The sequence below is a fragment of the Saccharopolyspora indica genome, from assembly GCF_027853965.1.
Classification (GTDB): Bacteria; Actinomycetota; Actinomycetes; order Mycobacteriales; family Pseudonocardiaceae; genus Saccharopolyspora; species Saccharopolyspora indica.
On the sequence record NZ_JAQGLB010000024.1, the window covers coordinates 1 to 55753 of the forward strand.

Genomic DNA, 55753 nt, shown 5'->3' on the forward strand with positions numbered 1-55753 from the left:
GGGTTGTCGGTGGCGATGGCGGGGAGGGTCCGCCCGGTCCCATTCCGAACCCGGTAGCTAAGCTCCCCAGCGCTGATGGTACTGCACTCGACAGGGTGTGGGAGAGTAAGACACCGCCGACACACTACACAGGAAGGGCCTTGTGTCCTGGAGAAATCCAGAACACAAGGCCCTTCTTCTATTTCCGGGAACGTTCGCAGAACACCAGAGGTACCCCGCCGCCCACGGCTTCAGGCGGAGAATGGTGGGGCTTCGGGCTTCGAGGTCGTACGCTGACGGCATGGGTGGTGTGCGGATTCTCGTTGTGCAGCCGTCGAGAACGGATCCTCCGGGGCCTCTCGGGGAGTGGCTGGTGGCGGCCGGGGCCGAGATCGATGTCGTCCTGCCGGCCGAGCAGGAGTTGCCCGCCGATTTCAGCGAGCACCAGGGGCTGGTCGTCCTCGGTGGTGAGATGGGCGTCTACGACGACGCGGAGCACCCCTGGCTGGCCGGTGTTCGGGCGCTGCTGAGCAAGGCAGTGGGTGAGCGGGTGCCGGTCATGGCGCTGTGCCTGGGTGCCCAGCTGCTGGCCGCTGCGACCGGGGGGCAGGTGCGGGCGGCGCGCAAGGGACCGGAGGTCGGCACGTTGCTGATCGCCAAGCGCGATGTCGCTGCCGAGGACTCGCTGTTCGGCCCGGTTCCGCTGACGCCGGACGTCCTGCAGTTCCACACCGACGAGGTGGCGGTCCTGCCGCCCACCGCTCAGCTGCTGGCCTCTTCGCCGAAGTGCGAGAACCAGCTCTTCCGGGTCGGCGACTGCGCTTACGGGTTGCAGTTCCACATCGAGACGACGACGGAGCGGGTGCTGGACTGGGCGGAGCTGTCCCCGGACGTCGCTGCCGCGGCGCGGCCCGGTCAGCTCGACCCGGCGCACCTCGACGAGTTCCACGCGGATCTGGCCGAGACCTGGCAGCCGGTGGCGGAGCGGTTCGTGCGGTTCGTGGGTACGGCGCCGGAGGATCGCAAGGCCAGCAGATTCCTGCCGCTGGCGTGATCACCGCCAGGTCGGGTCCGCGCCGGGACGCGGCGCGGACTACGGTCGGGTAATGGCCAACAGCAACTCGTCGCGCTCGGGTTCGGTGCCGTCTCCCGCTCGGTACGGGTTCACCGACGCGTCACGTGCTGAGGCCCAGCTGCGCCGCGCCGGCTGGTGGTCGGACGGCGGCCCGGGAGCGGCCGAGCCGATCGTGTCCGCGTTGTCGCGGACTCCCGATCCGGACCTGGCGCTGCACTCCCTGGACCGGTTCCGGGATGCCGCGGAGGCGGAGTGGGCGGAGTTCTCCCGTGCGCTGGTGGACGATCCGGGTTTGCGCGCCCGGCTGTTCGGCGTCTTCGGCGCTTCCACGGCCTTCGCCGACCACCTCGTGGCGCACCCGGATGACTGGCAGCGGCTGCGCTCCGGCGCCGCTGTCGCGAGAACGCTGGAGGAACGCACCGCGGTGCTCCTGGCGGCGGTGGGCGCCGACGGGAGTGGTGATCCTGGAACTCCCGGTGGCCCGGTGGCGGAGCTGCACGGACCGGATGCGGTCAGCGCGCTGCGCCGGGCGTATCGCGGGCTGCTGATGGACGTCGCCGGGCAGGACATGGCCGGTGTCGTCGATCCGTCCCTGCCCAAGCTGCTGTACGAGGACGTGGCCGCGACGTTGTCGGACGTGGCCGTCGCGGCTCTGCGCGCGGCGTTGTCGGTCGCGGTGGCCGAGTTGAAGCTGTCCGGCGTGGCGGAGGTGCCGCGGCTCTCGGTGATCGCGATGGGCAAGTGCGGTGGCCGGGAGCTGAACTACGTCAGCGATGTCGACGTCGTGTTCGTCGCCGGCGACGAAGCGGAGATCCCGGCCGCGATCCGGTTGGCCAGCCTGATGATGCGGGTGGCCGGGCCCGCCTTCTTCGAGGTCGACGCGGCGCTGCGCCCGGAGGGCAAGGCCGGGGCGCTGGTGCGGACGCTCGACGGGCACCTGAGCTACTACCGCCGGTGGGCGCGCACGTGGGAGTTCCAGGCGCTGCTCAAGGCGCGTCCGGTGGCCGGGGACGCGGAGCTCGGCGCGGACTACCTCGCCGCGGTGCAGCCGCTGGTGTGGACCGCGGCGGAGCGCGAGGGCTTCGTGGCCGATGTGCGCTCGATGCGGCGCCGGGTCGAGGACCACGTTCCCTCCGAGCTTTCCGAGCGCGAGCTCAAGCTCGGGCGTGGCGGGTTGCGCGACGTGGAGTTCGCCGTGCAGCTGCTGCAGATGGTTCACGGCCGCAGCGACGATTCGCTCCGCCCGACGTCCACGTTGGATGCCTTGCGGGCCTTGGGCGAAGGCGGGTACGTGGCTCGCACCGATGCCGCGGATCTGGTGGATTCCTACCGGTTCCTGCGCACCGTCGAGCACCGGTTGCAGCTGCGGCAGCTGCGCCGGACGCACCTGTTCCCGGCTTTCGACGACGCCGATGCGCTGGGCGTGCTGGCGCGGGCGGCCGGGCTGCGCTCCAGCGGGCGGAACACGGCGGCGCAGGCGCTGGTGGCGGAGTTCCGGCGGCACAGCAACCGGGTTCGGCGACTGCACGAGAAGCTGTTCTACCGCCCGCTGCTGGAGGCGGTCGCGAAGGTGCCCACGGCGGCGCTGCGCCTGACGACCTCGGCAGCGGTGGAGCGCTTGGCCGCGCTCGGTTACACCTCGCCGGAGGGCGCGTTGCGCCACATCGGTGCTTTGACCTCGGGAGTGTCCCGGCGGGCCAGCATCCAGGGCACGCTGTTGCCGATGCTGTTGGACCTGCTGGCGAACACCCCCGACCCCGACGGCGGGTTGCTCGCGTACCGCAAGGTGTCCGAGGCGTTGGCGGAAACCCCTTGGTACTTGCGGTTGTTGCGCGACGAGGGCGTGGTGGCCGAGCGGCTGGCGCAGCTGCTCGGCACCTCGAAGCTGGTTCCGGAGCTGCTGGTGCGGGCGCCGGAGGTGCTGCGGTTGTTGTCCGACACCCCGGCGCTGGCCGGACGTGATCCGATGGAGGCCTCGGTTTCGCTGCGCAGCACCGTCGCGCGCTACTCGGAACCGGGGAGAGCCGCTGCCGCGGCGCGTTCGCTGCGGCGGCACGAGCTGCTGCGCATCGCCTGCGGCGATCTGCTCGGCCTGGTCGAGCCGACCGCGGTGTTCCACGCGCTGTCGAACATCTGGGCCGCGGTGCTGGAATCCGCGCTGGACGTGTCCATCCGGGACACCGCGAAGGCGACCGGTGAGATCCCGGCTCGGATCGCGGTGATCGGGATGGGCCGGCTGGGCGGCGCGGAGCTCGGCTACGGCTCCGACGCCGACGTGATGTTCGTGTGCGAACCGGTGACCGGCGCGGAGGAGACCGCGGCGGTGCGGTTCGCGACCGCGGTCGTCGAGCAGGTGCGGCGGTTGCTGGGCGCGCCGAGCCAGGATCCGCCGCTGGAGGTCGACATCGACCTGCGGCCGGAAGGCCGTCAGGGCGCACTGGTGCGGACGCTGGACTCCTACCTCGCGTACTACCGGCGGTGGGGCGAGGCCTGGGAGGCCCAGGCGCTGTTGCGCGCGCGGCACGTCGCAGGTGATCAGGACCTGGGTGAGCGGTTCTGCCGGGCCATCGATCCGATCCGGTATCCCGAAGGCGGACTCGACGAGGCCAAGGCGCGGGAGATCCGGCGGATCAAGGCGCGGGTGGATTCCGAGCGGTTGCCCCGCGGGGCGGATCCGGCGACGCACACCAAGCTCGGTCGCGGCGGCCTGGCCGACGTGGAGTGGACGCTGCAGCTGTTGCAGCTCCAGCACGCCCACGAGCACCCGGCGCTGCGCACGACCTCGACGCTGGACGGGCTGCGGGCCGCGACCGAGGCGGGTCTGCTGGACGCCGGGGATGCCGATGAGCTGGCGGAGGCGTGGACGTTGGCGATGCGCGTGCGCAACGCGGTGATGCTCGTCCGCGGCAAGCCGGGGGACCAGCTGCCCAAGCAGACCCGGGAGTTGAACGCGGTGGCCGCTGCGCTGGGGTATCCGGCGGAGGTCGACACCGGGGAGGTCGTCGACGACTACCTCCGCGTCACCCGGCACGCCCGCGCTGTCGTGGAGCGGGTGTTCTACGGGGCCTGAGCTCCTAGGGTGGTACTCATGATCGATCTGCGACCCGCCCAGGAAGAAGATCATCCGGTGATCGTGGCGGCCATCCAGCGGTGGTGGTCGGATTCGCGCAGCCCGGAAGCCGCTCGTGAGCTGTCGCTGCTCGTGCCCCGGCTGTTCCTGCAGCACTTCGCCGGGACCAGCCTGGTCGCCGAGCGGGACGGCCGGATGGCGGGCTTCCTGATCGGTTTCGGCTCGGCTGACCGCGCCTCGGACGCTTACGTCCACTTCGTCGGGGTCGACCCGGAGCTGCGCCGGTCCGGGCTCGCGCGCCGGTTGTACGGCGAATTCTTCGCCGCGGTCGCTCGTGCCGGGCGCACCCGCGTGCACTGCGTCACCTCACCGGCCAACACCGGTTCGATCGCCTTCCACCGGAGAATGGGTTTCGAGCTCACCGGCGGAGATGCCGAAATCGGCGGAATTCCGGTGCACCGCGATTACGACGGACCCGGCCACGACCGGGTTTGCTTCGTGCGGGAGGTCGATCCGGCCGAATTCCGCTGAGCCGCCGGCAGGCCGTCGAGTGCTCCGGAAGGCGCAGTGCCGTTCGGCATTCGCGGTTCTCGGTCGACCGGGTGGATCACGCCGATCGCCCGTCGCCGCTTCTCCTTTCGGTCGGCGGAACCGCGTGTTCTTTTCCGGTGCGGGCAAAGCGTTTTCGGGCGTGCGTGCGGTTCGGTGCGCAAAACGGTCCGGAAATGCCGCAATGGTTTCGGCGAACCCGGTCGGCGGTCCCAGATTGCCGAATTCGCCAGTACCCTGCGCGCAGGAAGGCAGGGCGGCGAACAGGGGACTGCCGATGTCCGAGGACTTCGAAGTGCTCGTCGACCGGCAGGCGCTGTGCGGGGCGAGCCCGTTGTGGATGCCCGCGCTCAATTGCGTGCACTGGGTGGATCTGCTGCGCCGGGAATTGCACACCTTCCACCGGGATTCCGGCAGCGATGAAGTGCGGGTGCTGCCGGGGCCGGTGACGGCACTGGGCGCGACCCGGCAGGGACAGCTGATCGCCGCCGCCGGGCGCGGCTTCGCCCGGGTGCACCTCGGGCGCTCGGCGCTGGAACCGGTCGTCCAGGTGCGCAACGGCGATCGCATGGGTGTGGGTGCCTGCGACCCTGCCGGGCGGTTCGTGGCGGGCACCCAGACGCACTCCCGCGAGCTGCAGGGCAGCGGGATGTACGTGCTCGACGGTGACCGGGCGCGGTTGCTGGTCGACGGCGTGACGGCGGCCGGCGGGGTGGCGTGGAGCCCGGACGGCACGCGGATGTACCTGGTCGACGCGCGCACCATCTGGGCCTACGACTACGACCCGGAGCGCGCGATGGCGGTCTCCGGGCGGCAGTGGGTGGCGTGCGCCGAGGCGGAGGGCGAGCCGGAGGGGATCGCGGTGGACGCCGAGGGCTGCGTGTGGGTCGCGATGCACTGGACCGGGCGGATCCACCGGTACGCGCCCGGCGGAGATCTCGAAACCGTCCTGTGGGCGCCGACGCGGCGGATCACCAGCCTGGCCTTCGGCGGTTCGCGGCTGGAGGAGATGTACGTGACCTCGGCCTGCTACGGCTACGACGAGCTGGCACTGCTCGACGACCCGTGCGCCGGTGCTCTGCTGCGCTTCAAACCGGGCGTGCTCGGGGCCGCTCTGCAGCCCTGGCAGGGCATTTGAGCCGCTGTTAATAGCCGATCTCAGAAATCGGTGCTACTGGTCGGCTCTTCGGCGCCTGCGGCGAACTCGGCGGCGAAGGCCGCGTCGCTCAGCACTGCGCGGATTCGGGCGGTGATGCGGTCCACGTCGCCGCGTTCGGCCTCCGGCAACGGGGCGCCGACGGATTCGCGAGCTCGTGCCGCCGCGCCCAGAAGCCGAGCTGCCCGCTCTGGTTGTTCCAGGAGTGCGTAGGCGCCGGCCAGACCTTCGTGGGCGAGGGCGATGGCGCGCGGGTCGCCGCTTTCGCGGGCAACGGTGAGGCTTTGGCCGTGCAGGGCGAGGGCTGTCCGGGCGTCCCCGCGTTGCTCGCCGAGGAAGCCGAGCTCGGCGAGCAGCAGGGCCGGGCCGGGACCGAACTCGACTTCCCGGTGCCAGTCGAGCGTTCTGCGCAGGTGCTTCTCGGCGAGAGCCCAGTCGCCCTCGCGCCGCGCTCCGAGGGCGAGGCCGATCTCGGCGTGGATCTCGCCCGCCGCGTAGCCGTGCTCGGCCGCCCGGGTCATCGCCTCCCGGTGCAGGGCGGCTGCCTGCCGGAAGTCGCCGGTCTGGAGGGCGACCCGGCCGAGCCCGGTGATCCGGTCGGCGGCGGCCGCCCGGAAACCCAGTTCTTCGGCCAGTTCGAGGCCGGTCCGGTGCAGGTGTTCTGCGCGCGCGTAGTCGCCGGTGATCGAGGCCAGCGCTGCCAGCGGGTAGGCGGTCTGCAACTGGCCCCAGCGGTCGCCGAGCTCCGCGAAGATCTCTTGGGCTTCCTCGGCGTTTCGGCGCAGTGCGACGAGATTTCCGCGCAGCAGGGCCTGAGTGGCCCTGGTGCTCTGCGCGGCAGCGATTCCCCAGCGGTCATCGGCCGCCCGGAACCGCTCCAGGGCACGATCCACCAGAACTTCGCTGCGGGCCAGGTCTTCACCTGCGTTGAGCGCGGCGTAGCCGAGGAACCATTCGGCGCGTGCGCAACCGGTGGCTGCGTCGGGGAGTGCGGAATCGCTGTGCTCCTCGCCGACCAGCATGGCGAACGCCGCGTGCCATAGAGCGGCCTGCGAACGGAGTGCCGTGTCGCCGCCGAGGTGGCGGACTTCGCCGAGCGATCGCCGGGCCTCGCTCAGCCGACCGCGCAGGAACCAGTACCACGTGGAGTCGAGCGCCAAGCGGAGCGCTGCGGTGCCGTCCGCCAGCTGCGCGGCGCGCTCCAGGGCAACGCGGAGGTTGCCGCTCTCGCGGTCCAGCAGCGCGAGCCAGCGGTGCTGGTCGGGTCCCCGGAGCTCGGCAGCGGCCCGTCCGATCAGCTCCGCGTAGTACGTGCGGTGGTCGTCGTGGAGAGCATCGGATTCGCCTGCCTCCGCCAGGCGTTCTCGCGCGTAGGCCGAAACGGTTTCCGGCAACCGGTACCGGGGTTCCTCGGTGGCGGTGACCATCGAGCGGTCCACCAGCCTGATCATCGGGTCGAGGACGTCTTCGCCGCACACGGTTTCGGCGGCGTCGAGGGTGCATCCGCCGGTGAAGGCCGACAGCCTGCGCAGGAGCCGTCGTTCGTCGTCGGCGAGCAGCTCCCAGCTCCAGTCGATCACCGCCCGGAGGGTTCGCTGGCGCGGTGGCGCGCCGCGGTGACCGCCGGCGAGCAGGCGGAACCTGTCGTCCAGCCGGGCGGACAGCTCGCGCACGCCCAGCGCGCGGACCCGAGTGGCGGCCAGCTCCAGCGCGAGCGGGATCCGGTCGAGGCGGCGGCAGATCGTCGCGACGGCCTCCGCGTTGTGCTCGGTGACGGCGAACCCCGGCGCGGAGGCCGCCGCGCGCAGCGCGAAGAGCTGCTCGGCGTCGGCCTGCCGCAGCGGGGGCACCGTCCACACCGCTTCTCCGGCCAAGCCGAGCGGTTCTCTGCTGGTGGCCAGGACGCGCAATCCCGGGGCCGCGGACAGGATCCCGCGCACGACCTCGGCAGCCTCGTCGATGACGTGCTCGCAGTTGTCCAGCAGCAGGAGGAACCGCCTCGAACGCAGGGCCGCGACGAGCCCGAGCGCTCCTTCCTCGCGGATGCCCAGCGCCGCGCTCAGCTGTTCGGTCACCTCCGCCGATCCGGCGAGGCCCACCTTCCGGACGCCGTCGGGGAAGTCGCCGACCGCCTGGCGGGCCACCTCGTCGGCGAGCCGCGTCTTGCCGACCCCGCCCGGGCCGGTCAGCGTCACCAGCCGGTTGCCTGCGAGCAGCTCGCGCACCGCGGGCACCGCGTCTTCGCGCCCGACCAGGTCGGTGAGCGGTGCTTCCAGCTCGTTCGGAATCCGTTCCCGGGCAGGCGGAACCGCTCCCAGGGACGCGTCGTGCTCGAGGATGGACTGGTGCAGCGCCGTCAGTTCCGGGCCCGGGTCGACGCCCAGCTGCTCGGCCAGCTCGGCCCGCAGTCCGGTGTAGACGGTCAGCGCCTCGGATTGCCGTCCGGCCAGGTAGAGCGCTTTGATCTGCGCGGCGCGCAGCCGTTCCCGCAGCGGGTGCCGGGCCGCAGGCTCGTCGAGATCGCCGATCAGCGCGTGGTGTTCGCCCAGCTGCAGGCGGGTTTCGGCCAGCGCTTCCACGGCGGTCAGCCGCTGCTCCTCGAACCGCGCGGCCGCGGTGCGCAGGAACTCGACGTCGTCGAAGCCCGCCAGGGCGTCGCCGGTCCACAGCGCCAGTGCTTCCCGCAGCAGGTCGGCCCTGCTGTGCGGGTCCTCGGTGCGGTACGCGGTGGCGGTGAGGTCGGCGAACCGCTGGGAGTCCAGGTCTTCCGGGCGGATGCGCAAGCGGTATCCCGGCGGTTTCGCCTCCACTTCGGTCGCGTCGTCGGTTCGGGAGAGCGCGCGGCGCAGCCGCGAGACCTTGGTCTGCAGGGCACCGGCCGGGTTGCCGGGAGGCCGCTCGCCCCACAGGACGTCCACCAGCTGGTCGGTCGAGACCGCACGTCCTTCGTGGACGAGCAGCACGGCCAGCAGCGCGCGCACCTTCGGCTCGGGGACTTCGACGGTGCTGCCGGTTCGCGTCCGGACGGTGAGCGGGCCGAGCACCTCGAAGTACATGGCTGAACAGTAACCGGCCGACCGGATCCGCCAGCGGTTCGACAGGGTTCCGCCAGCGCCGGGCGACAGGGTGTGGACACCGAGCGATCAGCAGGAAGCGAAGGAGTCAGCACATGTCGGAGAACGAGCAGCGGTCCGCGGTGTCGGTGATCGGCCTGGGCCAGATGGGAACCCGGCTCGCGCAGGCATTCCTGGCAGCGGGCCACGCCACGGCGGTGTGGAACCGCACCGCCGCCAAGGCGGACGCGCTCGTGGCCCAGGGCGCGGTCCGCGCGGAAACCGCGGAAGCGGCGATCACCGCGAGCCCGCTGGTGGTGGTCTGCCTGCCGGACTACGCGACCGCGCTGGAACTGCTCGGCCCGGTGGCGACGAGCCTGCGCGGCCGGACCCTGGTGAACCTGACCTCCGGAACTCCGGAGGAGGCCGCCCGGATGGCCGGCTGGGCGGCCGGTCACGGTGCCGACTACCTGGACGGCGCGGCCATGAGCGGCACCCGGCTCGTCGGGCGTCCCGAGGCGTTGTTCGTGTTCAGCGGGTCGCCGGAGACCTTCGCCGCGCACCGGTGGGTGCTGGCGAGCCTGGGCAACGCCACGCACCTCGGAGCCGATCCGGCACTGGCCCCGGTGTACGACACGGCGCTGTTCGGCCTGGCCTGGGGCGCGCTGGCGGGCTTCTACCACTCCGCGGCCCTGGTAGGGGCCTCCGGCGTCGACCCGTCCACCTTCGCGGCGGTGGCCACCGGGCACATGCCGTTCGTCGTGTCGCTGATGGCCGAGCACGCCCGCCAGATCGGGGACGGCCGCTTCCCCGACGACGACGGCACCGTGGAGGTGCACGCGGCGGCCATGCGGCACCTCCTGGACACGAGCCGTGCCGGTGGCATCGGCACCGACGTGCCGCAGCTGTTCAGCGACCTGCTCGACCGGGCCGCGACCGCCGGGCACGCTGCGAGCGGCATCGCCAGCGTCATCGAGACGATCGCGGCGGGTGAGCGGAATGCCTGAGCAGTCCAAGCCGCACGTCGCCGTCCTCGGCCTGGGTCGGATGGGCACCGCGATCGCCGCTGCCTTCCTCGACGCCGGTTACCCGACCAGCGTGTGGAACCGCACCGCGGGCAGAGCGGATGCGCTGGTCGCCCGGGGTGCGATCCTCGCGAGCACCGCTGCCGAGGCGGTGGAGGCCGGTCCGCTCGTGATCGCACCGCTCCTCGACCACGACGCGGTGCGTCAGACCCTCGGCTCCATCGAGCGGGTGCTGCCGGGCCGCACCTTGGTCAACCTGGCCAACAGCAGCCCCGAGCACGCCGGGGAACTGGCCGAGCGGGTCGCCGGACGCGGTGCCGACTACCTCGACGGCGCCATGATGGCCCTCCCGGAAACCGTCGCCACGCAGGACGGCTTCTTCCTCTACTCCGGATCGGAGCGCGCGTTCACCAGCTACCGGCGCGAGCTGGAGGTGATGGCCCCGGCGCACTACTTCGGCACCGACCCGGGAGCCGCCGAGGTGCACGACCTGGCCCTGCTGGGCACCGGGTACGCCGCTCTGACCGGGTTCCTGCACGCCGCGGCGCTGCTCGAACCGGTGGGCACGGCCCCAGCGGAGTTCGCACCGCTGGCGGCGCGGTGGTTGCGGGGGATGGCCGACTTCCTGCCCGAGCTGGCCAGGGAAGCCGGATCGGGCTCCTACGCGGACGGGGTCTCCACCGTCGACCTGAACCGGGCCGGGGTCGACAGCCTCATCCGGCTCAGCAGGAACAGCGGAGTCGCTGCCGACGTGCACGAGCCGTTGAAGGCGCTGCTCGACGAGCGCGCCGCCGACGGCCACGGCGACGACAGCTTCTCCAGCGTGTTCGAGCTGCTCAAAGCACGTTAGGGGCTGGTCTGCGTGGCGGTGCGGGTGGCGGAACCTGAACGCAAGGTGGCCCGCCAGCCGGAGCTGACGGGCCACTACGCGTTCAGCGCATCACACGTCGAAGTACAGCGAGAACTCGTGCGGGTGCGGGCGCAGGCGGATCGGGTCGATCTCGTCCTCGCGCTTGAGCCGGATCCAGGTCTCGATCAGATCCGGGGTGAACACGCCGCCTTCGAGCAGGAAGTCGTGGTCGGCTTCCAGGTTGTCGATCGCCGCGGCCAGGTTGTCCGGGACGGTCGGCACGTTCTTGGCCTCTTCCGGCGGCAGCTCGTAGAGGTCCTTGTCGATCGGCTCGGCCGGCTCGATCTTGTTCTTGATGCCGTCCAGACCGGCCATCATCATCGCGGCGAAGGCCAGGTACGGGTTGCCGGACGGGTCCGGGCAGCGGAACTCGACGCGCTTGGCCTTCGGGTTCGCACCGGTGATCGGGATGCGCATGCAGGCCGACCGGTTGCGCTGCGAGTACACCAGGTTCACCGGGGCCTCGTAGCCCGGCACCAGGCGGTGGTAGGAGTTCACCGTCGGGTTGGTGAAGGCCAGCAGGCTCGGCGCGTGGTGCAGGATGCCGCCGATGTAGTGGCGGGCCATGTCCGACAGCCCGGCGTAACCGGCCTCGTCGTAGAACAGCGGGCTGCCGTCCTTCCACAGCGACATGTGGCTGTGCATGCCGGAGCCGTTGTCGCCGAACAGCGGCTTGGGCATGAAGGTCACGGTCTTGCCGTTGTCCCAGGCCGTGTTCTTGATGACGTACTTGAACAGCTGCAGGTCGTCGGCCGCGTGCAGCAGCGTGTTGAACCGGTAGTTGATCTCGGTCTGGCCGCCGGTGCCGACCTCGTGGTGCGCCCGCTCGACGGTGAAACCGGAGTCGGTCAGCTGGGTGACCATCTTGTCGCGCAGGTCGGCGAAGTGGTCGTACGGCGAGACCGGGAAGTAGCCGCCCTTCAGCCGCGTCTTGTAGCCGCGGTTGCCGCCCTCCTCGTCGCGGCCGGTGTTCCACCAGCCCTCGATCGAGTCGACCTCGGCGAACGACTTGTTCGGGCCCTCGCCGAACTTGACCGAGTCGAAGATGTAGAACTCGGCCTCGGCGCCGAAGAACGCGGTGTCGGCGATGCCCGACTCGTTCAGGTACTGCTCGGCCTTGCGCGCGATGTTGCGCGGGTCGCGGCTGTAGGGCTCGAGCGTGAACGGGTCGTGCACGAAGAAGTTCAGGATCAGCGTCTTCTCGATCCGGAACGGGTCGAGGCGCGCGGTGTAGGGGTCGGGCAGCAGCAGCATGTCCGACTCGTGGATGGACTGGAAGCCACGCACGGACGAGCCGTCGAAGGCCAGCCCCTCGGTGAACGCATCCTGGTCGAACGCCGCGGCGGGCACGGTGAAGTGCTGCATGACGCCCGGCAGGTCGCAGAACCGGACATCGATGAACTTCACGTCCTCATCAGCGATGAAGCGCAGGACCTCGTCAGGATTCTTGAACAAGCTCGGTGGCTCCTTCAGCACTCGTACAGCTCACCGACGCCACGTCGAAGTTTCCGCCGCCGGCTCGGTTCTCACCGTATGTCCTGGGTGTTGCTCCGTCGTCACCCGAATGTTTCGCCGGCGTTAACTGCGACCCGTTCGAGTGGCTGATGTTGCCGGAAGCGGTGCTCCGACGGTACCAGCGGACGGCACGTACCCTGGATGACGTGCGAAGAGTCGGATCCTGGCTGGACGGCCCGAAGACCGCGCTGAACAACGTGCGCGAGCAGGCGAACGATTCCCGGCCCCAGTGGCGCGGCGAGAAGCTGGGGCTGCCCGAGCACGGCCCCGGGTCGGCGGCGCCGGTGGGCAGGCGGCTGGGGGCGTTCCTCATCGACATCGTGCTGGCCGCGCTGGTCGCCGGGTTGTTCACCATGCCGGACTACCCGAGGAACTGGAGCCTGCTGGCCTGGGCGGTCATCACCGTGGTCCCGGTGTGCTTCTTCGGCGCCACGCCGGGCATGGCCGCGCTGCGGATCTGGGTGGCGCGCGTCGACGGCGCGGTCATGGTGGGGCCGTGGCGGGCCGCGGTGCGCTGCGTGCTGTCCGGGCTGATCATCCCGGCCGTGGTGTGGAACTTCGACGGCCGCTCCTGGCACGACCGGCTCACCGGCACCATCGTGCTGCGCCGGTGATCTCCTGACGTGAAGAAGCGGCCCGGGGGTGCGGAACCCCCGGGCCCGCTCCTCGTTGCCGGTGAATTACCGCGCGCGGCGCACGGCGCGCGACACGTTGCGCATCTTGGCGCCCTGCGGCACCGGTCCCTTCGGCATCGCGTTGCCGCGGTTGGCCAGCGCGGCGAGCCGGTTCTCGATCGAGTCGATCTGCGCCGGGCCGATGTTGCGCGGCAGCTTGGTGATCCGCTGCTGCAGCTTGGCCAGCGGAACCTGGTTCTCCTCGTTGCCCACCATGATCTCGTAGATCGGGGTCTCGCCGACCAGCCGGGCGACGCGCTTCTTCTCCTGCGCCATCAGCGACTTGACCCGGTGCGGAGCACCTTCGCCCACGAGCACGATGCCGGGGCGGCCGATCAGCCGGTGCACGGCGTCGAGCTGGGCGGTGCCGGACACGGCCTGGGTCAGCACCCAGCGGCCGCGCAGGTTGTCCAGCGCCCAGCCGGCGGCGCCGGGTTGACCGTCGGCCTTGCGGTACACGCTCGACTGCACGCGGCGGCCGAAGAGGATCACCGCGCCCAGCAGGCCGAAGGCCAGCCCCACCGGGAGGAACACCCAGTGCAGGCCCCAGATCATGCCCAGCAGGAAGATCACTGCGGTGACGCCGAGGAACACCCCGAGCATCAGCGGGAGGAGGAGCTTGTCCTCCCGGCGCTGCATGTTGAACACCTCGAGGATCTGCTTGAAGCGTCCTCGAGTTGCCTTGCGCCGTTCTTTGGCCGCCGCTTTCTTGGCGGCCTTGTCCTCCTTGGCCATGCATTTCAGGATACGGCGCGACCCGGACCAGGTGCAGACGCGGTCCCGGATGCGTGACCGACCCGTGAGGTCGGACCCGGCGGCGTGTCCGGATCGTTTTGCCTGCTAGATGCACGTGAGCACTTTGAGGTGCTATAGCGCCTCAAAGTGCTCACGTGTCATGACCAGCGGAAACGATGCTCAGCGGGCGAGGAGGCTGGTGGCCTCCTGCGCGGCGGTGCCCTCCTTGGCCAGGTGGGCCAGGTTCTCCGGGAGGGGCATGCCGCGGTGCACGGTGGCCTTCGCGAACAGCCGGCCCGCGCGGTAGCTGGAGCGCACCAGCGGTCCGGCCATCACACCGGGGAAGCCGATCTCCTCGGCCGCCTTGGTGTGCTCGACGAACTCCTCCGGCTTGACCCAGCGGTCCACCGGGTGGTGCCGCGGGCTGGGCCGCAGGTACTGGGTGATGGTGATGATGTCGCAGCCCGCGTCGTGCAGGTCCTGCAGCGCCGGGCGCACCTCGTCCGGCGTCTCGCCCATGCCCAGGATCAGGTTCGACTTGGTCACCAGGCCCGCGTCGCGCGCCTCGGAGATCACCTGCAGCGACCGCTCGTAGCGGAACGCGGGGCGGAGCCGGCGGAACACGCTGGGCACGGTCTCCAGGTTGTGCGCGAGCACCTCCGGCCGGGAGCCGAAGACCTCGGCCAGCTGGTCGGGCTCGGCGTTGAAGTCCGGGATCAGCAGCTCGACGCCGGTGCCCGGGTTGAGCGCGTGGATCTGGCGGACCGTCTCGGCGTACAGCCACGCCCCGCCGTCGGGCAGGTCATCGCGGGCCACGCCGGTGACGGTCGAGTAGCGCAGGCCCATGGCCTGCACCGACTCGGCGACCTTGCGCGGTTCCTCGACGTCCAGCGCAGCCGGCTTGCCGGTGTCGATGAGGCAGAAGTCGCAGCGCCGGGTGCACTGCTCCCCGCCGATGAGGAAGGTCGCTTCGCGGTCCTCCCAGCACTCGAAGATGTTGGGACAGCCCGCCTCCTCGCAGACGGTGTGCAGACCTTCGCGGCGGACCAGACCCTTGAGCTCCTGGTACTCGGGTCCCATCCGCGCGCGGGTCTTGATCCACGACGGCTTCTTCTCGATCGGGGTCTGGCTGTTGCGAGCCTCCAGCCGCAGCAGCTTCCGACCCTCCGGAGCCACAGTCACGCGCCCCAGGCTACGCCCCCGGCAAGCGCCGTGGTCATCTCGCTTCCCGTTCCACCAGGCGAAAGAAACCGCTGGTGAGCTGGGTCACGACCAGCTCGGTGCGACCCCGGTGTGCTCGGCCGTGACCGCCCACAGCCGACGTGCGGTGGCGACGTCCCTGGCGGCCTTGCTCAGGCGGGCGCGGTTCGGGTGGCCGCGGACCTCGCCGATGCCGCCGGGGCCGAAGTAGTCGCCGCCGCGGACGCCCCGCGCGGTGGCGGCGAAGAGCTGCGGCAGCGCGCCCCGCTCGGCGGGCTGGGTGACCAGCCGGGTGCCCAGGCCGACCACGTCGTGCACCGGGCCGGGCAGCGCGTGCAGCCGGGACGAGTTGCCGGTCAGCTCGGTCATGGCCATGCCCGGGTGCGCGGCGACGCTGATCAGGTCGCGTTCCGCGCGCTTCGCCGCGCGGTCGAGCTCCAGCGCGAACAGCAGGTTGGCGAGCTTGGACTGGCTGTAGGCGAGCAGCGGCCGGTAGCGGCGGCGGGTGAAGTTGAGGTCGTCGACGTCCAGGCCGCCGAAGCGGTGGGCGATGCTGGAGACGGTCACCACGCGCGCGCCCGGGCGCAGCGCCGGGAGCAGCAGCCAGGTCAGCGCGGCGTGCCCGAGGTGGTTGGTGCCGATCTGCAGCTCGAAGCCGTCCCGGGTGCTGCGGCGCGGGGTGGCCATCACCCCGGCGTTGTTCATGAGGACGTCCAGGCCGTCGGTGCGGTCGCGGACCTCGGCGGCGGCCTTGCGGATCGAGGCGAGGTCGGTGAGGTCCAGCTCGACGAGCTCGGGTTCCGCGGTCGCGGTCCGGGCGATCTCGGCCAGCGCCGCGCGGCCCTTCTCGGCGTTGCGGCAGGCGATGAGGACGCGGGCGCCGCGTTCGGCCAGGGCTCGTGCGCTGCGGTGCCCGAGACCGGAGTTCGCGCCGGTGATCAGCGCGGTCCGTCCGGTCTGGTCGGGGATGTCGGCTGCGGTCCACCTGGTCATGACCGAAACCTACTCTCAGTAGGTTGAGAGTGCCAGCCATCCGGGTGATCGGGTGCGGGAATACTGCGGTGTCGTGCCTACGACTTCTTGGACGGTGCGCATCAGGTGGGCGCCGTGGTCCCGCGTGGTGCGGTTGCGGATGGCGGGCGATCGGTGGCCGAGGCTGAGCGAAGGCCCGTTCTCGGTGGCGCTGCGGCTCGCCTGGTTCCTGCTGCTGACCGCCGTGCTGCTCGGCTGCTGGCTGGAACTGCTGGTCGGGCTCGTGCTGATGCCGCTGGCCCTGCTCGCCCGAGCGGCCGGGCGGGGGTGGACGCTGGAGATCAGCGCCCGGCGGTGCCGGGCCGGAGTGATCCGCGTGGGCAGCCTCGCCGCTGCCCGGCGGCTGCGTCGCGCCCTGCGCGAGCACCTCGGGCGCAGCAGCGGGCTCGACGGTGCGGAGGCCCTGCTGGCGGCCGAACACGCGGAGTTCGCGCCGATCGAGATCAGCCCGCAGCGCTGGCGGCTGGTCGAGCGGCGGCTGAGCCCCTACGGGCGGCGGCGCTGGCTGCTGTGGCGGCGCAAGCTGTCGTTCCAGGACGCGATGGACAGCCTGCCCAGCGGGCTGGGCGACGACCCGATCTCGGCGATCATCGCGATCCCGTTCCTGCTCCTGTTCGTGGTCCTGTTCTGCGGCGCGGCGCTGGAGCTCGCGGCGCAGCTCGTGCTGTTCCCCTTCGTCCTCCTGCTCCGGACGTGCCACGCGCTGCGGTGGCCGGTGGAGCTGGTCCGGCCGAACGAGGTCGAGCCGCCGGAGCTGATCCGCGGCATGGTCGCGTCGGTGCGCGCGCGCCGCGAGCTGACCGCCGCGCACGCGCTCCGACTGCCGGTGCCGAGCCTGACCAGCGCACCGCGGGAGGCGGTCGCCGTCAGCTGAGCTCGTGCGCGGCGGGCCGGTGGTGGACGTACTCGATCACCGCGCCGTCCGGGTGGCGGACGGTGAAGCCCTCGCCGGCCGGTGCCCGGAAGCGGGGCTGGACGAATTCCAGGCCCTGCTGCTGGAAGAGCTGTTCGTACGGGCCGACGTCGGCCACCAGGAGGGTGCCGACGGTCTGCCGGAACGGGGCCAGCGCGGCCTCGGTGCCCGCGATGATCAGGAAGCCGCCGACCGCGGTGAGCGCGAGGTCCTTCTCCGGGTACGGCATGACCATGTCGCGTTCGACGCCGAGGAGCTGCTCGTACCAGGCGACGGTCGGTTCGAGCTCGGCCTGGGCGACGAAGACGCGGATGAAGGTGCGGGGAGCGGCCAGGTGCGAGGAGTCGGGGTGGCGGCGCCAGAGCTGCTGGGACACGGGGGAGGGTCCTTCCTGTTCCGAGTGGACGCCTCCAGCCTGCGCGGCGGCCGGAACCCCGACCAGGCGCCGGTTTGTGGGGTTACTCCAGGTCATAGGCTGGCGGGATGAGCGGCGATCTGCGGCGCCGGGAGCTCGGTGCGTTCCTGCGGGCCAGCCGGGAACGGCTCGATCCGGCGGACTTCGGCATCGCGGTGCGCGGGCGGCGCCGCACCCCGGGGTTGCGCCGGGAGGAGATCGCGTCCGAGTCCGGCGTGGGCCTGGCCTGGTACGCGTGGCTGGAGCAGGGCCGCGTGCAGACTTCCCGGGAGGTGCTGGAAGCGCTCGCGCGGACGATGCGGATGACGCACGAGGAGCGCAGGCACCTGCTCGCGCTCGGCGGCTACGCGGCCGATGGCGTCGCCGACGACGGGTTGGTGGCACGACTGCGCCCGCTGCTGGACAACTGGCCGCTGACGCCCGCGTTGCTGCTGGACCAGCGCTTCGACGTGCTGGCGGGCAACGCCGCTCACGCCGCGGTGTGGCCGGAGCCGGTGCTGACCGGTCGGCCGAACCTGCTGCTGAGCCTGGCGGGCAGCGCCCGGTTGGAGTCGCTGCTGGTGCCGGAGGAGCGGTTCCTCTACGAGCTGTTCCTGCGCTTCCGCGCCCGAGCGGACCGGTTCCCCGCCGACGACGTGGTGGCGGGGCTGCGGGAGCTGCGGCCCGAACTGGCGCACTGGTGGGACTGCCGGGCGGTGCGCGAGTTCGGCAGCTGGCCGGTCACGGTCCTGGCCGGCGACGCGCGGCTGCGCTTCGAGTGCTCGCTGCTCCAGCCGGACGACACCGCGACGCTGCTGGTGCAGGCACCGGCCGACGCCGGGACCCGGGAGTGGTTGCGGCAGCGCTGCTGAGCTCAGTGCAGGGACAGCAGGCAGGTCTTGCTGGACTCGATCCCGGTGGCCCTGAGCAGCTGGAGGAAGGCCTGCCCGACGCGGGCGACCTCCGCGTCCGGTTCGGCGGGCTCGGCCAGGCCGCTGGCCAGCGCGAGCAGGCGGTGCTCGCGGGCGGCGTCGGCGCGCAGCACCGGGTTCGCCTGGTTGCGGTCGAGCAGCTCGCGGAGCACCGGGTTCGCCGCCGCCGTGCTGCGCCAGGCTTCGGTGACCGCCTGGATCCGGTCGCCGTCCGGGGCGTCACCGGTCTCGACCAGGGCCACGTCGACCCGGCCGATCAGCTGCTGGGTCCACTTGTGCTGCAGGGCGCGCAGCAGCTCGGTGGCGTCGGAGAAGGGGGCGGGCACCTGGTCGAGGGCCTGGACCGGGTTCTGCCGCGCGCTGTCGAGAACCGATGCGATCGCGCGCTGCCGCTGGTGGAAGTCGTGCCAACTCATGTTCGCTCTCCGGGATCGGACCCGGGGGATACCCCAGGTGTGCGGCATACCGAGAGTATGTTGGTGTACCGAGAGTAGCACGGCTCCGTACCGTCGGTATGACTTAGGGTTGTGAGCATGGCGACAGCTCGACCTCGACGTCTGGAGTACTCCGAGTCCACCCGGCAAGCGCTGGTGGACTCCGCCGTTGAGCTGTTCACCGAGCACGGCTACGCGGGCACCTCGCTGGAGGAGATAGCCAAGCGCGCCAGGGTCACCAAGGGCGCGCTCTACCACCACTTCGGCGGCAAGCAGGCGCTGTTCGAGGCGGCCTTCGACGCGGTGGAGACCGGCGTGGTCGCCCGGCTGGCCGGGGTGCTGTCGGAGACCGGGGACCGGTGGGAGGCCACCTGGTCCGGGCTGAGCGCCTTCCTGGACGTCTGCCTGGAGCCGTCCTACCAGCGCATCGTCGTGCGGGACGGGCCCGCGGTGATGGGCTGGGAGCGCTGGCGCTCCGCCGAGGAGACCCACACCTTCGGCGTGGTCCGCGCCGTGGTCGCCGGACTGGTCGAGTCGGGTGCGATCGACCCGCTGCCGGTGGACGCGCTGGCCCGCGTGGTCTTCGGCTCGCTGTCGGCGGGCGCGACCGCGATCGCCGGGTCCGACTCGCCGGAGCAGGTGAAGGCCGACGTCGAGGCCTGCGTCGTGCGGGTGCTGGAAGGCCTGCGCACCCGCTGATCGAAGGCGCGGAACTGCTGTTCAGGCAGGGATTGACCTCGGCTTAGCTCGAAGTTCGATCCTGGTCGCCCAACGGTGACCAGGAGGAGAACGAGATGAGCACCATCGCGATCGGCGTCTGCTTGCCGACCATGGAGGAGATCCGGAAGCTCGGTCCGTCCGCGATCGCCGATGCGGCGCGCCAGGTGGAGGCCGTCGGGCTCGATTCGGTGAGCGCCGCCGACGTGCTGATCGGCGATGGCACTCTCGCGCTGGAGAGCGTCACGGTCCTGGCCACGGCAGCCGCCGTCACCGGACGGGTGAGCCTGGACTTCGGGGTGCTCGCCCTCCCGACGCGCCCCGTCGCCATGATCGCGGCGCAGGTCCAGACGTTGCAGTACCTGTCGGGCAACCGGGTGCGGCTCGGACTCGGCATCGGTGGCTTCCGGGGTTCGCCGTTCTGGCAGGCGGTCGGTGCCCGGGCGACGCACCGCGGGCGGCAGCTCGACACCGCGCTCCAAGTGCTGCCCGGCCTGATCGCGGGCGAACCCACCACCGTGCCCGACGTCGAAGGAACGCCGGAGCTCGTGCTGGCCCCGGCAGTGCCGGTGCCGCCCCTGATGATCGGTGGTGGCACCTCGGAACCTGTGTTGCGCCGCGTCGCGGCTCACGGGGACTGCTGGCTTCCGTCCGCGCTCAGCCCGCGGGACGTGGTTGCCTCCGCCAGCCGGCTGCGGGAGCTGGCGGCCGAATTCGACCGACCGGTCCCACGCATCTGCCTCGGCGTACACGGCGTGCTGGACACCGGAGCCGCTTCCCGGTCCGAGCGCGACGCCATGCTCCGCGACCTCGGCGGGTTCTTCGGGATGACGCCGGAACAGCTCGTCGACGTCGTCATCACCGGAGGTCCCCGCCAGGTCGCGGAGCGTCTCGCCGAGTACGCCGAAGCCGGGGTGGCCGAACTCGGATTCGGGATCGACGCCCACGACTACCACCGCCAGGTGGAGATGATCGCCGAAGCCAGATCACTGCTCTGACGGTCCGGCTCCGAGGGGCGCGGCGGTCGTGCGAGCGCCCCGCTAGCCTCGGGACCCGTGACCGAGAACTTCAAGTTGCGGATCTTCACCGAACCCCAGCAGGGCGCGACCTACGACGACCTGCTGCGGGTCGCCAAGCACGCGGAGGCCACCGGCTACGACGCGTTCTTCCGCTCCGACCACTACCTGAAGATGGGGCCGGTGACCGGGGAACCCGGCCCGACCGACGCCTGGATGACGCTGGCCGGGCTGGCACGCGAGACCAGCAGCCTGCGGCTGGGCACGCTGATGACCGCGGGCACCTTCCGGCTGCCCGGCCCGCTGGCGATCGCCGTGGCGCAGGTCGACCAGATGTCCGGCGGGCGCGTCGAGCTCGGCCTCGGCAGCGGCTGGTACGAGGAGGAGCACACCGCCTACGGCATCCCGTTCCCCTCGCTGAAGGAGCGCTTCGACCGCTACGCCGAGCAGCTGGAGATCATCACCGGGCTGTGGGCCACCCCGCCCGGCGAGCACTTCCGGTTCGACGGCGCGCACTACCAGCTGGCCGAATCGCCCGCGCTGCCCAAGCCGGTGCAGCAGCCGCGGCCGCCGGTGCTGATCGGCGGGCTGGGCAAGAAGCGCACGCCGGAGCTCGCCGCCCGCTTCGCCGACGAGTTCAACCTGCCGTTCACCGACGTCGACACCGCCGCCGCGCAGTTCGGGCGGGTCGACGCGGCGTGCGAGGCGATCGGCCGCGACGCGGGCGAGATCGTGCGCTCGGCGGCGCTGGTGCTGTGCGTGGGCAAGGACGAGCCGGAGATCGCCCGCCGCGCCGGGGCCATCGGCCGCGAGGTCGAGGAGCTGCGCCTCAACGGGCTGGCCGGAATCCCGGCCGAGGCCGTCGACAAGATCGGTGCCTGGCGCGAGCGCACCGGCATCACCCGGCTGTACCTGCAGGTGCTGGACCTCTCCGACCTGGACCACCTGGACCTGGTCGCGAGCGAGGTCGCACCGCAGCTCTGAGCGCACGACGAACGGCCTGCCGGATCTGCGGCAGGCCGTTCATCAGCTGCGGAGCTGGCCTGCGATGTCGGAGGCAGCGGTGAGCAGGATCAGGGCGGGGACCGTCGCCTCGGCGCGGAGCCGGTAGGTGCCGCGCTTGTCCTGCTCCACGAGCCCGCAGCCGGTCAGGCTCTTGAGGTGGTGGTAGAGCTGGCCGGTGGAGCTCAGGCCCGCCGCTTCCTGCAGCGCCGCGGTGTGCTGGGCGCCGGAGCTCGCGAGCAGCCGCACGATCGCCGCCCGGGCCGGGTGGCCCAGCGCGGCGAGCACATCGGTGCGCGGGCCGTCGGGCATGGTGAGGATCCAGGCCGGGTCGGCCTGGATGCGCCACTCCAGGGCGGCCGGTTCGACGAGGCTGCCCTGGTACTGCACGAGCGAGCCGCTGGGTTCGACCGGTTCGGCGCGTTGCGCGCCCTCCAGCGCCGCGACGCGTTGTTCGAGCGCCTCCAGCCGCTGCTGCAAGTCCTCCGAGTCCACGCCGATGAGCTTCCCTCAGGCCCCCAGCGCCTGCGCAAGCCGGTCCCGCCATTCCGGCTGCTGCATCGCCAGCAGCAGCGGGAGGCCGGGATCGCCGCTGCCGAGCTGCCCCGGCGAGATGTCGCCGTGCGCGAGCAGCGCGCCGGACGCCGTGGTGCCGTCCGCGCGGCGAACGGTGAGCCCGCAGGTCAGGACGCCGGGCAAGCTGCCGCCCTTCATGCCGATCCCGATCACACCCGGCGGCAGGTGACCGCTGAGCGGGCGTTCCAGGTGCGTGCGCGCCACTGCCGCGGCCTCGCCGGGGTCGGTGGCGATGGCGCGGTGCAGCGCGGCGAGCTCCGCCGCGGTCGACGACATCGTCCGGTCGGCCCAGGAGAGCTGGTGCTCGTACGGCGGCAGGCCGTTCTGGAGGAGCCGGTCCACGACCTGATCGCGCAAGGTGGCGTCGGTGCTGAAGCGGCGTTCCAGCCGGTATCCCCAGGCTCGGCGGGCCGGTGTCGGCAGCTGGGCGGGCGGAGCGAACTCCGGGAGCAGGAACAGGTATTCCGCGCACATCGAGCGGATGTCGGGGCGGTGCCAGCCGCCCGCTGCCGCCGCCTTGCGCAGCGCCGGTTCGCCGAGGCGGTCGCGGATGAAGTCCGGGGCCGCGCTGTCGCTGAAGGTGATCATCGCCGAGGCCATGTCGTCCAGCGCCACCCGGTGCTCGGGATCGGCCGCGCGCAGGCCGGTCGAATCGGTGGGGATGCCCAGGTGCTGGAGGGCGTTGACGTGCGCGAAGCCGTCGGTCGGCACGTAGAAGCGCTCCCAGTCGCCGACGCGGACCTGCTCCGCGGGGTCCAGTCGGCCTTCGGCGACGGCGGTCGCGTAGGCGGCGAGGTGGACGGCTTTGACCGCCGAGGCCAGCGGCTGCGCGGCGTGCGGGCGGTGCATCAGGTGGTTCCCGCGGCCGTCGTCGAGGACGAGGCCGAGCCGGTCGCGGTGCGCGCTGATCCAGGCCAGCCAGCCCTCCGGCGTCGACAGGTCCGGCGGGGCCGGCGCGGGCTGGGCCAGCGCGCTCGGCGCGAGCAGCAGCGGCGTCACCGCCGCGGCGGTGACGAGCAGGTGACGGCGGGACAGCAGCATGCTCCACTCCTCCAGTAGTCCGTAATTACGGAATTCTAGAGAAGTGGAGTGCTGTTGTCAGGTTCTCAGCGCAAGCTCGGGTCCAGCGACAGCGTCACACCGGCCGCCTCCGGACGCGGGATGTCCCGCTCGGTGACCGGCAGCAGGCCGTCCAGCGCCTCCAGCACACCCCGCCGGACCAGCGGGAACGCCTCCTCGGTCGACACGTCCCTGCCGAGCTCGGCGGTCAGCGAGGTGGTGCCCGCATCGGCGATCCCGCACGGCACGATCCGGTCGAACTCGCTCAGATCGGCGTTGCAGTTCAGCTCCAGGCCGTGCATCGTGATGCCGCGCTGCACGCGGATCCCGATCGCCGCGATCTTGCGCTCCGGCCTGCCGTCGGCCGCGGGCAGCCAGACGCCGCTGCGGCCCTCGACCCGGCCCGCCTGCAACCCGAACTGGTCGCAGACCCAGATCAGGCCCTCCTCGATCCGCCGCACGTAGTCGACCACGTCGATCGGGTCGGCCAGCTGCAGGATCGGGTAGCCGACGATCTGCCCCGGCCCGTGCCAGGTGATCTTGCCGCCGCGATCGACGTCGATGACCGGGGTGCCGTCGGTGGGACGGTCCTCCGGCGAGGTGCGCTTGCCCGCGGTGTAGACCGACGGGTGCTCCAGCAGCAGCATGGTGTCCGGGTTCCGCCCCTCGGCCCGGCCGGACGCCAGCTCGCGCTGCAGGTCCCAGGCGGAGAGGTAATCGATGGTTCCCAGGTGGCGCACTTCCACGGGGTCCGTGGAAGCGCGGCACGAAGAATTCGCACGACTCACGCGCGCCAGGCTACGCCTGCGTCCGCCGAGCCCGGCCGAAGGCTTCTGCGGCTCCGTTTCCGCAGGTCAGGTCCCGTGAGCGTTTTGGGGTGTCATAGCACCACAAAGCACTCACGGGTCGTAACCAGCGGAAACGGAGCGGCAGAGGGGGTGACCTCGACGTCGCTCACCCGACGGCGGCCGCCAGCGCCGAGCTGATCGACGGGTGCTGGAAGGTGAAGCCGTGCGACTCCAGGACGGTCGGCACCGCTCGCTGGCCGACCAGCGCCTGGTCGGCCAGCTCGCCGAGCACGACGCGCAGCGCGAAGCCCGGCACGATCCACGGCGCGGGACGCCCCAGCGCCTCCGCCAGCGCCTTGGTGAACTGCGCGTTGGTCACCGGGCCGGGGCCGGTGAGGTTGACCGGACCGGAGATCTCCGGGTGCTCCAGTACGAACCGGATCGCGGCGACCTCGTCGTCCAGCGAGATCCACGGCATGTACTGCCCGCCGTCGCCCAGCCTGCCGCCCAGCAGCAGCGAGAACAGCGGGCGCAGCTGGCCCAGCAGCCCGCCGGACGGGGCGAGGACCAGGCCGGTGCGCAGCAGCACCACGCGGACACCGGCCTCCGCCGCGGGCTCGGTCGCCGCCTCCCAGCGCTGGCAGAGCTCGGCGAGGAAGTCATCGCCCGGCGAAGCCGACTCGGTCACCGGCTTCGGCCCGGTGTCGCCGTAGTAGCCCACCGCCGAACCGCTGGCGAGCACCGGCACCCCGGCTTCGGCCACCGCTGCGGCGAGCACCTCCGTGGCGCGGACCCGGGAATGCACCAGCAGCCGCTTGCGCTCCGGTGTCCACCGCTTGTCGCCGATGCCCGCGCCGCACAGGTTCACCACCGCGTCCGCGCCCTCCAGCGCATCGGCGTCGAGCCGGCCGGACTCGGGATCCCAGCCCCGCTCGTCCGGAGCGGCGGGCAGACGCCGGACCAGCCGGACCACCTCGTGCTCGGCCGCCCGCAACGAGGCGACCAGGGACGTGCCGATCAAGCCGGACGAGCCGGCCACAACCACGCGCATGCCCGGAATCGTCCCGCACCCGCAGGCCCGAAGCGAGCGCTTCGGCGATCTCCGCCGGTGCAACGGCGAACGGCCGCCCACTGGAATGGTGGACGGCCGTTCGCAGCTGGTCGGCTCAGAGACCGAGGTCGGCCTCGAAGGCGCCTTCTTCCAGCCGCTGCTTCAGCGTGGACAGGAAGCGGGCGGCGTCCGCACCGTCCACCAGGCGGTGGTCGTAGGACAGCGCCAGGTACACCATCGAGCGGATCGCGATGGTGTCCCCGCCGTTCTCGTCGGCGACCACGACCGGGCGCTTGACGACCGCGCCGGTGCCGAGCATGCCCACCTGCGGCGGGTTCAGGATCGGCGTGTCGAACAGCGCGCCGCGGCTACCGGTGTTGGTGATGGTGAAGGTGCCACCGGACAGCTCGTCGGGCTTGATCTTGTTGTTGCGGGTCCGCGCCGCCAGGTCGGCGATCTTGCGGGCCAGCCCGCCGAGGTTGAGGTCCCCGGCGTCGTGGATCACCGGCGAGACCAGGCCGCGCTCGGTGTCCACCGCGACCGACAGGTGCTCGGCACCGTGGTAGGTCACTTCCTTGGTGTCGTCGTTGATCGAGGCGTTCAGCTTCGGGTGCAGCTTCAGCGCCTCGGCGGCCGCCTTCGCGAAGAACGGCAGGAACGACAGCTTGACGCCCTCGGCGGCCTCGAAGTTGGCCTTGGCGCGGTCCCGCAGCCGGGCGATCCGGGTCACGTCGACCTCGATCACCGTGGTCAGCTGCGCAGCGGTCTGCAGCGACTCCACCATCCGGCGGGCCAGCAGCTGCCGCAGGCGCGACATCTTCTGCGTGGTGCCGCGCAGCGCCTGGGCCTCCTCCGACGGCTCCACCAGCGAAGCGGCCGGCGCCGCGGCCGGAGCAGCGGTCTGCGCCGGGGCGGACTTCTTGGCGTCGATCGCGGCCTGCACGTCCTGCTTGCGGATCCGGCCGCCGACACCGCTGCCCTTGATCGCGGACAGGTCGATGTTGTGCTCGTTGGCCAGCTTCCGCACCAGCGGCGTCACGTAGGGCGCGGCACCGGCAGGCGCAGCCTCGGCGGGAGCCGGGGCAGCCGGAGCGGGAGCAGCCGGAGCCGGAGCGGCGGCGGGAGCCGGAGCGGCGGCGGGAGCCGGAGCGGCGGGAGCCGGGGGAGCGGCCGGGGCCGGAGCCGGAGCCGCGGGAGCGGCGGCCTGGGGCTCGGGAGCCGACGGAGCCGGGGCAGCGGCGGGAGCCGCGCCGGCCGCGCCGATCACGGCGAGCTTGGCGCCGACCTCGACGGTGTCGTCCTCGTTCGCGGCGATTTCCAGCAGGGTGCCCGCCACCGGCGACGGGATCTCGGTGTCCACCTTGTCGGTGGAGACCTCCAGCAGCGGCTCGTCGACCTCGACGCTGTCGCCGACCTGCTTGAGCCACCGGGTCACGGTGCCCTCGGCGACGCTCTCGCCGAGCGCGGGCATGTTCACGTCGGTGCCCTGCGCGCCACCGGCCGGGGCGGCCGGAGCCGCGGGGGCCGGCGCGGGCGCGGCGGGGGCGGGCTGCTCGGCGGCCGGAGCGGCGGGCTCGGCGGGGGCCGGGGCGGCCGGAGCCGGGGCCGAGCCGGCGTCACCGATCACGGCGAGCTCGGCGCCGATCTCGACGGTGTCGTCCTCCTGGGCGACGATGCGCTGCAGCACGCCGGCGGCGGGGGACGGGATCTCGGTGTCGACCTTGTCGGTGGAGACCTCCAGCAGGGGTTCGTCGACCTCGACGGTCTCGCCCTCCTGCTTGAGCCACCGGGTGATCGTTCCCTCGGTGACGCTCTCGCCGAGTGCCGGCATCTGAACGGAGAAGGCCATCTCTTGCTGACTCCTCGTGGTGTGGCGGGGTGCTTGGCTGACTGCGGAGCCGACGTCAGCCGTGCACGTGCAGCGGCTTGCCGGCCAGGGCGAGGTGCGCCTCGCCCAGGGCTTCGGTCTGGGTGGGGTGGGCGTGCACCAGCGGAGCGACGTCCTCCGGCAGAGCTTCCCAGTTGTAGATCAGCTGCGCCTCGCCGATGAGCTCACCGACGCGGTCACCGACCAGGTGCAGGCCGACGACGGGGCCGTCGGTCGCGCGGACCAGCTTGACCGCGCCCTGGGTCTTGAGGATCTGGCTCTTGCCGTTGCCCGCCAGGTCGTAGGTGAAGGTCTCCACCGAGCCGTACTGCTCCTTGGCGGCGGCCTCGGTCAGGCCCACCGAGGCGACCTCCGGCTGGCAGTAGGTCACGCGCGGGATGCCGGCCTCGTCGATGGGCTGCGGGTTGAGCCCGGCGATGTCCTCGGCGATGAAGACGCCCTGCTGGAAACCGCGGTGCGCCAGCTGCAGGCCGGGCACGATGTCGCCGACCGCGTAGACGCCGGGCAGGTTGGTGCGCAGGCGCTCGTCGGTGCGGACGAAGCCGCGCTCCACGTTCACCCCGGCCGCCTCGAAGCCGTGGCCTGCGGTGTTCGGGCCGCGGCCGACCGCGACCAGCAGCAGGTCCGCGTCGTAGGTCTCGCCGTTCTCCAGGCTGACCGAGACACCGGCGTCGGTCTGGGTGGCGCCGGTGAACCGCACGCCGGTCTTGAACTTGATCCCGCGCTTGCGGAAGGAGCGCTCCAGGCGCTTGGAGATGAACTCGTCCTCGTTGGGCACCAGGTGCGGCAGCGCTTCGACGATGGTCACCTCGGCGCCGAACGAGCGCCAGACGCTGGCGAACTCCACGCCGATCACGCCGCCGCCCAGCACCACGACCTTGTTCGGGATGAAGTCGAGGTTCAGCGCCTGCTCGCTGGCGATGACCCGCCCGCCCAGCTCCAGGCCGGGCAGCGTCTTGGAGTAGGAACCGGTGGCGAGCACCACGTTCTTGCCGGTGTAGCGGGTGCCGTTCACCTCGACGGTGTTGGCGTCGACCAGCGTGCCCGCGCCCTCGACCAGGGTGACCTTGTGGGCCTTGGCCAGGCCCTGCAGGCCCTTGTACAGGCCGGCGACGACGCCGTCCTTGTACTTGTTGACGCCGTCGATGTCGACGCCCTCGAGGGCGGCCTTCACACCGAACTGGTCGGCGTCGCGGGCGGAATCGGCGACCTCCGCGGCGTGCAGCAGCGCCTTGGTCGGGATGCAGCCTCGGTGCAGGCAGGTCCCACCGAGCTTGTCCTTTTCCACCAGGACGACGGACAGGCCTAGCTCGGCTGCGCGGAAGGCGCAGGCGTAGCCGCCCGAACCGCCACCGAGAATGACTAGATCGGCGGACGTGTCGGTCACTTCGCACTCCTCGACAGGCTTCGTTGACTCGCTGACAGCACTTCACCGGACCGGATGGTCACGAGCACCTGCAAGCCATCTTGTCACCACACGACAGGCTCACGCGACGTGGGCCGGGTGATCTGTGCTGCATCGCGGCGGATCACAGTGGAGGGTGGGTGATTTTTTACCCGTCCCCCATGTCGGTGATGGCACCATCGGTGGCAGGCTGCTCTTCCTTCACCTGAATGGAGGCGAGTTGCGGTGGGCCTCTTCGACCGCTTCCGCAGGCGGCGTGCCGGTGAGGTGCGCGGTGCCGATTCCGCCGATTCCGCGCACTTGATCAGCTGGACCGAGCAGCACCGCGGCGTGGAGGGCTACCTCGAACCGCGCACGACGGTGACCGAGACGACGCTGATGCTCATCGCGCACGACGGCGAGTGGACCCGCCGCCGGGTGGCCGGCCCGGCCGCGGCGCACCGGCTGACCCGCAAGCTCGGCATCCCGCTGTACGAGGTGGCCAAGGTCGGCTACCCGCAGCGGATGCGCGATTACCAGGCCCGCCAGCGCATCCTCCGCGACCGCGACCGCCGCGCCGCCGACGGCTGAACTGGGTTTCCGGGTCAGTTCGCGATGCGGGTGGTCGGGGTGCAGTTGACCGGGAAGTTCACCGCTTTGGCGATGTAGCAGAGCTCGTGCGCGCGCTCGTGCAGCGCTTCGGCCACGTCGATGCTGGCGCGGTCGGACACCGTCACCACCGGGGCGAGCTCGACCGACTCGAACTGGCCGGTGCCGTCCGGGTTCTCGGCGAGGATGCCGCGGGCCTGGTCGTGGTAGCCGGTGACCACCACTCCGCTGTCCGCCGCCAGGTGCAGGAACCACAGCATGTGGCACTGCGACAGCGAGGCGACCAGCAGCTCCTCGGGGTTGTAGCGGTCCGCGTCGCCGAGGAAGACCGGGTCCGCGGAGGCGTCGATGGCGTCCTTGCCGTCGGCGCGCACCTCGTGGGTGCGTTCGTAGCTGCGGTAGGAGCTGGTGCCCTGGCCGGTGTTGCCGGTCCACACCACGTCGACCTGGTACCCGTGCCGGGCCGTCGTCGGCGAGGCCGGTTTCGATTCGGTCATCGGCACATCGTTGCACCGCCGCGGGGTGCTGTGGTGATCCCTTTGCGGCCTACGTCACAAATACGCCACCGGGTGGGGCGATCGGGGAAGCGCGGAACGCGCCGGTTTTGCCTGGTCAGGCCCGTGAGCGTTTTGTGGGGCCATAGCACCCCGAAACACTCACGGGCCATCACCTGCTGAAACGTTCCCCGCTGCCGAAGCATCGGCGGCGAGGACGACCTGCGGTCAGCCCTGGTCGGCGATGTCGGCGAGGACCGCGGCCAGGGTGCGGACCGGGACGCCGGTGCCGCCCTTGGGGGTGTAGCCCCACGGGCCGGAGGTGTTGTACGCCGGGCCCGCGATGTCGATGTGCGCCCACTCCACGCCGTCGGCGACGAACTCCTCCAGGAAGATGCCCGCCGCCAGCATGCCGCCCCAGCGGTGGCCGGTGATGTTGGCCAGGTCGGCCAGCTTGGAGTCCAGGTCGCCGCGCAGCTCCTCCGGCAGCGGCATCGGCCAGGCGCCCTCGCCCGCGGCCTGCGACAGCCGCGCCACCCGGTCGCGGAACTGCTCGCTGCCCATCACGCCCGGGGTGCGCTTGCCCAGCGCCACCACCTGCGCGCCGGTCAGCGTGGAGGTCTCGATCAGGTAGTCCGGCTCGTCCTCGCAGGCACGGGTGATCGCGTCGACCAGGATCAGCCGGCCCTCGGCGTCGGTGTTGAGCACCTCGACGGTCTTGCCGCCGTACATGGTCAGCACGTCGCCGGGGCGGTAGGCGGTGCCGGAAGGCATGTTCTCGGCCATCGGCACGGTCGCGGTGATGTCCAGCGGGTAGTTCAGCCGGGCCGCCAGCACCATGGTGGCCACCACCGAGGCCGCCCCGGACATGTCCGAGGTCATCTCGTCCATGCCCGCCGCGGGCTTGATCGAGATGCCGCCGGTGTCGAAGGTGATGCCCTTGCCGATCAGCGCGACCTTCTTGGCCGCCTTCGGGCCCTTGTGCCGCAGGCGCACCAGCCGCGGCGGGCGGGACGAGCCGGCGCCGACGCCGAGGATGCCGCCGAAGCCCTGCTTGCGCAGCGCGTTGTCGTCGAGCACCTCGACCTCCAGGCCGACGGCGCGGCCCAGCTCGGTGGCGCGCTCGGCGAAGGAGGCCGGGAACAGGTCGTTGGGCGGGGTGTTGATCAGGTCGCGCGCGGTGTTGACCGCCTCGCCGATCGCGGTCGCGCCCTTGAGCGCGTGCACGGCGCTGTCCGCCTTCGCGTCGGCGACCACGAACTCCACTTCGGACACCGGGGCGTCGCCGGACTTCGACTTGTAGCCGGTGAAGGCGTAGGCGCCGAGCACGGTGCCCTGCACCGCGGCGGAGAGGTCCACTCCGGACAGCGTCGTGGCGGCGCGCTCGACACCGGTCAGCGCGCGGGCGGCGGCACCGGAAGCGCGGCGCACCTGCTCGCCGGTCGGCCCGTCGGTCGCGGACTTGCCCAGACCGGTCGCGACCAGGACCGGGGCGCGCAGCTTGCCGCCGCCGGGCAGCTTGACGACTTCGTCGGCCTTCCCGGTCGCGCCCAGCGAGGTCAGCACCTGTCGCAGGTCCCCGTCGTAGGCCGCGGCGACCTGCTCGGAGCCGGGCGCGAGCCGCAGGCCGTCGGTGTCCTGCACGGTGCCGACGATGAGCGCGTCCACGGCCAGCTTGGTCACCGCGGTGTCGGTGAGGGAGAGTTTCGGGGTCGTCACGTGGTCATCCTCCGTTGAAGCTGCCGTGTCAGCATTGGGTCCATTTGCACTCTAGAGGGTTGATTCCAGGCGTGTTTCGCCTGGCGGAAACCTCGGGGCTTGTCCGGATCGCCCGGTCGGTGGTAGTGCGGACCGGGCCGGGAATCCGACGAGGACGGTGGTGCGCCGACGCCGGTCCACAGCGCGGTCGGCTTGTCAACCGACAGGTGGCTGCACCATCGGGGTTCGTCTGCAAGGGTGGTCTCGTGGCCCAACAGGTTGAATCGAGCGGTCGGCTCGCATCCGGTGCCGGGGCGGTTCCGCTGGCGCTCGGCGGGATGCTCGGCGTCGGTGTGCTGGTGGGCCCGGCGCCCGCGGCGGCCGCGGCCGGGATGTGGATGCCCCTCGGCCTGCTGATCGCGCTGCTGGCCGCGGTCTGCTCGGCGACGGCGACCGCCTACCAGTCGGCGGCCTACCGCGGTCCGGGAGCGGTCTACGCGTGCGTTCGCGGGCGCATGGGCGTGCTGCCCGCGCGCGTCGGCGCCAGCGCGTACCTGGCCGGGCACATCGCCGCGATGGCCGCGATCGCCCGGGTGCTGGGCGACCTCTTCCTGCCCGCGTCGGCGCCGCTGGTGGCGGCTGCGGCGATCCTGCTGGTGGTGCTCTCGGCGACGACCGGCCTGCGGATCCGCGGCGCCGCGGCCTGGATCTGGCTCGCGCTGACCGCCGCCGTGCTGGCCCTGGTGGTCGTCACGTGCTTCGCGATCGCCCCCGTAGCGCCGCTGCCGACCGGTGCCTCGCCCTCCGACAGCGCGGTGGGCATCACCGGCGCGGCCGGTGTGCTGTTCTTCGCCTTCCTCGGCTTCGAACGGCTGACCGCACCGGCCGAGGAGCGCGACCGGGTCCCGTGGGCCGCGGTGAAGCGCGGCGTGGTGATCTCGTTCGTCCTGCTGACAGCGGTGCTCGCGGTGGTGACGGCGGCGCTGGTGCACCAGCTCGGCTGGTCCCGGCTGGCGCTGTCACCGGCGCCGATCCGCGACGTCCTGACCGCGGCCGCGGCCTCCGAGCTCGCGCCGCTGGTCAGCGTCGGCGCGGCGGTCGCGCTGCTGCCGGTGCTGCTGGCCGGGTTGGAGTCCGTCCGGTCCACGGCGTTGGCCCTGGTGCAGGAAGGGGATCTGCCCCGCGGGCTGGGCCGCCGGAGCAGCGCGGGCACTCCGTACCTGCTGGACGTCGGCGCCGGTGTCGCGGCGGTCGCGGTCGCGCTGCTGGTCGAGCCGGTGACGGCGATGGCCTTCGCCGCGTGCAGCCTGCTGGTGCACTACGCCTTCGCCAACGCCGGAGCGCGGTTGCTGCTGGTGGACACGGGCGGCTGGCCGATGCGCGCGGCGTGCCTGGGGATGGGCGTATCCGTCGTAATCGCGATGAGCATGCCGATTTCTGCGATGCTTGCCACGCTTGTTGTCGTTTTTATCGGTCCTTTGGTGACGGGAGGTGTGTCCCGTCGCTGGAGATGAGGCGGGTCATGCTGAACGCGAGTGCAGGCAACCTTTCCCTGGAACCAATCGAACAGCCGGTCTGGCTGCCCGGCGAGGAAGCGCTTTACAGCTTCTGGCGGCTTGACGGCTCCCTCGGCACCGTCCACCCGGCACGGGTGGTCACCGACGACGGTGACCAGCTGCTGTGCTGGGTGCTGGACGGCACCCCGATCCGGACCACCACGTCGCCGGACGGCCGTTCGTACCGCGAGATGCCGCTGTTCGAACGCTTCAACGGGCCGCGGGTGCCCGCCAGGTCCACCTGGCGCGGCACGTCCACGCTGCGGCTGGTCTACGAGCACCGCTGGGTGTCGGTGTGGTGGTTCTTCGAACCCGACGGCACCTTCCGCAACTGGTACGTCAACCTCGAAGTGCCGCTGGGGCGCGACGAGTACGGGGTGCGGCGCGTGGACGGCGTGCTGGACGTCGAGGTGTTCCCGGACGGAACGTGGTCCTGGAAGGACGAGCACGAACTGGCCGCCGCGATGGCGGCCGGCCGATTCGACCGCTGGCACCTCAAGCAGCTGCGGGCCGAGGGGGAGCGCATGATCGCGCTCGCCGAGGCGCGCTTGTTCCCGTTCGACGGCACCTACTGCGACGCGGTGCCGGATCCGAAGTGGGCACTGCCGTCCCTACCGGATGGACTGCTGCGGCTCTGACCGGTGTTCGGGGGGTCAGGACACCGAGATGAACAGCAGCACGACGATGAGCGCGACCAGCGCACCGATCCCGCCGACCGAGCCGCCGCGCAGGTCCTTGGGGAAGAAGGTCTTGTGCTTGTTGCGCCACCAGAACGCCCAACCGATGGCGCCACCGAGGCCGAGGATCAGGCCGAACACGTCGAGCCAGGCGTAGCCGAGCGCCACGAGCAGGCCGCCACCCAGGGGCATCAGCGCCGCCAGGGTGGCGGCCAGCGCGTCTTGCGACGGGGTGGTGGGGACCGGAACAGGAGCCTGCTGGTTCATGACCACATCATAGGGCCCGGAACGTCGGCTTCCGGAAGGTTCCGGGTAACGCTCGGTGGCATCGTCCCAGCGGCCCGTGATCGGACGACGGACAATTGGACGACCAACTTTAGAAGACCGGTTTCCACTGCTCGTGAGGTCGCGATACGGTACGCGCATGACTGAAGCGCTGTCTTTCACCCGGACCACCAACTCGCAACCGGCCAGCGACGAGCGCCGCGCAGAGGTACTGGCCAACCCGGGGTTCGGACGGCACTTCACCGATCACATGGTGACGATCCGCTGGACCGACGACCGCGGCTGGCACGACGCCCGCGTCGAGCCCTACCACTCGCTCGAGCTCGACCCCGCGACCTCCGTCCTGCACTACGCGCAGGCGATCTTCGAGGGCCTCAAGGCCTATCGCCAGCCCGACGGTTCGATCGCGGCGTTCCGGCCGGACGCCAACGCGCGGCGGTTCCAGGACTCCGCGAAGCGGATCGCGATGGCCGAGCTGCCGGAGGAGCTGTTCGTCGAGTCGTTGCGCGAGCTGATCGCGGTCGACGAGGCCTGGGTGCCCAGCGCGGCGGAGAGCTCGCTCTACCTGCGGCCGTTCATGATCTCCACCGAGGTCGGCCTGGGCGTCAACAGCCCGGCCAACGCCTACCTGTACGCGGTGATCGCCTCGCCGTCCGGCTCGTACTTCGCCGGCGGCATCAAGCCGGTCACCGTGTGGCTGAGCCACGAGTACGTGCGCGCCGCCCCCGGTGGCACCGGTGCGGCCAAGTTCGCGGGCAACTACGCCGCGTCCTTCGCCGCGCAGGCCGAGGCCGTGAAGCAGGGCTGCGACCAGGTCGTCTGGCTCGACGCGTGCGAGCGGCACGTGGTCGAGGAGATGGGCGGCATGAACCTGTTCTTCGTGCTGGGCTCCGGCGCCGACGCGCGCCTGGTGACCCCGGAGCTCAGCGGCAGCCTGCTGCCCGGCGTGACCCGCTCGTCGCTGCTGGAGCTGGGCCGCGAGCTCGGCATGCAGGTCGAGGAGCGCAAGTTCACGGTGGAGGAGTGGGAGAAGAAGGCCACGACCGGTGAGCTCACCGAGGTTTTCGCCTGCGGCACCGCGGCGGTGATCACCCCGGTCGGGCACGTCAAGCACCGCGACGGCGAGTTCGCCATCGCGGACGGCCAGCCGGGCAAGGTCACGATGCAGCTCCGCGAGCGCCTGACCGGAATCCAGCACGGCACGGTCGCCGACACCCACGGCTGGATGACCAAGCTCAGCTGATTCACGGCTCCGGGTCGAGGCGTGTGGCCTCACCGCTGCTGCTTCGGCCCGGCGATCGTTTGTGCAGTCCATGGCCCGTGAGTGTTTTGGGGTGCCATAGCGCCCCAAAACACTCACGGGCTTTTGCAGGCTGAACGGGTTGTGACGGCGTAGCGATCGGTCCTGCTTCGGCGGCTCAAGCGAGGGCCGCGCCGATGAGGACGATCGTGGTGGCCAGTTCGGAGGCTGCTCCGAGGACGTCTCCGGTGATTCCGCCGAAGCGGCGGCGGACGTGGTGGGTGAAGGCCAGCAGCAGCGCGGCGGCCACTGCTACCGCGATTGCCGTGCGCCAGTCGACTGCGACGGCCGCCACCGCGAAGAGCACCAGCCACCAGGCCGCCACCAGCCAGGTCGGCTGGCTGCCCGCGACCAGGGCGCCCATGCCCTCCGGGCGGGCGGGTGGCACGCCGCGGCGGCAGCACAGGACGAAGCCCGCGCGGCCGACCGCGCAGGCCAGGACCACCACCAGCGGGTTGGCCGACAGCTCGGCGAGGCTGACCGCCTGGACGCCCAGCACGAGGATCAGCGCGACCACCGCGAACGGCCCCGCACCGCCGTCGCGCATCACGCTCAGCGCGCGCTCCGGCGGCCCGTAGCAGCCGAGGCCGTCCACCGAATCGGCCAGCCCGTCCACGTGCATGCCCCTGGTGACCAGCACCAGCACCGCCACGGTCAGCAGTCCGGCCAGCAGCGGCGGTGCGCCGAGCTCGGTCAGCCCCCACAGCGCGAAGGCGCCGCACCCGCCCACCAGCGCGCCGACAAGGGGAGCGAACGCGATCGCCTGCTTGCAGGTGGCGTCGTCGACGCGCCGCGCCGGGACCGGCAGCACGCTCAGCCACGAGACGGACAGGCGCAGGCCGTCCAGGGTCACGACTTCGCGGCCTCGGCTTCGGTCGGGCCGCCGACACCGGCTTCGCCGAAGGTCGCCATCTCGCCGAGCACCCGCGTCGCGGCGGTCAGGATCGGCAGCGCCGTCAGCGCGCCGGAGCCCTCCCCGAGCCGCATCCCCAGGTCGAGCACCGGGGTCAGGTCGAGGTGTTCGAGCACCAGCGGCCCACCCGGCTCCGCCGAGCGGTGCCCGGCCAGCCACCACTGCCGCGCTCCCGGCGCGAGCTCCTCGGCGACCAGCGCCGCCGCGCCCACCACGACCCCGTCCAGCAGCACGGGCGTGCGGCGGACGGCGGCCTGGGCGAGGAACCCGGTCAGCGCGGCGATGTCGGCGCCGGAGGAGGTGCGCAGCAGCGCCACCGGGTCGTCCAGCACCTTGCGGGCCCGGCGCAGCGCGTCGCGGATCGCGGCGGTCTTGCGCATCCAGGCGTTGTCGTCGATGCCGGTGCCGCGGCCGACGACCGCCACCGGCTCGGTGCCGGTGAGCACCGAGATCAGCACCGCGGCCGGGGTGGTGTTGCCGATCCCCATGTCCCCGGCGATGAGCAGGTCGGAGCCGGAGTCGATCTCCTCGTCGGCGATGGTCCGCCCGGCGTTGATGGCGGCCCGCACCTCGGCGTCGGTGAGCGCGTCCTCGCGGTCGATGGCGCCGGAGGAGCGCCGCACCTTGTGCGCGCTGACCACCGGCGGCGTGTCGGCGTTGACGGCCATGTCCACGACCCGCACGGTCGCCCCGGTGTTGGTGGCGAGCACGTTCACCGCCGCACCGCCGGCCAGGAAGTTCGAGACCATCTGCCCGGTCACCTCGCTGGGGTAGGCGGACACGCCGTGCCCCGCGATGCCGTGGTCACCGGCGAAGACGACCACTCGCGGCCGGGAGAACGGCCGGGGCGGGCACTGGCCCTGCCGGGCGGCGACCCAGACGCCGAGCTCCTCCAGCCGGCCCAGCGAGCCGGCCGGCTTGGTCAGCTGCTCGTGGCGGGCGACGGCCTGCCGCTGGGCCTGCTCGTCGGGGACCGGCACCGTCGGGAAGCTGATCTCGTTCTGGTCGGTGGACAAGCGAACCTCCGTGTCGATTTCAGCGCAGTCGGAGCGGCAGACCGGCGACGAGCAGGACGACCTCGTCGCACACCTCGGCCAACCGGGCGTTGAGCACTCCGAGCTCGTCCCGGAACAGCCTTCCAGACCGGGTGGCCGGAACGATGCCCAGGCCGACCTCGGCGGAGACGACGACCAACCGCCCGGCGCAGCCCACGACGGCATCGACGAGCTCAGCGCGACGGGCGGCGACGACCTCCAGCGCACCGGCGTCCCGCTCCCAGGCACCGGCGTCGTCGAGCACCCCGGTCAACCAGGTGGCGAGGTCGTCCACCAGCACCGACGCCCCGGCTGGAACCTCGCCCAGCGCCCGGCACAGCGAACCGGTGTCCGGTGCTTCGGTGGTCTGCCAGCTGCCCGGCCGCCGGGCGACGTGAGCGGCGATCCGCTCGTCCCACTCGCGATCACCGGCGACCCGCCGGGCGGTGGCCACGTAGGTGACCGCCGCATCGGCGTCGACCAGCCCTTCGGCGTGCGCGGACTTCCCGGAACGCGCCCCACCGAGCACCAACGTGCGCACCACCGGCTCCGATCAGCCGATCTTGGCGGCGTCCTTGGGGGTGTAGCGGGGGCGGGGGACGCGGAGCTTGCGGATCTGCATCGCGCGGGTGAAGGCGTACCAGCCCAGGGAGAACGACCTGTCCTGGGCGTCCGGGTACTTCGCGCGGACCCGCTTGTTGATGTAGCGGCCCAGCAGGGTGCCCTCGACGATCATCATCACCAGCAGGGCCATGCAGAACAGGGTCGCGTACTGCTGGACCACCAGGTTCTGCGACAGGGTGCTGACGAAGACCACCAGCACCAGCGGCATGAACAGGCCCATCAGGTGGCGGCGGGTGTCGACCAGGTCGCGGACGTAGGCGCGCACCGGGCCCTTGTCGCGGGGCATCAGGTAGCGGTCATCGCCCTGCATCATCCGCTCGCGGCGCTCTTTGGCCGCGTTGCGCCGCTCCTCCTTGTTGCCGCGGGCGCGCTTGACCGCTTCGCGCTGCGTCTTCGGCGGCGGCGGGACCGGGCCGCGGCGCTTGCCCTCGGCGTCCCGGCGCTTCGGGGTGGGACGGCCCTTCTTGGGCGTGTGGTTGGGGGCGTGCTCCGCCGCGAGCTGGGCAGTCTCGTTCTCGGACTCCGGGCTGGCGGCCTGCTCGGTGCTGCTGCGGCGAAGGAACCTCACTCCAACAGGGTATTCGACGCCACTCCCGTCGCTGCAGCAGACCGGGCGGAAAAGCCGCAACCGGGCACGTTCCGGCTGGCGGGGCGGCCGGTGAGCTCCACGGCACATCACACCAGCTCCGCGTGCGGCTGTGCCACCATGGACGTTGGAGCACACGTCCCCGGGTCCGCCCGCGGGAATAGGCCGGTCCGGCAGGTGGTTGCACCACAGGCCGGAATCGGATGAGCGAGACCTCAAGGGAGAGTCCATGACCGCCCCGAACACCACGACCGAGACCGAGGCGCCCGCGCACGGTGTCACGTTGACCGACGCGGCGGCCCAGAAGGCCAAGGCCCTGCTGGACCAGGAGGGCCGCGACGACATGCACCTGCGCATCGCCGTCCAGCCGGGTGGCTGCGCGGGGTTGCGCTACCAGCTGTTCTTCGACGAGCGCACCCTGGACGGTGACGCGCGGCGGGACTTCGAGGGCCTGGGCGTCGTCGTCGACCGGATGAGCGCGCCGTACCTGCAGGGCGCGACGATCGACTTCGTCGACTCCATCGAGAAGCAGGGCTTCACCATCGACAACCCCAACGCGGGCGGGTCGTGCGCCTGCGGCGACTCGTTCCACTGACCAGGCGAGCCGATCTGGCACGAGGCCGGTACCCCTCGGGGTGCCGGCCTCAGTCGTGCGCGGGGTCCGGGATGCCCCGGACGTAGGCCTGCACCGCTTCGCGGAAGGCGGTGCGGTCGACCTCGGCCGGTTCGGTGGCGCGGATCGCGGTGCGCAGGGTCGGGAAGTCGTCGCCGAGCGGTTGGTCGAAGGCCGGTGAGAACGGCGCGAGGATCGAGCCGAGGACCACGTAGTCGATGCCGAGCACCACGCGCAGTGCCGCCGCCGGTCCCATGCCCGCCTCGACGAGCATCGCGATGACGTCCTCGTAGGCCTGGCGGGACTCGGTGATGGTCACCGCGCGGCGGGCGATGATCCCCACCGCGTTGGGGTGCTCGGCGAAGGCCGCGTGGTAGGTGCGGGCCCAGTCCAGCAGGCCGGCCCGCCAGTCCGAGGGGTGCAGGTCCAGGGCGGGCATGTCCGCGGTGATGATCTCGGTGATCAGTTCGAGGATGTCGTCCTTGCCGTCGACGTGCGAGTACAGCGACGGTGCTCGCACGCCGAGCCTGGCCGCGATGCGCCGGACGGTCAGCGCTTCGGCGCCTTCTTCGTCGACGACCGCGAGCGCGGCCAGCCCGATGTCGTGCCTCGTCAGCGAGCCGCGCCTGGTCGGGGTCACCGGTCCTCCTCCGTGATCGTGGACGCGACCCATTGTTCCCGGGGGCTTCCCTAACTCCCGTCGGCGGCCTACAGTCCCAGCCTAACTTAGTTAGGTTGAGCCCGTCCAAAGGAGGACGCAGGCATGAAGACCCCGGCTACCAGGAACGATTCGGACACCGACGAGGATTCGGCGCGGCTGCGCGAACTCGGCTACGAGCCCGAGCTGAAGCGCGGACTGGGCGTGCTCGGCAACGTCACGATGGGCTTCGCGACCATCTCCCCGGTCGTGGGGCTCTACGCGGTGGTGCTGGTCGGCGCGACGATCGCCGGGCCCCGGTGGGTGTGGGCGCTGCCGGTCTGCCTGCTCGGGCAGTGCCTGCTGCTGGCGCTCTACTCCGAGCTCTCCTCGGAGTTCCCGATCTCGGGCGGCGCGTACCAGTGGACCCGGCGGCTGGTCGGCCCGTCCTACGCCTGGTTCACCGGCTGGATCTCGCTGTGCTCCAGCCTGCTGGCCAACACCACGATCGCCTACCTGTCCGCGCCGTGGGTCTTCACCCTCGTCGGCGTCACCCCGACGCCGAACCAGCTGGTCGTGGCGGCGGCGGCGTTCGTCGTGGTGTGCTCGCTGATCAACATGCTCGGGGTGGACGTGCTGCGCCGCGCGCTGGCGGTGGGCGTGGTGGCCGAGATCATCGCCTCGGTGCTGGTCGGCGTCGCGCTGCTGCTGGTGTTCCGGTCGCAGCCGTGGTCGATCCTGACCGAGAGCTTCGGCACCGAGGCGTTGTTCGGCGGTTCCGGGTTCGCCGCGTTCGTCGCGGCGGTGGCCGTCGGGGGCTGGGCGTTCATCGGCTTCGACGCCTGCGTGTCGACCTCGGAGGAGACCCGCAACGCCACCCGCCACGTGCCGAGGGCGATCTGGATCGCGCTGCTCAGCGTCGGCCTGCTGGTGATCCTCAACGCCTTCGCGGTGGTGCTCACCCACCCCGACCCGGCAGGCGTGGTGGCCGGGGCCGACGCCGATCCGGTGACGACCGCCGTCGTGACGTCCTTCGGCGACTGGTCGGCCAAGCCCTTCGTCGTCGTGGTCATCATCGCGTTCCTGGCGTGCGGGCTGGCCGCGCAGGGATCGACGGCGCGAGCGCTGTACTCGGTCGCGCGCGACGACGTGCTCCCGATGTCGAAGTTCCTGCGGACGGTGAGCCGGAAGAACCAGGCGCCGATCGGCGGTGCGATCGCGGTGACCGCGGTGGCCTGCGCCGGGCTGCTGCTGGCGTTGGACACCGCCGCCATCGGCAGCGTCATCACCTTCGGCACCTCCGCCTTCTACCTGACCTTCCTGCTGGTCGCCTTCGCCGCTCTGGTGGCGCGGCTGCGCGGGACGTGGGTGCCGGGCGGGCACGTCCAGCTGGGTCGGCCGGGCACCGCGCTGAACGTCGGTGCGGTGCTGTGGCTGGCGTTCGAGTTCGTCAACATCACCTGGCCCCGCGCGCTGCTCGCGCCGGTGGACGCCCCTTGGTACCAGGTGTGGGCCGCGCCGCTGGGCACCGCGCTGATCATCCTCGTCGGACTCGTCTACTTCGTGGCGGCCAAGCCCCGCGACCGGGTCGTCGGAAGCAGTTCCTTCGCAGATCGGAGTGCACAGTGACCATTGCGGACCTCGTCATCACCGGCGCGCGGGTGATCACCACGGACGGGCCTCCGGTGAGCGCGGTGGCGGTCCGGGACGGTCGCATCTGCGCGGTCGGCGACGACGCCGCCGAGCAGATCGGACGGCGGACCCGGGTGATCGACGGATCGGGGCGGACCGTCACCCCCGGCCTGGTCGATTCCCACCAGCACCCGGTGCACGGCGTCGCCGACATGCGCGGCATCGACCTGAAGGGCGTGGTGGACCTCGGCGAGCTCCAGGCGAAGCTGCGCGCGGAGAGCGCCCGCCTGGCCCGGGACGAGTGGCTGATCGGGTACGGCTTGGAGTACAACGCCTTCCTGCCCGACTGGTTGCACCGCAAGCACATCGACGACGCCATCGGCGATCACCCGGCGATGTTGACGCTGATCGACGCGCACACCGCGCTGATGAACACCAGCGGACTGCGGCGGGCCGGGATCACCGGCCCGGTGGAGTTCGCCGACCGCTCGGAGGTGGTCGTCGACCCGGACGGCACGCCCACCGGCGAGCTGCACGAGACCTCGGCGGTGCGGCTCGGCGACGCCGCGGTTCCCTCTCTGGAACTGGACGAGCTCGCGCGGCGTGTCGCCGACCTGCACCGCGCGCAGAACGCGGTCGGCATCACCGGTGCGCACATGCTGGACCTGGCGGTCTGGCCGGGCACCGACGAGCTGTTCGAGATGCTCGACGAGCGCGGCGAGCTGACCGTCCGGACGCTGGTCGCGCCGTGGTGCCTGCCGGGAACGGTCGACGACACGCTCGAGATCGTCCAGGACCTGCGCAACCGGCCCGGCCGGATGTGGCGAACCGGCGCGGTCAAGTTCTTCCTCGACGGGACCATCGACGGCGGCAGCGCGTGGCTGTGCCACCCGGACTCGCACGGCGCGGGCACCGTTCCGGTGTGGCGCGAGGAGCGGGCCTACGCGGAGGCCGTGCAGCGGGCGGTGGACCTGGGACTGCCGTGCTGGACGCACGCGATCGGCGACCAGGCGGTGTCCTTCGCGCTGGACACCTACGCCGCCGCCGGGCCCGTCGCCGGCGGCAGGCACCGCATCGAGCACGTCGAACTGCTCCAGGACGGCGACGTCACCAGGTTCGCCGAGCTGGACGTGGTGGCCTCCATGCAGCCGACGCACATGGACTGGACGCTGCCCGACCACACCGACAACTGGTCGACGCGCATCGGCGAGGAGCGCTGCGGCCGGGCCTGGCGCTACCGGGACGTCCTCGCCGCGGGCGGGCACGTCGCGCTCGGTTCCGACTGGCCGATCGCCGGGTACGACCCGCGGGAGATCATGGCCGGAGCCCGGCTGCGCCGTCCGGTCGGCGAGCCGGACCGGGCGCCGGTGCTGCCGGAGCAGGCGCTCACCGCGCAGCAGGCGCTCGCCGGGTACACCACCGAAGCCGCGTACGGCGCGGGAGAGGAGCGGGTGTCCGGGCGGATCGAGGTCGGCATGCGAGCGGATCTGGTGGTGTTCGACGGAGATCCGCTGACCTGCGCCCCGCAGGACCTGCCGGAACTCCCGGTGGTCTGCACGGTCGTGGACGGCCGGATCGTCCACGAAGCGTGAAACCTGTTTCCAGGCTCGTTCTGCGTGGCGGTGCGGGTTGCGAGGGTGGGCTGAGCGGCTGGCGCCGCTTCAAAGACGAAGGACCTCGGTGAGCGGCGATGGCGGTAAGGACGACCATCGCCGCTCACCGGCGGTTCAGCGGGTGACGACCCGGATGATCTCGGAGCCGAGGACGATCTCGTCGCCCTCGGTGAGCTGCTTGCCGCGGCGGGTCTCCACCGCGCCGTTGACCTGGACCAGGCCTTCCTCCAGGACCTCCTTCGCCTCCGCGCCGTGCTCGACCAGCCCGGACAGCTTCAGCAGCTGGCCGAGCCGGATCACGTCGTCCCGGATCTCCACTTCGCGCATGCCCCCATTGTCCGCCGCCGCTCGCGGCGGCCGGGTGCCCCCGGCGGCGGTACTCTCGGTGCGCGTGCGCTCACCTGCAGCGACATCCGGGAGGTCGCCGTGCCCGTCGCCGTCACCGGCAGCATCGCCACCGATCACCTGATGCACTTCCCCGGCCGGTTCACCGACCAGCTCGTCGCCGACAACCTGGCGCAGGTCTCGCTGAGCTTCCTGGTCGACGACCTCGTGGTGCGGCGGGGCGGCGCCGCGGCCAACATCGCCTTCGCGCTGGGCGTGCTGCACCAGCGGCCGGTGCTGATCGGCGCGGTGGGCGACGACTTCGCCGACTACCGCTCCTGGCTGGAGCGCCACGGCGTGGACTGCTCGGGCGTGCACGTCTCGGAGGTCGCGCACACCGCGCGGTTCGTGTGCACCACCGACGAGGAGTTCAACCAGATCGCGTCCTTCTACACCGGGGCGATGGCCGAGGCCCGCAACCTGGAGCTGGCGCCGGTGCTCGACCGCGTCGGCGCGGACCTGGTGCTGATCGGCCCGAACGATCCGCTGGCGATGCTGCGGCACGCCGACGAGTGCAGGCAGCGCGGCTACCCGTTCGCCAGCGATCCGTCGCAGCAGCTGGCCCGGCTCGACGGCGCGCAGGTGCGGCGGGTGGTCGAGGGCGCGGAGTACCTGTTCAGCAACGAGTACGAGTGGGGCCTGCTGCTGCAGAAGACCGGGTGGACCGAGTCCGACGTGCGCGAGCGGATCGGCGTCCGGGTCACCACGCTCGGCGCGGCGGGCGCTGAGGTGGTCGGAGGTGATGGCACCCGGCTGCTGGTGCCCGCGGTGCCGGACCGCGGGCGGGTCGACCCGACCGGGGTGGGCGACGGGTTCCGGGCGGGATTCCTCGCCGGGGTCCAGTGCGGGCTGTCGTGGGAGCGGGCCGCGCAGCTCGGGTCGCTGGTCGCGGTGCACGTCCTGGAGGTGACCGGGACGCAGGAGTGGTCGCTGGACCACGGGCGCGCGCTGCGGCGCTTCACCGACGCCTACGGGGCCGCCGCGGCGACGGACGTGGCGCCGCTGTTGTCCTAGCTTGCAAATTTTTGCAGACATCAGAGCAGCTCAAGCCTAGTTCTGATGGCGTATTGACTTAACTCGCGCAAGAAAATGTGATCGATGGCAACCCGCTCGAAGATGAGGAGGTTGTCATGCGATTGGCGTTGCTAGCGTTCGCCGCGGCGGTCGGCGGCACCGCGCTGGTGCCCACCGGGGCAGCAGAGGTGCCCGCCACCGCTCCGGTGCGCGGACCGATCGTCCAGATGTTCCAGTGGCCGTGGGACTCCGTCGCGCGGGAGTGCACGGACTTCCTGGGGCCGAGGGGATTCGGCGCCGTCCAGGTGTCCCCGCCGCAGGAGCACGTGGTGCTCGGCGAGCAGGGCCACCCCTGGTACCAGGACTACCAGCCGGTCAGCTACCAGCTGGAGAGCCGTCGCGGCAACCGGGAGCAGTTCGCCGCGATGGTGCGCACCTGCAACGCCGCGGGCGTGGAGATCTACGTCGACGCGGTGGTGAACCACATGAGCGGCTCCGGATCGGTGGGCAGCGGGCCGGGCAGCGGCGGCTCCACCTTCGAGAAGTACGACTACCCGGGCCTGTACTCCGATGCCGACTTCCACGGCTGCCGCCGCGACATCGGCAACTACCAGGACAAGTGGGAGGTGCGCAACTGCGAGCTGGTCGGTCTGGCGGACCTGGCGACCGAGTCGGAGCACGTGCGCAACACCCAGATCGGCTTCCTCAACGACCTGATCGGGCTGGGCGTTTCCGGCTTCCGGGTGGACGGCGTCAAGCACATGCCGCCGGAGGACGTCGGCGCGATCTTCGGTGCGCTGCAGGACGTTCCCGGCACCGGCGCGCGGCCCTACGTCTTCCAGGAGGTGATCGCGGACGGGACGACGACGGCGGGGGAGTACACCGGCAACGGCGACGTGACCGAGTTCGGCTACTACGGCGTCGTCGCCAACGCCTTCCGGGACGGTTCGCTGGCGCAGCTGGCGAGCCTGCCGGAGCGGATGTCGCTGCCGAGCGACCAGGCCGTGGTGTTCATCGACAACCACGACACGCAGCGCAGCTCGCCGATCCTGACCTACAAGGACGGCGTCACCTACGACCTCGCGGTCGGTTTCGAGCTCGCCTACCCGTACGGGACGCCGCAGCTGATCTCCGGCTTCGCCTTCGACAACAGCGACGCCGGACCGCCCGCCGATGCCGGCGGGACCACGCAGGCGGCCAGTTGCGACGACTCGGCCTGGGTGTGCGAGCACCGGCGGCCGGCGATCGCCGGGATGGCCGGGTTCCACGGCGCGGTGCAGGGCACCGAGCTGGCGAACTGGTGGGACAACGGCGGCGGGCAGATCGCCTTCGGCCGCGGTGACAAGGGCTTCGCGGTGTTCAACCGGGAAGGCGGCGAGCTCTCCCAGACCTTCCAGACCTCGCTGCCCGCCGGGACCTACTGCGACGTGATGAGCGGTGAGCTGGTGAACGGGTCGTGCACCGGTGCGACCGTCGAGGTCGGCGCGGACGGCAGTGTCACGGCCGCTGTCGCGCCGAACTCGGGGCTCGCTGTGCATGTTGGAGCGAAGGTCTGAGTTGGTGATGGTCCGTGAGCGTTTTGGGGCGCCATAGCACCCCAAAACGCTCACGGTCTTCACTCGCGGGTGGCCGTGATGATCAGCCGCTTGTGCTCCCGGGTCAGCGGCGAACCGTCCTCACCGAGCGCTTCGACGTCGCGAAAACCCGCTTGCCGAAGCCAATCCCGCAGCTCCGGCACGGTGAAGAAGCGGACCGAGTAGCGGATGGTGCGGCGTTCGCCCCTGCGGATGATCGTGCGCTCGACGTGGGAGCGGAAGGTGATCGGATCCAGGCGGTGCTGGTCGATCGCCATGTCCTCGCCGACCTCGCGGACCACCGCGGGCAGGTAGCGGGGCAGCAGGTCGACGACGTTGTTCAGCTCCATCGCGAACCTGCCGCCCGGCTTGAGCGACCGGTGCACCTCGGTGAGGACCCGGCGGTTGCCCTCGTCGGAGAAGTAGCCGAAGGCGGTGAACCAGTTGATGACCGCGTCGAACCGGTCGGTCCAGGGCAGCTCGCGCATGTCGCCCAGCACGTAGTCGACCTCGACGCCGCGCGCCGCGGCGTCGGCGCGGGCGCGGTCGAGGAACGGAGCGCTGCGGTCCAGGCCCGTCACCCGGCAGCCGCGAGCCGCCAGCGGACTCGCCAGCCGGCCGTGCCCGCAGGCCAGGTCGAGCACGTCCGCTCCGGGTTCCAGCCCGAGCAGGTCCCAGATGAGCCCCGCTTCCACCTCGCTGCCCGCGTCGATCAGCTCGCGGTAGAAGTGCAGGTAGTCGTCGTCGAACAGGCCGTCGGCGTCGAACTCCGGTTCCATGGGCGCTCCCGTGATCGGTCGGCCGCCCCAGCTTGGAGCGGCCGACCGATCACGGGCAACCGGTTTTCAGCGGGCCAGGTCGTTCTCGCTGAACCTCGCGTAGCGGATCGTCTGGTGCGCGTCCTGGGATTCCGGCGAACCCGCCTCGTAGAGCAGGCCCGCCCAGCCGCCGCCCAGGTTGATCAGATCGGAGTACGCCGACCACGTCGCATCCACGACCGTGCCGACCTCCTGCCAGGTCGCGCCCTCGTCGGAGGAGGTGCGGATCCGCATGGTGTGGCGGCGGTGGTCCATGTCCGGATCGGTGTTGTACGGCCCGGAGAACAGGATCAGGTTGCTCGGGTCGCCCGCGGTCGTCGCGCGCAGCCGGACCACCGAGCCCTGCACCACCGGACCGCGCAGCTGCGGCGCGATCGAGAACGGCTCGCGGAAGGTCTCGCCGCCGTCGGCGCTGACCGCGTGCGCCCGGTTGCCGTCGGCGACGGTCGTCCCGGAGTTGTCCTGGTTGCGGGCGGCGACGTAGAGCTCGGCGTCCACGGTCTCCAGCAGGCTGAGCTCCTGCGGTTTGATCTTCTCGCCGGTCCGGTCGTCCAGCGCACCGAGCTGCCAGGTGGTGCCGCCGTCGTCGCTGTGCACGATCCCGGCGCCCTTGAGCCCGTCCGCTCCCTCGAAGTTGATGCCCGCGACCATCCGGCCGTTGTGCTCACCGCGGGTCATCTGCAGGCCGTGGCCGGGGCCGGTGGCGTACCACTTGGTCCACTCCGGCTTGGTCAGCTGCGGCTGCGCTTCGGGCTTGGTCCACCCCTTGCCGCTCGGGTCCGTGCTGTGCTGCAGGAACGGCGTTCTGCGGCAACCGTTCCCGTTGCAGTCCGGGCCCGGGTTGTGCGTGGTGAGCAGCGTGATCCGGCCGGTCCCGCGGTCCACGACCGGCACCGGGTTGCCGCGGGTGTCGCCGTCGCCGGGGGACACGAGTTCCAGCTTCTGCCAGGACTTCCCGTCGTCGGTGGAGCGCTTGAGCACCACGTCGATGTAGCCGGTGTCGTCGCAGTTGTTCCGCCGCGCTTCGGCGAACGCGAGCAGCGCGCTGCGGTCCTGGGTGCGCACGATCGCGGGGATGCGGAAGCAGTTGTAGCCGCCCTCGCCCTTGGTGAACACGGTGGTCCCGCTGATCGCCAGCGGTTCCCCGGTGGACACCTGGGTCGCGCCCAGCAACAGCAGCGCGGCTCCGGCCGCCGCCCCCGCGAGCTTGGTGATCCGGCGCATGCACCGTCCCTTTCGCCGATGGATACCGAGTTCCACCGCGAAGGTATCGGTTGGAAAAGAACTTCCTGATGAACTATCCGGTAAATGTGCCCCAGGATGGGCGGTTCGGCCCAACCCGGCTCAGTCCTCCGGATCAATCAGCGCTTCCGCGATCGCCGAGATGTCCTCGGGTCCGACCCGGCAGCAGCCGCCGATCAGCTGCGCACCGGCCGCCCGCCAGCCGCGCGCGAGATCGGCGACCGGAGACGGGCGACCGGCCCAGGAGCGCTGCTGGGCATCCCAGTCCTCACCGCTGTTCGGGTAGACCACGACCGGCTTCTCCGTTGCGGCCCGGGCGATTTCGATCGCGGGCAGCACGTCCTGGGGCGCCGAGCAGTTGACGCCGACCGCGATGATCGCGGGATCGTCGGCGACGGCGAACGCCTCGGCCAGCGGCTGCCCGGCGCGCGTGCGGTCGCCGTCGATGGTGAACGACAGCCAGGCCGGGACGTCCAGCCCGTCGAGCGCGTCGACCAGCGCTTCGGCCTCGTCGACGTCCGGGACGGTCTCCAGCGCGAAGACGTCCGGGACGGATTCGGCGAGCACCTCCAACCGGGGCCGGTGGAAATCGCGCAGCTCGCGCTTGGTCCGCCCGTACCGGCCGCGGTACTCCGAGCCGTCGGCGAGCATCGCGCCGTACGGGCCGATCGACGCCGCCACCCACCGGTGCCGTCCCGGCTCGACGTCGCCGGCCAGCCGGGCCAGCTCCACGCTCCGGCGCATCAGCTTGGCGGCTTCGTCGCGCTCGATGCCGCGCGCGGCGAAGCCCTCGAAGCTCGCCTGGTAGCTCGCCGTCGTCGCGATCTCGGCCCCGGCGCGGAAGAACGCGGCGTGCGCGGCCACGACCTCCTCCGGCGAATCGGCCAGCAGCCGGGCCGACCACAGCGAGTCGGAGAGGTCGTGCCCGCGCGCCTCCAGCTCGGTGGCCAGACCGCCGTCGAGGATCGTGGTCGCACCACCGAGCGTGAACGCGTTCATATCGCCAGCGTAGTCGGACGAACACCCGCGCACGACCACGCCGCCGGCCTCGGACGCCCGATCCAGCAGACCTATCAGGACGTCGGTGCGCCTGGCACCCGACACACCGGTGCGCGTCGGGGAGGTGCGCGATTTCAACGGAAATCAGGTCTTCGATTTCAATGGAAAATTGCACACCTCGTCGGCGTGTCGGGCGTCCGACACGCCGACGGTGCGTCGGGTTCTGCGCGATTTCAACGGAAATCGGACGTCTGATTTCCATTGAAATCGCGTGCCGCGGGGTCAGGACTTGACGCTGCCCGCGGTGAGGCCGCCGACCAGGAAGCGCTGGACCAGGTAGAAGACCAGCACCGCGGGCACCGCCACCAGGACCGATGCCGCCGCCAGGTGACCCCATTCCGCGCGGTTCTGCTGGACGAACACCTGCAGGCCCACCGCCAGGGTCTTCGAGCCGTCCTCGGCGGAGAGGAACGCCGAGGCGAAGGCCACCTCGCTCCAAGCCACGATGAACGAGTAGAACGCCGTCACCGCCAGGCCCGGCCTGGCCAGCGGCAGGATCAGCCGCCAGAACACGCCGAACGGCGAGAGCCCGTCCACCCGGCCCGCTTCGTCGATCTCGCCGGGGATCCCGTCGAAGTAGCCCTTCAGCATGTAGGTGCAGAACGGGATCGCGGTGCTGCAGTACACCAGCACCAGGCCGAGCGCGCTGCCCTGCAGGCCCAGCGCCAGCAGGATGTTGTACAGCGGCACGATCAGCACCGCGAACGGGAACATCTGCACCACCAGGAACGACAGCAGCAGCCACCGCCGGCCGGGGAAGTGGAACCGGCTGGCCGCGTAGGCGGTGGTGGCCGCCAGCAGCACGCCGAGCACCGTGGTCAGCGCCGCGATCAGCACCGAGTTGCCGAACCAGCTCAGGAACGCGCCCTTCGCGCCGGAGAGCACGTTCCAGTAGTTGTCCACTGTGGAGTCCGCGAACAGCGTCGGGGTGCGCTCGATGGCCCTGGCGTCCGGCTTGAACGACACCACCAGCACCCAGAACACCGGGAACACCGCGATCAGCGAGGCCCCCACCAAGGTCGCGTGCAGGCCGATGCTGGCCGCGGTGGACCGCTTGCGCCGCGTCGGCGGCCGGACCGCCGCGGTCGTGGCGCGCAGCGAGGCCGCGTCGATGGACATCTCAGAGCACCTCCCCGTGCCTGCGCATCGCGCGGCGGTAGATGGTCGCGAACACCAGCAGGACCGACAGCACGAGCACGCCGTAGGTGGAGGCGATCGCGTAATCCCTGGTGGCACCGGAGAAGAACCGCTCGAAGGCGTAGGTGACCAGGATCCGGGTGTGCGGGTTGTTGCCGGTGATCAGGTAGATGACCGGGAACATGTTGAACGTCCAGATCACCCCGAGCAGCACCACCGAGCTCGACACCGACCGCAGGCCCGGCAGCGTCACGTGCACGAAGCGCTGCCACGGCGAGGCGCCGTCGATCTCGGCGGCCTCGTGCAGATCGGCCGGGATCGACTGCAGCCCGCCCAGCAGCGCCACCATCATGAACGGCACGCCCAGCCACACGTTGACCACGATCACCGACACCAGCGCCAGGTCGGACTGCCCCAGCCACACCTGCGCGGGCAGCCCCACCGCCTCCAGCGCCCAGTTGATCAGCCCGTACTCGGCGTTGAACAGGTACCGCCAGGCGAAGGCGCTGATGAACACCGGCACCGCCCACGGCAGGATCAGCAGCACCCGGTACAGCCCGCGGAACCGCAGCTGCCGGTTGAGCAGCACCGCCAGCGCCAGGCCGATCGCGTAGTGGAAGAACACGCAGGCACCGGTCCAGATGACGGTGCGCCCCAGCGTGGCCCAGAACGAGCCGTACGCCGGATCGCCGGAGAGCACGTTGAGGTAGTTGGCGAGGCCGGTGAACTCGTAGCTCGCCTCGCGGTCCAGCACCGGGTTGGCGATGTTGGTGTCGTTGATGTCGGTGAAGCCGAAGAACAGCCCCTGCAGCAGCGGCAGCGCCACGAGCAGCGCGAGCACCACCACGACCGGCAGGACCATCGCGTAGGCGAACCAGTACCGCGCGAACAGATTCCGCATGCCGGCCTCAGCGCTGGGCGTAGCCGGGGACGACGGAGGTCTGGTAGGTCCGCGCGACTTCGTCGAGCGCGGCACCGGCCTCCTTCTGCCCGGCCAGGATCTCGGCGTAGGCGGTCTGCAGCGGCTCCAGCAGTTCGGCGTTCTCCGGGATCCACGGCCGCTCGTGCGTGTCGGCGGCCAGCGGCCGGAACGCCGAGACGACCGGGTTCTGCGCCACCGCGGGGTCGTCGTAGGCGGACTGGCGGGTCGGCAGCAGCCCGAGCCGCGCGGCGATCTTCGCCTGGTTCTCGGTGCTGCTCATGCACTGGACGAACTTGACCGAGGCGTCGGTGGCGTCGCTGCCCTGGCGGATCACGTAGTCGTGGCCGCCGACCGGTGAGGTGCCCGCGCCGGGCACGGGCGCGATGCCGAGGTTGGCCGGATCGGCGAACTGCTGGGACTGGGTGTACTCGGAGACCGCCCACGGCCCGTCGACGACCATCGCGACCTCGCCGGAGGTGAACGCGGCCTTCATCGTGGTGTAGGAGTTCGGCTGGTCGAGCGCGGTGCGGGCGGCTTTGGCGTCGATCAGGTCCTTGGCCGTCTGAAGCCCGCGCACGGATTCGGGGGAGTTCACCGTGATCGTCCGGGATCCGGTGTCGACCAGGTCGCCGCCGTGGGAGTAGAGGAACGGCAGCGCGTAGTACTCGTCGTTGTTGATGAACAGCGCGCGGTCGCCGCCGAGCTTGGGCGCGATCGACCGGAGCTCGTCCCACGTCCTCGGCGGCTCGACCCCGGCTTGCGCCAGCTGCGCCTTGTTGTAGAAGAGCGCCAAGGCGTCGGTGACCTGCGGGACGGCGTAGGTCTTGCCCTCGTGCTTGGTGGATTCCAGCGGCGCGGGCAGGAAGTCGGCGGTGTCGGCGGCCAGCGGGGTGTCCGAGAGGTCCTGGATCAGCCCGGCCTGCGCGAGCTGGGCGACCCAGCCGACGTCGGAGCGCAGCACGTCAGGCCCCTGCCCGCCCTGCGCCGCGGTCTTGTAGTTGTTCAGCGCCTGGTCGAAGGCGACCGTCTCGACGCGCACCTGGTAGCCGCCGGTGCGCGCGCAGTCGGCCGCGATCTCCCGGAACACCCCGCTCTCCGCGGAACCGCTGGTGTCCCAGAAGACGACCTCGCCGGGGTTGCCGCTGCCGCCACCGCACCCGGCGGCGAGCACGCCGACCAGGCCCAGGGCGGCGCCGACCGTGACCTTGGGTCTCATGTCCGGACCTCCCGTTTGCAAAAATTTGCGAACACTTGGCGTCAAATTGCATACCCAAGATGTGATGCAAGTCAAGATGTTCAGCGATCATCGGCAAAGTTGTTGTGATCAATTTGCGGTAGAGGTTTGCAAAATATTTCGATCATGTGCAGGATTGCGGCAGCAAGTGGTCCCGGCGCGACAGGAGCGGAGCAGTGGCGGGTCTGGCCGATATCGCCCAGGCGGCGGGGGTGAGCGTGTCGACGGTGAGCCGCGTGCTCAACCGCAAGGCGGGCATCAAGGAGGAGACCCGGCAACGGGTCCTCGAAGTCCTCAACCAGATGCCGCACACCGCGCGCGGCACCGGCGCGCTGCGCCGCACCGGGGTCATCGGCCTGCTGGTGCCGGAGCTGTCCAACCCGGTGTTCCCGGCCTTCGCCGAGGCGCTGGAAGGCCGCGCCTCGGTGGCGGGCTACTCGTCGCTGCTGTGCAACACCCGCGCCGCGATGACCGAGAAGGACTACGTCCGGATGCTGGTCGCCCGGGGCGTCGAGGGCATGATCTTCGTGTCGCCGGAGATCGCCAACCCGGACAACGACGAGCGGCGCAGCCGCGGCTACTACGAGAAGCTGCGCGCCGAAGGCGTCCGGATGGTGTTCGTCAACGGCAGCACGCCGAGCCTGGACGTCCCCGACATCACCGTCGACGAGCACCTGGCCGGACACACCGCGGCCCGGCACCTGCTGGAGCTGGGCCACCGCCGCATCGGCTTCGTCAGCGGCCCGGCCCGCGCCCTGCCGTCCCGGATGAAGCGGGCGGGATGGGCGGCGGCGCTGGAGGAGGCCGGGATCGAGCCGAGCGCGGAACTCGTCGCGCACGGGCCGTTCGGAGCGGAGGGCGGCGCGCGGGCCGTGGGCGAACTGCTCGACGGCCCGCGGCCGACCGCGGTCCTGTGCTCGTCGGACGTGATGGCGCTCGGTGCGATGCGGGAGGCCAAGCGGCGGGGGCTGGCCACGCCGGAGGACATCTCGGTGGTCGGCTTCGACGACATCCCGCTGGCCGCCTACTGCCAGCCCGCGCTGACCACGCTCGCCCAGCCGATCCGCGACATGGCCGCCGCGGCGGTCGACGAGCTGATCCGCCAGCTCGACCCGGACGAACCGGTGCGGGCCTCGACGAACTTCAGCCGGATGTTCCGGCCGAACCTGATCGTCCGCGAATCCACCCGGCGGTTGTGAGTCCGTGCGCGTTTCGGGGTGCCAGAGCGCCCCAAAACGCGCACGGCCCCACCTCGAAACCGCAGCCCACCCCCTCAACCCATCCACCTCCACGGCCGAGGAGCAGCGAATGTCGAATTGGTGGCGTGACGCCGTCGTTTACCAGGTCTACGTGCGCAGCTTCGCCGACGGCGATGGCGACGGCGTCGGCGATCTGGCCGGTGTCCGGGAACGGTTGCCGCACCTGGTGTCCCTCGGCGCGGACGCCGTGTGGCTGACCCCGTTCTACCCGTCGCCGATGGCCGACGGCGGCTACGACGTGGCCGACTACCGCGACGTGGACCCGGTTTTCGGCACGCTCGCCGACTTCGACGCGCTGCTCGCCCGCGCCCACGAGCTGGGCCTGCGGGTGCTCGTCGACGTCGTGCCCAACCACACCTCCGACCAGCACGAGTGGTTCGCCGAAGCGCTGGCCGCCGCGCCGGGGGATGCGGCCCGCGACCGGTACCTGTTCCGCGACGGCCGCGGCGAGCACGGCGAACTGCCGCCCAACGACTGGGAATCGGTCTTCGGCGGCCCGGCCTGGACCAGGATCGCCGACGGCCAGTGGTACCTGCACCTGTTCGACCCGCGGCAGCCCGACCTGAACTGGCGGAACCCGCAGGTGCGCGCGGACTTCCGCGAGGTGCTGGCGTTCTGGCTGGACCGCGGGGTGGACGGCTTCCGCATCGACGTGGCGCACGGCATGATCAAGCACCCGGAGCTGCCCGACACCGGGCTGGACGAGCAGATCTCCCTGCTGGGGCGCGGCGAGCTGCCGTACTTCGACCAGGACGAGGTGCACGAGATCTACCGCGACTGGCGGCAGCTCTTCGACTCCTACCGGGGCCAGCGCATCGGGGTGGCCGAGGCGTGGGCGTCGACCAGCGAGCGGCTGGCCCGGTACGTGCGCCCCGACGAGCTGCACCAGGCCTTCAACTTCGCGCTGCTGGAGGCGCCCTGGTCGGCCGCGGACTTCCGGCAGGTGGTGGTGGAATCGCTGGCCACCACGGCGGAAGTCGGCGCGACCACCACCTGGGTGCTCGGCAACCACGACGTCCAGCGCCCGGTGACCCGCTACGGCGGCGGTGACCTCGGCTCGCTGCGGGCCCGCGCGGCGGCGCTGTTCAGCTTCGCGCTGCCCGGTTCGGTCTACGTCTACCAGGGCGAGGAGCTCGGCCTGCCCGAGGTGCTGGACCTGCCCGACGACGTGCGCCAGGACCCGATCTGGACGCGCTCCGGTGGCACCGACCCGGGCCGCGACGGCTGCCGGGTCCCACTGCCGTGGTCCGGCGACGAGCCGCCGTTCGGCTTCAGCACCGGGGAGAGCTGGCTGCCGGTGCCGGAGGAGTGGAAGACCGCGACCGTTGCCGAGCAGGAGAGCAGCGCAGGTTCCGCGCTGCGCACCTACCGCCAGGCGCTGGCGCTGCGGCGCGCGAACCCGGCTCTAGGCGACGGCGAGCTGGAGTGGGTGGACGCGCCCGAGGGCGTGCTGGTGTTCCGCCGCGGCCCGGACTTCGTGTGCGCCACCAACTTCGGCGCGGAGCCGGTCGCGCTGGAGCTGCCCGGAGAACTGCTCTGCCGCAGCGACGCCGGGACCGGCTGGGACGGCGTGCTGCCCGGCTCGACCGCGGTGTGGCTGGGAAAGATTCACGAAGAATCCGCCTAATAGGTCTGTCATTCCCGTTTGCATCGTGGTCGCATGAATCCCCTTGTAACTGGAGGTGGTTCATGTTGCGACGATTAGGCACGGGCGTGGCGGCACTCGCGCTCGCGGCGATCGGCGTGGTCGGGCTCGGGCAGGCACCCGCGTCCGCCGCGCCGAACTTCCAGGTCCCGTTCACCTGCGGCGTCACCGTGACGGCCGCGACCTTCAGCGGCCACAACCCGGCGAACTCGGTGGACTTCCAGAAGTCCGGCATCACCGGCATGCCGGTGCTCGCCTCGGCGGCGGGCACCGTCACGCGGGTCGCCAACGAGGGCAGCACCAGCTACGGCCGCTGGATCGAGCTGGACCACGGCAGCGGCTGGCGCACCCGCTACGCCCACCTGTCCGCCCAGAACGTCTCGGTGGGGCAGAAGGTGTCGCTGGGCACGAAGATCGGCGCCGCGGGCGCGACCGGCGGAGTGACCGGCCCGCACCTGCACTACGAGCAGATCCTGAACGGCACCGTGGTCAAGGCGAAGCTCAACGGCGTTGCCGTGCCGTACTTCGACAAGACGTCGTTCACCAGCAAGAACAACTGCGGCGGCAACCCGTACTCGCCGACCGAGGTGTGCGGTTCGGGTTACAGCGTGATCAACTCGAAGGCGCTGTCCAACGGTGCGGGCACCGTCTACCTGCTCTACAACGCCTCGAACCAGAACAACTGCGTGACGACGCTCAAGTCGACCTCGGTGGGCAAGGCGTCCCCGACGGCGGCGTTCCTGGAAGTCCAGGGAAAGACGCGGGTGACCGACTCCGGTGACTTCACCTACTACGCGGGCCCGGTCCGCCAAGCGGCCGGCTCCACCTGCGTGAAGTGGGGCGGCTCGGTCGGCTCCAATGCCTACGAGAGCCCCTTCGAGCACTGCGGCTGACCCCGGGTCGTGAGTGCGAAACATGCTTTTCGCACTCACGACCGTCAGGCTGCCGAACTCCGGGAGTCGAACCGCACGACCAGCTCCGCACCAAGCGCGCGCGCCAGCCGCTCGAGAAGCGGGATGGTAGGAACGGTGCCTCCGGCCTCGAAGCGGGCTACGGCGGGCTGGGAC

General features: G+C 71.3%; 54 protein-coding genes and 1 rRNA gene (1 of these 55 cut by a window edge). 26 read left to right on the top strand and 29 right to left on the bottom strand.

The features are described from left to right. Window positions 1-5 precede the first annotated feature (5 nt). The 5 genes from rrf to OU416_RS34365 all read left to right on the top strand — a co-directional run bounded on the left by rrf (window position 6) and on the right by OU416_RS34365 (window position 5811). Window positions 6-122 (top strand): 5S ribosomal RNA (gene rrf, locus OU416_RS34345). Window positions 123-280: 158 nt separating this feature from the next. Further along, window positions 281-1033, top strand: coding sequence for a type 1 glutamine amidotransferase (locus OU416_RS34350; protein ID WP_270931243.1), 753 nt, complete (start codon window positions 281-283; stop codon window positions 1031-1033). 52 nt (window positions 1034-1085) lie between these two features. Then, window positions 1086-4124 carry a bifunctional [glutamine synthetase] adenylyltransferase/[glutamine synthetase]-adenylyl-L-tyrosine phosphorylase gene (locus tag OU416_RS34355; protein ID WP_270931244.1) on the top strand — a complete coding sequence of 1013 codons (3039 nt, stop codon included), beginning with the start codon at window positions 1086-1088 and terminating at the stop codon, window positions 4122-4124. 18 nt (window positions 4125-4142) lie between these two features. Continuing rightward, complete coding sequence (locus OU416_RS34360) at window positions 4143-4655, top strand: GNAT family N-acetyltransferase (RefSeq protein WP_270931245.1); 513 nt, start codon at window positions 4143-4145, stop codon at window positions 4653-4655. A gap of 295 nt (window positions 4656-4950) precedes the next feature. Next, a complete protein-coding gene (locus tag OU416_RS34365) occupies window positions 4951-5811 on the top strand; it encodes an SMP-30/gluconolactonase/LRE family protein (RefSeq protein ID WP_270931246.1) in 861 nt (286 codons plus the stop codon). A 20-nt stretch (window positions 5812-5831) separates the two neighbouring features. Here OU416_RS34365 and OU416_RS34370 read toward each other — a convergent pair whose 3' ends face one another. Then, window positions 5832-8885 (bottom strand): BTAD domain-containing putative transcriptional regulator, encoded by a 3054-nt coding sequence (locus OU416_RS34370; protein WP_270931247.1) that lies wholly within the window; start codon window positions 8883-8885, stop codon window positions 5832-5834. An 86-nt stretch (window positions 8886-8971) separates the two neighbouring features. On the opposite strand from OU416_RS34370, the gene OU416_RS34375 reads away from it, so the two are divergent. Together OU416_RS34375 and OU416_RS34380 are read left to right on the top strand one after the other, a co-directional pair. Further along, complete coding sequence (locus tag OU416_RS34375) at window positions 8972-9889, top strand: NAD(P)-dependent oxidoreductase (RefSeq protein ID WP_333779672.1); 918 nt, start codon at window positions 8972-8974, stop codon at window positions 9887-9889. Beyond that, a complete protein-coding gene (locus OU416_RS34380; RefSeq protein WP_270931249.1) occupies window positions 9882-10757 on the top strand; it encodes an NAD(P)-dependent oxidoreductase in 876 nt (291 codons plus the stop codon). Before OU416_RS34375 ends, OU416_RS34380 begins: the two co-directional genes overlap by 8 nt. 90 nt (window positions 10758-10847) lie before the next feature. On the opposite strand, the gene glnA is transcribed toward OU416_RS34380, so the two are convergent. Next, entirely contained in the window at window positions 10848-12272 is a 1425-nt protein-coding gene (gene glnA / locus OU416_RS34385; protein WP_270931250.1) for a type I glutamate--ammonia ligase, read from the bottom strand. 206 nt (window positions 12273-12478) lie between these two features. Between glnA and OU416_RS34390 the strand changes: the two genes are divergently transcribed. Then, window positions 12479-12946 (top strand): RDD family protein, encoded by a 468-nt coding sequence (locus OU416_RS34390; RefSeq protein WP_270931251.1) that lies wholly within the window; start codon window positions 12479-12481, stop codon window positions 12944-12946. A gap of 66 nt (window positions 12947-13012) precedes the next feature. Here OU416_RS34390 and OU416_RS34395 read toward each other — a convergent pair whose 3' ends face one another. The 3 genes from OU416_RS34395 to OU416_RS34405 form a co-directional block, all read right to left on the bottom strand. Next, a complete protein-coding gene (locus OU416_RS34395) occupies window positions 13013-13741 on the bottom strand; it encodes a DUF4191 domain-containing protein (RefSeq protein ID WP_270931252.1) in 729 nt (242 codons plus the stop codon). A gap of 180 nt (window positions 13742-13921) precedes the next feature. After that, window positions 13922-14923 (bottom strand): lipoyl synthase, encoded by a 1002-nt coding sequence (gene lipA, locus OU416_RS34400; RefSeq protein WP_270931253.1) that lies wholly within the window; start codon window positions 14921-14923, stop codon window positions 13922-13924. A gap of 84 nt (window positions 14924-15007) precedes the next feature. Continuing rightward, a complete protein-coding gene (locus OU416_RS34405; RefSeq protein ID WP_270931254.1) occupies window positions 15008-15934 on the bottom strand; it encodes an oxidoreductase in 927 nt (308 codons plus the stop codon). A 73-nt stretch (window positions 15935-16007) separates the two neighbouring features. On the opposite strand from OU416_RS34405, the gene OU416_RS34410 reads away from it, so the two are divergent. Further along, window positions 16008-16847 carry a hypothetical protein gene (locus tag OU416_RS34410; protein WP_270931255.1) on the top strand — a complete coding sequence of 280 codons (840 nt, stop codon included), beginning with the start codon at window positions 16008-16010 and terminating at the stop codon, window positions 16845-16847. On the opposite strand, the gene OU416_RS34415 is transcribed toward OU416_RS34410, so the two are convergent. Then, window positions 16840-17262 carry a VOC family protein gene (locus OU416_RS34415; protein ID WP_270931256.1) on the bottom strand — a complete coding sequence of 141 codons (423 nt, stop codon included), beginning with the start codon at window positions 17260-17262 and terminating at the stop codon, window positions 16840-16842. The two genes, OU416_RS34410 and OU416_RS34415, sit on opposite strands and share 8 nt — an antisense overlap. 107 nt (window positions 17263-17369) lie before the next feature. On the opposite strand from OU416_RS34415, the gene OU416_RS34420 reads away from it, so the two are divergent. Next, on the top strand, window positions 17370-18152 hold the full coding sequence (locus tag OU416_RS34420) for an MmyB family transcriptional regulator (RefSeq protein WP_270931257.1): 783 nt from the start codon (window positions 17370-17372) through the stop codon (window positions 18150-18152). Between the two features lie 2 nt (window positions 18153-18154). Here the strand turns inward: OU416_RS34420 and OU416_RS34425 are convergent, their stop codons facing one another. Further along, on the bottom strand, window positions 18155-18628 hold the full coding sequence (locus OU416_RS34425) for a hypothetical protein (RefSeq protein WP_270931258.1): 474 nt from the start codon (window positions 18626-18628) through the stop codon (window positions 18155-18157). Window positions 18629-18745: 117 nt separating this feature from the next. On the opposite strand from OU416_RS34425, the gene OU416_RS34430 reads away from it, so the two are divergent. The 3 genes from OU416_RS34430 (at window position 18746) to OU416_RS34440 (ending at window position 21363) form a co-directional block, all read left to right on the top strand. Continuing rightward, window positions 18746-19345 (top strand): TetR/AcrR family transcriptional regulator, encoded by a 600-nt coding sequence (locus OU416_RS34430; RefSeq protein WP_270931259.1) that lies wholly within the window; start codon window positions 18746-18748, stop codon window positions 19343-19345. Between the two features lie 95 nt (window positions 19346-19440). After that, complete coding sequence (locus tag OU416_RS34435; protein WP_270931260.1) at window positions 19441-20361, top strand: LLM class flavin-dependent oxidoreductase; 921 nt, start codon at window positions 19441-19443, stop codon at window positions 20359-20361. Window positions 20362-20418: 57 nt separating this feature from the next. Further along, window positions 20419-21363 carry an LLM class F420-dependent oxidoreductase gene (locus OU416_RS34440; RefSeq protein WP_270931261.1) on the top strand — a complete coding sequence of 315 codons (945 nt, stop codon included), beginning with the start codon at window positions 20419-20421 and terminating at the stop codon, window positions 21361-21363. A gap of 42 nt (window positions 21364-21405) precedes the next feature. Here OU416_RS34440 and OU416_RS34445 read toward each other — a convergent pair whose 3' ends face one another. The 6 genes from OU416_RS34445 to lpdA form a co-directional block, all read right to left on the bottom strand. Then, window positions 21406-21876, bottom strand: coding sequence for an ArsR/SmtB family transcription factor (locus tag OU416_RS34445; protein WP_270931262.1), 471 nt, complete (start codon window positions 21874-21876; stop codon window positions 21406-21408). Between the two features lie 15 nt (window positions 21877-21891). Beyond that, the gene (locus tag OU416_RS34450; protein WP_270931263.1) at window positions 21892-22998 is read right to left on the bottom strand and encodes a serine hydrolase; all 1107 of its coding nucleotides are present in this window, start codon (window positions 22996-22998) and stop codon (window positions 21892-21894) included. Between the two features lie 65 nt (window positions 22999-23063). Then, window positions 23064-23804 (bottom strand): lipoyl(octanoyl) transferase LipB, encoded by a 741-nt coding sequence (gene lipB / locus OU416_RS34455; RefSeq protein WP_270931264.1) that lies wholly within the window; start codon window positions 23802-23804, stop codon window positions 23064-23066. Window positions 23805-23970: 166 nt separating this feature from the next. Next, window positions 23971-24855, bottom strand: coding sequence for a TIGR01777 family oxidoreductase (locus OU416_RS34460; RefSeq protein ID WP_270931265.1), 885 nt, complete (start codon window positions 24853-24855; stop codon window positions 23971-23973). Between the two features lie 115 nt (window positions 24856-24970). Continuing rightward, window positions 24971-26704, bottom strand: a complete 1734-nt coding sequence (gene sucB, locus OU416_RS34465; protein ID WP_270931266.1) for a 2-oxoglutarate dehydrogenase, E2 component, dihydrolipoamide succinyltransferase — start codon at window positions 26702-26704, stop codon at window positions 24971-24973. 55 nt (window positions 26705-26759) lie between these two features. After that, window positions 26760-28130, bottom strand: a complete 1371-nt coding sequence (gene lpdA, locus OU416_RS34470; RefSeq protein ID WP_270931267.1) for a dihydrolipoyl dehydrogenase — start codon at window positions 28128-28130, stop codon at window positions 26760-26762. Between the two features lie 243 nt (window positions 28131-28373). On the opposite strand from lpdA, the gene OU416_RS34475 reads away from it, so the two are divergent. Then, on the top strand, window positions 28374-28718 hold the full coding sequence (locus tag OU416_RS34475) for an oxidoreductase (RefSeq protein ID WP_270931268.1): 345 nt from the start codon (window positions 28374-28376) through the stop codon (window positions 28716-28718). A 14-nt stretch (window positions 28719-28732) separates the two neighbouring features. Here the strand turns inward: OU416_RS34475 and OU416_RS34480 are convergent, their stop codons facing one another. Together OU416_RS34480 and OU416_RS34485 are read right to left on the bottom strand one after the other, a co-directional pair. Next, entirely contained in the window at window positions 28733-29233 is a 501-nt protein-coding gene (locus OU416_RS34480; RefSeq protein WP_270931269.1) for an OsmC family protein, read from the bottom strand. A gap of 225 nt (window positions 29234-29458) precedes the next feature. Continuing rightward, window positions 29459-30949, bottom strand: a complete 1491-nt coding sequence (locus OU416_RS34485) for a leucyl aminopeptidase (protein ID WP_270931270.1) — start codon at window positions 30947-30949, stop codon at window positions 29459-29461. Window positions 30950-31194: 245 nt separating this feature from the next. On the opposite strand from OU416_RS34485, the gene OU416_RS34490 reads away from it, so the two are divergent. Together OU416_RS34490 and OU416_RS34495 are read left to right on the top strand one after the other, a co-directional pair. After that, the gene (locus tag OU416_RS34490) at window positions 31195-32442 is read left to right on the top strand and encodes an APC family permease (RefSeq protein ID WP_270931271.1); all 1248 of its coding nucleotides are present in this window, start codon (window positions 31195-31197) and stop codon (window positions 32440-32442) included. A gap of 8 nt (window positions 32443-32450) precedes the next feature. Further along, entirely contained in the window at window positions 32451-33122 is a 672-nt protein-coding gene (locus OU416_RS34495; RefSeq protein WP_270931272.1) for a DUF402 domain-containing protein, read from the top strand. A 15-nt stretch (window positions 33123-33137) separates the two neighbouring features. Here the strand turns inward: OU416_RS34495 and OU416_RS34500 are convergent, their stop codons facing one another. Beyond that, the gene (locus OU416_RS34500) at window positions 33138-33428 is read right to left on the bottom strand and encodes a hypothetical protein (protein ID WP_270931273.1); all 291 of its coding nucleotides are present in this window, start codon (window positions 33426-33428) and stop codon (window positions 33138-33140) included. 157 nt (window positions 33429-33585) lie between these two features. On the opposite strand from OU416_RS34500, the gene OU416_RS34505 reads away from it, so the two are divergent. Continuing rightward, window positions 33586-34689: a branched-chain amino acid aminotransferase gene (locus tag OU416_RS34505; protein ID WP_270931274.1), complete on the top strand. Its 1104-nt coding sequence runs from the start codon at window positions 33586-33588 to the stop codon at window positions 34687-34689. 175 nt (window positions 34690-34864) lie between these two features. On the opposite strand, the gene cobS is transcribed toward OU416_RS34505, so the two are convergent. Genes cobS through OU416_RS34525 form a run of 4 tightly spaced genes read right to left on the bottom strand, consistent with a single transcriptional unit; the run spans window position 34865 to window position 37885 of the window. Continuing rightward, window positions 34865-35593: an adenosylcobinamide-GDP ribazoletransferase gene (cobS, locus tag OU416_RS34510; RefSeq protein ID WP_270931344.1), complete on the bottom strand. Its 729-nt coding sequence runs from the start codon at window positions 35591-35593 to the stop codon at window positions 34865-34867. Window positions 35594-35595: 2 nt separating this feature from the next. Further along, a complete protein-coding gene (cobT, locus tag OU416_RS34515) occupies window positions 35596-36675 on the bottom strand; it encodes a nicotinate-nucleotide--dimethylbenzimidazole phosphoribosyltransferase (RefSeq protein WP_270931275.1) in 1080 nt (359 codons plus the stop codon). Between the two features lie 19 nt (window positions 36676-36694). Continuing rightward, window positions 36695-37237, bottom strand: coding sequence for a bifunctional adenosylcobinamide kinase/adenosylcobinamide-phosphate guanylyltransferase (cobU, locus tag OU416_RS34520; RefSeq protein WP_270931276.1), 543 nt, complete (start codon window positions 37235-37237; stop codon window positions 36695-36697). Between the two features lie 9 nt (window positions 37238-37246). Then, window positions 37247-37885, bottom strand: a complete 639-nt coding sequence (locus OU416_RS34525) for a DUF3043 domain-containing protein (RefSeq protein ID WP_270931277.1) — start codon at window positions 37883-37885, stop codon at window positions 37247-37249. A 247-nt stretch (window positions 37886-38132) separates the two neighbouring features. Between OU416_RS34525 and OU416_RS34530 the strand changes: the two genes are divergently transcribed. Further along, window positions 38133-38498 carry a HesB/IscA family protein gene (locus OU416_RS34530; protein ID WP_093158940.1) on the top strand — a complete coding sequence of 122 codons (366 nt, stop codon included), beginning with the start codon at window positions 38133-38135 and terminating at the stop codon, window positions 38496-38498. A 49-nt stretch (window positions 38499-38547) separates the two neighbouring features. Here the strand turns inward: OU416_RS34530 and OU416_RS34535 are convergent, their stop codons facing one another. After that, on the bottom strand, window positions 38548-39156 hold the full coding sequence (locus tag OU416_RS34535) for a TetR/AcrR family transcriptional regulator (protein ID WP_270931278.1): 609 nt from the start codon (window positions 39154-39156) through the stop codon (window positions 38548-38550). Between the two features lie 123 nt (window positions 39157-39279). Here OU416_RS34535 and OU416_RS34540 point away from each other — a divergent pair, with 123 nt between their 5' ends. Both OU416_RS34540 and OU416_RS34545 read left to right on the top strand, forming a co-directional pair. After that, window positions 39280-40782: an APC family permease gene (locus OU416_RS34540; RefSeq protein WP_270931279.1), complete on the top strand. Its 1503-nt coding sequence runs from the start codon at window positions 39280-39282 to the stop codon at window positions 40780-40782. After that, entirely contained in the window at window positions 40779-42377 is a 1599-nt protein-coding gene (locus OU416_RS34545; protein ID WP_270931280.1) for an amidohydrolase, read from the top strand. The genes OU416_RS34540 and OU416_RS34545 overlap by 4 nt, the downstream gene beginning before the upstream one ends. A 135-nt stretch (window positions 42378-42512) precedes the next feature. Here OU416_RS34545 and OU416_RS34550 read toward each other — a convergent pair whose 3' ends face one another. Next, on the bottom strand, window positions 42513-42725 hold the full coding sequence (locus OU416_RS34550) for an RNA-binding S4 domain-containing protein (protein WP_093159025.1): 213 nt from the start codon (window positions 42723-42725) through the stop codon (window positions 42513-42515). Window positions 42726-42866: 141 nt separating this feature from the next. Here OU416_RS34550 and OU416_RS34555 point away from each other — a divergent pair, with 141 nt between their 5' ends. Continuing rightward, window positions 42867-43796 carry a carbohydrate kinase family protein gene (locus OU416_RS34555; RefSeq protein WP_270931345.1) on the top strand — a complete coding sequence of 310 codons (930 nt, stop codon included), beginning with the start codon at window positions 42867-42869 and terminating at the stop codon, window positions 43794-43796. A 116-nt stretch (window positions 43797-43912) separates the two neighbouring features. After that, a complete protein-coding gene (locus OU416_RS34560) occupies window positions 43913-45352 on the top strand; it encodes an alpha-amylase (protein ID WP_270931281.1) in 1440 nt (479 codons plus the stop codon). A gap of 59 nt (window positions 45353-45411) precedes the next feature. On the opposite strand, the gene OU416_RS34565 is transcribed toward OU416_RS34560, so the two are convergent. The 3 genes from OU416_RS34565 to mmuM form a co-directional block, all read right to left on the bottom strand. Continuing rightward, on the bottom strand, window positions 45412-46149 hold the full coding sequence (locus tag OU416_RS34565; RefSeq protein ID WP_270931282.1) for a class I SAM-dependent methyltransferase: 738 nt from the start codon (window positions 46147-46149) through the stop codon (window positions 45412-45414). 66 nt (window positions 46150-46215) lie between these two features. After that, window positions 46216-47412: a sialidase family protein gene (locus OU416_RS34570; protein WP_270931283.1), complete on the bottom strand. Its 1197-nt coding sequence runs from the start codon at window positions 47410-47412 to the stop codon at window positions 46216-46218. 120 nt (window positions 47413-47532) lie between these two features. Next, complete coding sequence (gene mmuM / locus OU416_RS34575; RefSeq protein WP_270931284.1) at window positions 47533-48429, bottom strand: homocysteine S-methyltransferase; 897 nt, start codon at window positions 48427-48429, stop codon at window positions 47533-47535. Window positions 48430-48514: 85 nt separating this feature from the next. On the opposite strand from mmuM, the gene OU416_RS34580 reads away from it, so the two are divergent. Continuing rightward, window positions 48515-48694, top strand: coding sequence for a hypothetical protein (locus OU416_RS34580; protein ID WP_270931285.1), 180 nt, complete (start codon window positions 48515-48517; stop codon window positions 48692-48694). A gap of 17 nt (window positions 48695-48711) precedes the next feature. Here OU416_RS34580 and OU416_RS34585 read toward each other — a convergent pair whose 3' ends face one another. The 3 genes from OU416_RS34585 to OU416_RS34595 are packed head-to-tail and all read right to left on the bottom strand — an operon-like array spanning window position 48712 to window position 51764. Then, window positions 48712-49608, bottom strand: a complete 897-nt coding sequence (locus OU416_RS34585; RefSeq protein ID WP_270931286.1) for a sugar ABC transporter permease — start codon at window positions 49606-49608, stop codon at window positions 48712-48714. Window position 49609: 1 nt separating this feature from the next. Further along, window positions 49610-50527 carry a carbohydrate ABC transporter permease gene (locus OU416_RS34590; protein ID WP_270931287.1) on the bottom strand — a complete coding sequence of 306 codons (918 nt, stop codon included), beginning with the start codon at window positions 50525-50527 and terminating at the stop codon, window positions 49610-49612. Between the two features lie 7 nt (window positions 50528-50534). After that, entirely contained in the window at window positions 50535-51764 is a 1230-nt protein-coding gene (locus tag OU416_RS34595) for an extracellular solute-binding protein (RefSeq protein ID WP_270931288.1), read from the bottom strand. 194 nt (window positions 51765-51958) lie between these two features. On the opposite strand from OU416_RS34595, the gene OU416_RS34600 reads away from it, so the two are divergent. The 3 genes from OU416_RS34600 to OU416_RS34610 all read left to right on the top strand — a co-directional run bounded on the left by OU416_RS34600 (window position 51959) and on the right by OU416_RS34610 (window position 55579). Beyond that, the gene (locus OU416_RS34600; RefSeq protein ID WP_270931289.1) at window positions 51959-52981 is read left to right on the top strand and encodes a LacI family DNA-binding transcriptional regulator; all 1023 of its coding nucleotides are present in this window, start codon (window positions 51959-51961) and stop codon (window positions 52979-52981) included. A 109-nt stretch (window positions 52982-53090) separates the two neighbouring features. Next, window positions 53091-54668 carry a glycoside hydrolase family 13 protein gene (locus tag OU416_RS34605; RefSeq protein ID WP_270931290.1) on the top strand — a complete coding sequence of 526 codons (1578 nt, stop codon included), beginning with the start codon at window positions 53091-53093 and terminating at the stop codon, window positions 54666-54668. 62 nt (window positions 54669-54730) lie between these two features. Further along, on the top strand, window positions 54731-55579 hold the full coding sequence (locus tag OU416_RS34610; RefSeq protein ID WP_270931291.1) for a M23 family metallopeptidase: 849 nt from the start codon (window positions 54731-54733) through the stop codon (window positions 55577-55579). Window positions 55580-55623: 44 nt separating this feature from the next. On the opposite strand, the gene OU416_RS34615 is transcribed toward OU416_RS34610, so the two are convergent. After that, a protein-coding gene (locus tag OU416_RS34615) for a helix-turn-helix domain-containing protein (protein WP_270931292.1) crosses the window boundary here: on the bottom strand, window positions 55624-55753 show its final stretch. Its footprint extends 176 nt past the window's final position; only the last 130 of its 306 coding nucleotides appear in the window; the start codon falls outside the window, past its right edge; its stop codon occupies window positions 55624-55626.

Bases quoted from the DNA above. Each gene is read 5' to 3' on its own strand.
- OU416_RS34420 (WP_270931257.1), top strand. From the start codon at position 17,370: ATGAGCGGCGATCTGCGGCGCCGGGAGCTCGGTGCGTTCCTGCGGGCC.
- OU416_RS34595 (WP_270931288.1), bottom strand. From the start codon at position 51,764: ATGAGACCCAAGGTCACGGTCGGCGCCGCCCTGGGCCTGGTCGGCGTG.
- mmuM (WP_270931284.1), bottom strand. From the start codon at position 48,429: ATGAACGCGTTCACGCTCGGTGGTGCGACCACGATCCTCGACGGCGGT.
- OU416_RS34380 (WP_270931249.1), top strand. From the start codon at position 9,882: ATGCCTGAGCAGTCCAAGCCGCACGTCGCCGTCCTCGGCCTGGGTCGG.
- OU416_RS34590 (WP_270931287.1), bottom strand. From the start codon at position 50,527: ATGCGGAATCTGTTCGCGCGGTACTGGTTCGCCTACGCGATGGTCCTG.
- OU416_RS34370 (WP_270931247.1), bottom strand. From the start codon at position 8,885: ATGTACTTCGAGGTGCTCGGCCCGCTCACCGTCCGGACGCGAACCGGC.
- OU416_RS34360 (WP_270931245.1), top strand. From the start codon at position 4,143: ATGATCGATCTGCGACCCGCCCAGGAAGAAGATCATCCGGTGATCGTG.
- OU416_RS34610 (WP_270931291.1), top strand. From the start codon at position 54,731: ATGTTGCGACGATTAGGCACGGGCGTGGCGGCACTCGCGCTCGCGGCG.
- OU416_RS34585 (WP_270931286.1), bottom strand. From the start codon at position 49,608: ATGTCCATCGACGCGGCCTCGCTGCGCGCCACGACCGCGGCGGTCCGG.
- OU416_RS34550 (WP_093159025.1), bottom strand. From the start codon at position 42,725: ATGCGCGAAGTGGAGATCCGGGACGACGTGATCCGGCTCGGCCAGCTG.
- OU416_RS34435 (WP_270931260.1), top strand. From the start codon at position 19,441: ATGAGCACCATCGCGATCGGCGTCTGCTTGCCGACCATGGAGGAGATC.
- OU416_RS34405 (WP_270931254.1), bottom strand. From the start codon at position 15,934: ATGACCAGGTGGACCGCAGCCGACATCCCCGACCAGACCGGACGGACC.
- OU416_RS34540 (WP_270931279.1), top strand. From the start codon at position 39,280: ATGAAGACCCCGGCTACCAGGAACGATTCGGACACCGACGAGGATTCG.
- OU416_RS34570 (WP_270931283.1), bottom strand. From the start codon at position 47,412: ATGCGCCGGATCACCAAGCTCGCGGGGGCGGCGGCCGGAGCCGCGCTG.
- OU416_RS34395 (WP_270931252.1), bottom strand. From the start codon at position 13,741: ATGGCCAAGGAGGACAAGGCCGCCAAGAAAGCGGCGGCCAAAGAACGG.
- OU416_RS34505 (WP_270931274.1), top strand. From the start codon at position 33,586: ATGACTGAAGCGCTGTCTTTCACCCGGACCACCAACTCGCAACCGGCC.
- OU416_RS34565 (WP_270931282.1), bottom strand. From the start codon at position 46,149: ATGGAACCGGAGTTCGACGCCGACGGCCTGTTCGACGACGACTACCTG.
- sucB (WP_270931266.1), bottom strand. From the start codon at position 26,704: ATGGCCTTCTCCGTTCAGATGCCGGCACTCGGCGAGAGCGTCACCGAG.
- OU416_RS34450 (WP_270931263.1), bottom strand. From the start codon at position 22,998: ATGCTGCTGTCCCGCCGTCACCTGCTCGTCACCGCCGCGGCGGTGACG.
- OU416_RS34495 (WP_270931272.1), top strand. From the start codon at position 32,451: ATGCTGAACGCGAGTGCAGGCAACCTTTCCCTGGAACCAATCGAACAG.
- OU416_RS34560 (WP_270931281.1), top strand. From the start codon at position 43,913: ATGCGATTGGCGTTGCTAGCGTTCGCCGCGGCGGTCGGCGGCACCGCG.
- OU416_RS34430 (WP_270931259.1), top strand. From the start codon at position 18,746: ATGGCGACAGCTCGACCTCGACGTCTGGAGTACTCCGAGTCCACCCGG.
- OU416_RS34530 (WP_093158940.1), top strand. From the start codon at position 38,133: ATGACCGCCCCGAACACCACGACCGAGACCGAGGCGCCCGCGCACGGT.
- OU416_RS34355 (WP_270931244.1), top strand. From the start codon at position 1,086: ATGGCCAACAGCAACTCGTCGCGCTCGGGTTCGGTGCCGTCTCCCGCT.
- OU416_RS34350 (WP_270931243.1), top strand. From the start codon at position 281: ATGGGTGGTGTGCGGATTCTCGTTGTGCAGCCGTCGAGAACGGATCCT.
- OU416_RS34365 (WP_270931246.1), top strand. From the start codon at position 4,951: ATGTCCGAGGACTTCGAAGTGCTCGTCGACCGGCAGGCGCTGTGCGGG.
- OU416_RS34460 (WP_270931265.1), bottom strand. From the start codon at position 24,855: ATGCGCGTGGTTGTGGCCGGCTCGTCCGGCTTGATCGGCACGTCCCTG.
- OU416_RS34555 (WP_270931345.1), top strand. From the start codon at position 42,867: ATGCACTTCCCCGGCCGGTTCACCGACCAGCTCGTCGCCGACAACCTG.
- OU416_RS34425 (WP_270931258.1), bottom strand. From the start codon at position 18,628: ATGAGTTGGCACGACTTCCACCAGCGGCAGCGCGCGATCGCATCGGTT.
- OU416_RS34605 (WP_270931290.1), top strand. From the start codon at position 53,091: ATGTCGAATTGGTGGCGTGACGCCGTCGTTTACCAGGTCTACGTGCGC.
- OU416_RS34480 (WP_270931269.1), bottom strand. From the start codon at position 29,233: ATGACCGAATCGAAACCGGCCTCGCCGACGACGGCCCGGCACGGGTAC.
- OU416_RS34500 (WP_270931273.1), bottom strand. From the start codon at position 33,428: ATGAACCAGCAGGCTCCTGTTCCGGTCCCCACCACCCCGTCGCAAGAC.